Genomic DNA, 46729 nt, shown 5'->3' on the forward strand with positions numbered 1-46729 from the left:
CTTGATTTTCTTTGCTTCCTTTCTTTTATCAAGAAAAGAAAAGGAAGTCAGGGTTTTAGGGATGAAATCCCTTTTGATTGAATATTAAGTTCCAAACCTTGAGTCGCATCAGTTATCAAAATAGCGCACAATGACAGTTTTGTGGACTGTAAATAAGATAGTTTGGTTTTTATTTTCAAGTTGGTACGGTTGAAATTAAAGGTTGTTTATTTAAAAATATCATTAAATAATGCACAAATATTCTTTTCAAATACATCAAAGGCAAAGTTCTGTCGTAGTAATTGATATGCTTCTTTACCAACCTGATGAATTGTATTTTTGTTGTGGATTAATTCAGTTATTTTACCGGTGATGGCTGTTATTTCCCTGTCGATAAGAAAACCAGTTTTGCCATCCTCAATCAGCTCTTTAATGCCGCCAGTATCCGTTGAAAGGACAGGGATGCCCAATGTTACGGCTTCTAATATACTGTTGGAAATGCCTTCGCGTTCAGATAGAAGTACAAATAAATCAGCATCCTTCATTAAGTCAGTAGGCTGCTGAACGAAACCGAGAAAATGAATCACTTGCTCCAGTTTTAGTGCTTTAACTTGCTCTTCAAATGCCTTTTTATTGCGTCCTTCTCCAATGATGCGAACTTCCAATTGTTTTTTTATTGATTCATCGAGTTGAGCTATCGCTTCAATCAACAGACCATAACCCTTTTGTTTGGTGATGCGTCCGCTACTGACTATTATGAATTTTTCATGGTTTTGCCTTACAGGTAATTCACTCTTGGTGTTAAAACCAGGGATACCATTGTAAATAACATGAATGGGATGCTCTTTAAATAGCGGATATTGTTTTAGCTCTTTTTTAAGATAATGAGCATTAACAATCAGGCCGTCATTTAGTGTCTTGTAGTTGAGTTGGTGCCAGAAAGGAATGTTCATTTTACGACTGACGCCCAATCGTATCAGGTGTTTGCACCCGCCTTGTTGAGCGATAATGCCACATAGAAAGTATTCCTTTTTCTTAGTGCTGACAATTAAATCGATTTGATGCTTCTTGATAAACTGTTTGAGCTTCCGAAAAGTGACCAGGTCAAAGTAAGAGCGAAACGGTAAGGTGATAGCTCTATTGTGCCGGCCAAATTTGTTCAGTAAAGCCTCTGATTTACCAATAAAGAAAATTTGATGTTTTTTAGAGAGTGCCTGCATGGCCATGGATGTCCATTTTTCATTACCACCCCAGGCTTTGGCCGAGCATACAAAGAGAATGTTCATTATAGCTGTTTTAAACCGTTAGAACATACTTTTTTATTGGTTGCCAATGCTTCATCGTAAAGTTGCTTGAGCATTTTATAGTTGGTGCGCAAGCCTTCTTCGCCATGATGCAGATGATAGGCAATGGCATAAAACTTCAGGTTGTATGCTTTAATGCCATTGTTAACCAGACGTACAGCAAATTCTTTGTCGTTAGGTCCCTTACTGGTCATGTTTTCGTCATAACCATTCGCTTTGAAGGCATCATCGCGCCAATAGGCCATGTTGCAACCCCGTACCCCTTTTACTGTTTTGTGGTTATATAATAGTTGCTGATGCAAAATGGCGATGGTTTTATTTCGAAAGCTGTTGATACCATCGAATTTTACAGTTTGGCAGAAATGATTCGTCTGCGCTTTGTTAATATTCACCCTTCTGCCAATTACAAATCGATTCTTACGGGCAAAACTTATATGGTCTTTGATGAAATCTTTATCACAAATGATATCACCATCTATTTGGATGATATACGAGAAAGATGTCTTTTTAATGGCCTGATTTCTGATGGTATTAATCCGATAGCCTTTGTCTTCTTGCCAAACGTGTATAAGTGGGCATGGGAAGTTGTTTTGAAACTTTTCAACAATTGCTTTTGTCTCATCACCAGAGCCATCATCGGCCACAATTACTTCATTGGGTAATAACGATTGGCTGGCGATGCTTTGCAAGCATAAACTCAATGCTTCAGGCCAGTTATAAGTGGTTAAAAATAAGCTTACTTGGGGCTTCTTCATGGGTTGAATGTGTTAGTCGATCTTGATGAGTTGACCGCTGCATTTAAGATAGGGCACTTTGATATATTCGTGCTGGATAACAGGATTTCCTTTGTAAAAAGTGTCGCCAGAGGAATAGGTTTTAACAGTTAAATTATCTGATGGATAAACTTTACAGCTTCCAATCGATCTATGCTTTACAATTGTTTTGTCACATACTAAGTCTAATGCATCAATATTCACACTTCCCTCCAAAGTGAAATACGAGCTAATCGTATTTCCCGAAAAGTAAAAGTTGCCAATATTATTATTGCCATAAATGTTAATTGTAAGTTTTTTGCAGTTAATGTCAAGTTCAATTTCTGAAAACTTAGCCCGTCCGTTTATTGTCATTATAAAGTTATCCGTATGGATAGTTTCAGGAGCAATTAATTCGAAAGCCATATTAGCTTTTATTCCTTTTAAATATTTGGCTGAAATGTCTAATTCTATCAGCTTACTTTTCTGGATATAGAACTTTTTACTATGCTTAATGGTTAGCATTTCATTGTCTGTTACCAATTCAAGACCATCCACTAGCCTACAGTTCCCTTTTATAAGTATTTCATCACTTTCATTGTTATGAAGCGCAATGCGTACAGGAGCGTCAATCACAATATTCTGAATGGTTCCGGTAGTTTGAGAGGATTGAATAATCTCACCTTCATCTGTTAAATTATCAATGTATTCACAGGATGTAAGAGCCAGAATCAATACTATAGAAAGCGATATGTATTTGAATAAGGGGTTCATTAAGCTTTGTCTTTTGTTTTATATTTGATGCGATAACCCAATCCAAATTCCAGGAACTCGGAACGGAAGAAACTAGCTTTGACACTAAAATTAGCAATTAAATTTTTAGTCAGATAGTGTCTGATTCCCATTCGCGGATAAATAGGTTGTGGTGGTTTGATATTGGTGTGCAGGTAAGCGCCAATGTTGACAAATAAAGTTGTTTTGCCCAGGAAAACATTATACGAGGTAAAAAGCCCGTTAAACAAATAATGACGGGTTGAGAAATTGACCTCTTCATCAGACTCTTCGTAGGCTTCCCAGCTATAGGGGGCTGTTTCGGAGTAAAATTGGTCGAAACCAACCCCAATGGCACGTTTCTTACTAAGGTGCCATAAATGGCTAATGCTCAAACTGCCATTCCAATACAAGGATTCATTATAAGGCGTACTTTGGCTTCTTCCAACACTTCCAACAATAATGATGTCGCGCTCATTGCTTTTAGGTGCTTCAATTTTTTCGAGAATTGGCGTAGGATTTTCGTTAAAATGATATTTAGCACCTATGCTGGCAGTTAAAGTATTAATGCCATGGTTGGGTTTTCGTGCAGCCCCGTTTGAAAGGTGGGTAAGCGAAAGACTGCTGGCTAACGAAAAGTGCTTGCTTAAGCGATAATCCATTAATAGAGCCAATCCTATATAAGCATTCAGGTGTGAACTAAAAACCGTGTTGTAAGTGTTTGTTTCAATGTCGAAAGGTTTAGTGGCATAGCCAATGCCCATTGACACTTTATTCTGAATGGATAATTTTTTACTTCTATGGATATTGTAGTTGATATAAGGGAAAAGAGCTAACCCGGAACCATAGATGTCCCGATTGCCAAACGTACCATAATAAAAGCCAATGCCAATCTCAGGGTAATTAAAATAACTTTCCCAGCTCTCCTTTGAGAATAGTGAGCGACCATAGCTTATTTCAAAACCACCAGAGAAATCCTCGATAAAATACATCATGTTGGCATGGTGGGGCACCACTAATCCTCCATGAAATCGCGCTGTAAGATACGTGTGCTTTGGGTTTGTTTTGTCCAATTGGGTAGAAACCTGTGCGCAAATTAGACGGGGAGCTAGTAAGGTTAATAGTATGAAAAATAGTAGGTTTCTCAATGATTAATATATTTAAAATTTGTGCTGCGAATATAATAAAAAAGATAGGCTTAGAGTGAGTTGTTGTGTGTTCTGTAACAGAATAATTATTAATAACGACAGATAAAGGGCGCCCATTTAAATGTGTATCTTTGGCAGCGAAAACGAATCTTATATACCCAAACAGAATTGACTTCAAAGATGAAAATAAGAAAGCCCATAACTACATTGTTTATTGGATTACTGTTCTTTTTTAGTGAGCTTCCTGCTCAGGAGAAGACATTTGAATACGATGCTTCCTTACTCCTGATAAGCTCATCAAATGATATTCGCCCCATGTGGTTAGTTTCCAACCAATGGGGAAAGTTTGACCAATTTGGTTCTTCAGAAGGTCTTGTTGAACTGGGAGCGCAATACAGTTTGGTGCAGACTAAAACATTTAATTTGACGGCGGGACTTAGAGGCTTGGTTAATTTTGATTACTCCGAAAGTGCATTGCAGGAAGCTTTTGTAAAAGGAAACTTTTGGTTTGTGGATTTTACGATTGGCAAAGAACAGTTTTCGCCAATAATCATTAACGATGAGTTGAGCTCCGGTATGTTTCTGATGAATTCGAATGCTCGACCGGTACCACGTATTACAGTTGGTATATTTGATTATCTGCCACTTGGTTTTACCAAAAACTGGGTAGAAGTAAAAGGTGGTATGTCTCAAGGATGGTTGAATGATGATCGTATTGAGAAAAGTAATAGTGCCAATGATGTGTTACTGCATGAGAAGTTTGCTTACATGCGATTGGGCAATACAAAAATACAACCTTATGCCGGATTAGTGCACTCGGCTTTATTTGGAGGTACGCGACCCAATGGAACAGAAATTCCCATCGACTTTTGGGCGACTTTTACGGCCAGTGGCTCTGCCACACTTGGAGGTGGAGAAGAAACCAATGCGGCAGGAGCGCATATGGGAATGTGGGACTTCGGATTTACTTGGGAGAATGCCTTTGGTAATCTACAGTTCTATTGGCAAAAGCCTTTTGCAGATGGATCTGGTCTAAAAATATACAATGGGGATAATAAAGATTACATACTTGGTGTTTTAGCTCATCCCAAAGGATTAAACTGGTTAACGGGTTTGTCGGTCGAAGTATTTAAAACTGATTATCAATCAGGTTATGGTATTCCGGATCCACTTTATCCGGTCGATTACAATGGGCACAGTGCAGGTTCAATCATTTGGATGAGGGATATAGAAGATGATTTTGATGGGTTTATGCATGCGCTTTTCCCGGATACAGAAGGAACAACTGGCTGGACGGAAGAAGGAGTGATGCGCGAATTGGAGATCCGATTGAATGAAGGCCATCAATATGGCGGGCGTGATGATTATATGAATAATGGCTCGTATTACAATGGATGGGTTTATAACGGAATGAACATGGGAACAGCCCTTTATCATACGGCTGAAAAGGTTAGGAAATATGCTAATTCATGGGAAGAATATGGTCAGGTAAATTTCTATAACAACCGGGTGAATGGTTTTCATATTGGTGCCGAAGGGGTTATTCTTCCCCAACTGAGGTATCGTGTTAAATCGACTTATGCCATTAATAAAGGAACCTATGGTGAAGCATTCAGAGGTCGTTCTAGCTGGACGCGTACTGAAGAGTATTTTTTCACAGAGAGTAAAAAGCAGTTGTATTCCATGCTTGAATTGAGTTGGGATACGCCGTGGTTAGATGGTCTCCAATTGAGCGCTAAACTCGCCATTGATTCGGGGCAGCTTTACGATTCAACGGGAGGACAGTTAAGTGTGATTTACGCACCATCGATAAAGAAATAAGGGTAGGAATCATTTTTGTTGAGCTATTTGCTTATTTTTGTTGGTTGAATTAAGAGTAGATATCATGTATGAGGGATAAGATTCTTTGGGATTATCCTGTGTAGTACTTAAAATATAAAATAAACATACACACTGAATGCTAAAAGAAAAAGAAAGAGTTGTTTATAATTTTTTGGCAGTTTTTGATGCTTTAATTGCCTGGATAGCTTTAGATATTGCTTTCTATATATACTTCGGACAATACACATTCTTAAGCAATAAGGATTCAATCATTTTGCATCTTGTTGTACTTGGATTGTGGTTTTTTCTCTCTAAGGCTTTCAGAGCGAATGAAATATATCGTTCTCGCCCCTATTCAATTTTGCTATTCAATGTGATTGGTGCCACACTTATGGGGGTGGGTGTATTAGCTTTGGCTGTGTTTACTTTTAATCTTCATTATATTGGTATAACGCCTTTAATGTATTTTGGGGGAGTATGTGCATTTATGCTATTTAGTCTAAAAGTCATTTTTTTTACTTACATAAAAAGTGCTCGTCGCAGGGGCTATAATTCGCGAAACATTCTGATTGTTGGAGATGTGTCAGCTGTGACCTTTATTAATCAGGTGCTTAAGTATAAAGAATGGGGTTATCGTATAATCGGTGTTGTAGGAGATGAGGAATTGAAGGAACGAATGGGTGATGTGGTAACCATACTGCCTGAGGATACCGATGTAGGTAAAATTATAGAGAATAAGACCATTGATGAGGTCATCTATTGTCAGGAAAAGGCGCGAATGGAAGATATAATGACTTTATTAACCTCTTGTAATGAACTCGGGGTTGTTTTTCGTATGTCGTCACCATTCTTTAATATGCTGACGAATAAAACACATTTGCACTATTTTGATACAACACCTGTACTAACAATATCAAATACACCAATGGATTATTTGATGTTGAAAGTCAAAAGTGTAATAGATTTTCTGGTTTCATTCACTGCTATTACTATTTTTTCACCTGTTTTTATTGGCATTGCCATTGCGATCAAAATGACATCTAAAGGTCCCATCTTTTTCAAACAAAAGCGTGTTGGTATGCGCGGAAGAAAATTCTGGGTGTATAAATTCAGAACGATGGTGACCAATGCTGAGGAATTGAAGGCTGCTTTAATGGAGCAAAATGAAATGGATGGGCCGGCCTTTAAAATGGCGAGGGATCCAAGAATTACCGGCATAGGTAACTTCTTAAGAAAAACCAGCTTAGATGAATTGCCACAGTTTTTCAATGTGCTTCTGGGTGATATGTCAATAGTAGGACCTCGTCCTCCAGTGCCTGCAGAGGTTAGAGAATATGAACGCTGGCAATTACGTCGCTTGTCTATGAAGCCTGGGATTACCTGTATCTGGCAAATTTCACCAAATCGCAATGATGTGTCCTTCGAAGATTGGATGCGCATGGACTTGGAATACATTGACAATTGGTCATTGCGTTTGGATTTTGTACTTATCCTAAAGACCATACGCACCATGTTTAGGGCTGATGGAAAATAAATATGACGCTATGTATAGATATTTTAGTATTGTTATAGTATTAGTTGCCCTATTAAGTTGCTCTACTCGTCCTAGGGTGCCCAGAGGCATTGCCGGGGAAGAAAAAATGGCGGAGGTGTTAGCGGATATCTATCAGGTAGAAAGTGTGTTGGGGCAAACGCGTTTATCCTATAACTCGAGTAAGGAAGATAAAGTATCCGGATATTACAAATATGTGCTGGATGAGCATGAAATGACAAAAGCGGAGTTTGATACAGCCATGTCATGGTATTCGGCCAATCCGACTGTGCTTTCCGATGTATACGAGGAGGTGATAGAGATTTTGAGTCGTCGGGATGCCGAGTTAAAAAATAAAGTCAACAAAGAAAAAGATGAGCGTAAAACGTTAGCTAAGTTGCCGGGTAAAACTGAACTGTGGAAGGACTCAACCTCCTTTGAGTTGCCTTTCGATCCCAAAGATTCGCTTGACAATAGAATTCCATTTAATGTTGAAGTTGATTCTTTAAGCAATGGTATTCTTCGATTATATGCCGCCTATCAGTTTACGGAAGGTGGTTTTTTAGATAGTGCGCAAATGAAGATGATTGCCTGCTATGCTGATAGTACAATTGATACGGTTTACTATCAGATTCATAAGTCATTTAATAAAGTAAATGGTAATATTTCTCACAGAGTGGTTAAGAGTAAAGAGTTAATCAACGTGAGTGGATTCTTATTTGACCATGGTACGACTACTCAATCAAAAGTAAGTATTGATGGTGTGAAGATGACTTTTATCCCTACTGTGGGTGCTGAAGAAATAGAATTGCATTAATGCGAAAAATAAGTGCTCATTACTATCTGAAACCTGATGGAACACTGGGGAAACGGCCAATAATCGAATTGGATGAAGTTGGCACTATTATTCATATTCGTGAATTGGGTGATGCGTTTAAAGAAGAGCCGGGACTGGAATATTTTCCTGGAATTTTGATACCTGGCTTTGTGGCTTCAATTGAAAAATATGATTTGCAAGTGAAGACTCAGGCAAAAGTAAATGGGGTTCTTCGCATAAAAGAAGGTGAGGCAGTGCTTGACAAATGGAAGTATCGTTCTGCATGGGAGACAATTCAGGAAGATTTAAAGGCAGGTGAGAACAAGGTTTTATTGACCTGTATAATGAAGTATACCTTTGAAGCAGCGAAAATACTTAAAGAAAGCAAGTGGGGCGTTTTGGAAGAAGGAGCCAATCCTGGAATATTGATACTTCAGAATATTGATTTAAGAACCTTGTCATTGACAGATAAAGCCACTTTCAAAATAATTGAGAGATGATGAATGAATTGACTGCTTTAGCCATAGAGGCGGCTTTACAGGCTGGTAAAGAAATAATGGCCGTTTTCAATTTCGATGACTTTGGTGTACGCCTAAAAAGTGATGATTCGCCATTAACCGAGGCAGACCTGAAGAGTCATCAGATTATTGCATCGTTTTTAAAATCAACCGACATACCGGTTCTAAGTGAAGAAGGTGAGGAGCTGTCTTATGAGGAACGAAAGAATTGGTCAAAGCTATGGATTGTTGATCCATTGGATGGGACCAAAGAGTTTGTAAAGCGCAGCGGTGAATTTACCGTTAATATTGCTTTGGTTGAACACCAGAAACCGGTAATGGGCGTTGTTTTTGCACCCTATTTAGGTTGCTTATACTGGGGCGATGAAAATGGGGCTTTCAAAGCTAACTTAAAACCTGACTGGATAGAGTTGTCATCATCCTTAATTGACAGTTTAGAGGTGCAGAAGCTCCCTGTGAAAAGTCCTGAGGTGATGACGGCGGTGGCCAGTGTGAGTCATTTCTCAAAAGAAACAGAAGCTTATATAAATGCTTTAAAAGAAAAAGAGGGAGATGTCAAACTGGTGTCGCGTGGCAGTTCATTAAAGATGTGTCTGGTGGCAGAAGGTTCAGCACATATTTATCCGCGATTAGGGCCGACCATGGAATGGGATACGGCGGCTGGTCAGGCTGTGATTGAAGCAGCTGGAGGGCAATTAAACGATTGGAAGACGAAGGAGCCAATGTTATACAATAGAGAAGATTTGTTGAATGGCTGGTTTCTCGCAACAGGAAGAGCTTTAAATATTGAAGACTACTGGTTGGTATAAATATAAGCTTAGTTTTGTTTGACATCTTTTTAATTGAAGCAATTCTTCGTTAAAGAATTTTAAATTGCAATTCAAATACTGATTTTTATCACAATACCACTTATAATTTTTTATCTTTGCGGTTCATTGTTGAATTATAAAAATCACTACACAAATGGCTGCAATTGACAGTTTTAATTTCGCAGGAAAAAAGGCGATTATCCGAGTGGATTTTAACGTGCCTTTGAATGATAAATTCGAGATTACAGACGATACGCGTATTCGTGCTGCTGTACCTACAATCAAAAAGGTATTGGCCGATGGCGGAGCTGTAATTTTAATGTCTCACTTAGGTCGTCCAAAAGGCGAGGCTAAGCCCGAGTTCTCATTAAAGCACATCGTAGCTCACCTTTCTGCTACTTTAGGTGTTGATGTAAAATTTGCACCAGATTGTATTGGTGATGAGGTGAAGGCAATGGCTGCTGACCTTAAAGGTGGTGAAGTATTGTTGTTAGAAAATCTACGTTTCCACAATGAGGAAACAAAAGGTGACGAGGGATTTGCTAAGCAGTTGGCTGAATTAGCTGACGTTTATGTAAACGACGCTTTTGGTACAGCTCACCGTGCGCACGCTTCAACTACTATCATCGCTCAGTTCATGGACGAGAAGATGGCTGGTTACTTATTAGATAAAGAAATTAAGTTCTTAGGTGATACAGTTGAAAATGCTGAGAAGCCATTTGTTGCTATCGTAGGTGGTGCTAAGGTTTCTGGTAAATTAGAAGTGTTGAAATCGCTAATTACTAAGGTTGATACTATCTTGATTGGTGGTGGTATGGCTTATACTTTCTTGAAAGCTCAGGGTCACAATGTTGGTAATTCATTGGTTGAAGAAGACTTGGTTGAAACAGCCAAACAGATTTTAATCGATGCTGATAAAAACGGCGTTAACTTCATGTTGCCGGTTGATAACCTGGCGGCTGATAAATTTGCTGACGATGCAGACATCATGGAAGTAGGTTGTGATATTCCTGAAGGTCGCATGGCATTAGACGTTGGTCCTAAAACTACAGCTGCTTACGCTGCCGAGATTGCAGGTGCAAAAACAGTTGTTTGGAACGGTCCTATGGGATGTTTCGAAATGCCTAACTTCTCAAAGGGTACGTTTGGTGTTTGTCAGGCAGTAGCTGATTCTTCAGCGGTTTCTATTATTGGTGGTGGCGACTCTGTTGCTGCTGTTAATAAGAGTGGATTAGCTGACAAAATGAGCCACATCTCTACCGGTGGTGGTGCTTCTTTAGAGTTCTTAGAAGGAAAAGAACTTCCTGGAGTAAAAGCAATTCGCGGATAATTATCTGAAAATATGATATAAACAAAGCCTGTTGACGCAAGTTGACAGGCTTTGTTGTATGTAAGGTTCTACATCGAAAATCATAAATCATCCATCATAAATCAAACATCTTCTCCTATCTTTGCCAAAAAATAAATCAATGACATTACTTTATAACATCGGCATTGCTACTTATTCTTTAGCGATAAAAGCGGTTTCTCCTTTTAATAAAAAGGCTAAACTTTTGAATGTCGGGCGAAAGGAAACGGCTCAGCGATTAAAAGAATTACAGCTTGATGATAAAGTGGTTTGGATTCATGCGGCCAGTTTGGGAGAGTTTGAGCAAGGACGACCCATTATAGAAAAAATAAAAGAGCAGCATCCCGCATATAAAATAGTGTTGACTTTCTTTTCGCCCTCGGGCTATGAAGTGCGCAAGAATTTTGACTTGGCAGACCATGTGATGTACCTGCCAGCTGACACAAAACGAAATGCAAGGCAATTTCTAGATGCAATTAATCCCCAAAAGGTCTTCTTTATCAAGTATGAGTTTTGGTATCATTTCTTAAGGGAGCTGTCGAAGCGAAGCATACCGGTTTTTGGCGTGTCGATGATTTTCAGAAAAGAACAGACCTTCTTTAAGCCTTATGGTGCTTGGTTTAGAAAGATGTTATCTGCCTTTGATAAATTCTATGTACAGGATGAAGTATCAGGTGATTTACTGAAAGGAATAGGTTTCTCCAATTATTCAGTAGCAGGTGATACACGTTTTGATCGGGTTCGGGATATTGCACTGGAGTCAAAGGATTTTGATGTGGTTGAACGGTTTGTCGGTGATTTGAAGCAGGTAATTGTCGCAGGCAGTAGCTGGGCGCCTGATGAAGATATTCTGATTGACTATATTCAAAATGTGAATAAAGAGGTGAAGTTGATTATTGCGCCGCATGAAATTCATGATGAGCACATTCAACAAATCGAATCGAAGTTAAAAGTGTCTTATTTCAAATATACAGAGGCTGAAATTGCTCCATCTGATGCACGTGTTTTAATCATCAATACGATTGGTATGCTGTCTGCTATTTATAAGTATGGGCAAGTAGCTTATGTTGGCGGTGGTTTTGGTGTTGGTATCCACAATACTTTGGAAGCGGCTACTTATTCGATGCCGGTGTTTTTTGGGCCTAACTATAAAAAGTTTAAAGAAGCACGGGATTTAATCGAAGCAGGAGGCGGTTTCTCAATTAAAAGTAAAGAAGCGTTCATTAAACAAGTAGAAAGCTTTTGGAATGATGCTTCACTGTTGGATGCTTCATCAAAGAGCGCAGGTGAATATGTGAATCGGATGTGTGGGGCAACTGACCAAATTATGAATGAAGTTTTTGTTTAAGAGCTAACAGGCATACATGCAGAAAGTAAGCCGGCATATTTTCTAATGCCGGCTTTTTTATTTTTATCTTTTTGAAAAGCTGTTGATAAGATTCCATTTTTTGGATAAAACATTCAATTTCCAGAGATGTATTTCGGTATTGCATTATGCTTTAAACCGAAAATTGCAGCAATTACAAGGCTTTTAAAATTTCCAATAGTAAAATGATTTTTTTAATTTTTTGTTAGTAAAAAAACGTTTTGGATAACTTTAGTGGTATTTGCAAAATGCTAAAAAGAAGATAGTCAGAGATAAAGCCAAAAGTTTTGGACAACTTTTGGCTTTTGTTGATAACTAATGTTTGCGCAAAAGAAGCAGCGTTGCTAACTTTGAAAAACTGAAATGAGAGAATAAAAAATTACTAAATACCATTTTATCAACGTCTTAAATTTTTGTGAGCAAATGGCAGTTAAAGAAATCGACCTAAAAACTAAAAATGTGAGTAAAACGTATACCTATGATGAAGCTTTTGAAGCATCGCTTGAATATTTTCAGGGGGATGAGTTAGCCGCGCGCGTGTGGGTTAATAAATATGCTTTAAAAGATTCGGATGGTAATATCTATGAGTCTAACCCGGATGAAATGCACTGGCGTTTAGCTCGAGAAATCGCTCGTATTGAAGAGAAGTACCCAAACCCGATGACCGTTACCAAGTTGTATGATTTAATGAAAAATTTCAGGTATATCGTACCTCAGGGGGGACCAATGTCGGGAATTGGTAATAATAATCAAATCGCCTCTTTATCCAACTGTTTTGTAATTGGTGATGATGGACCATCAGACTCATATGGAGGTATTATGAAAGTTGACCAAGAGCAGGTGCAATTAATGAAGCGAAGAGGTGGAGTAGGTCACGATTTGTCGCATATTCGTCCTAAAGGTTCACCGGTTAAAAACTCGGCCCTGACATCAACAGGTATTGTTCCGTTTATGGAGCGTTTCAGTAACTCAACACGCGAAGTGGCGCAAGATGGTCGTCGTGGAGCTTTGATGTTAAGTGTATCAATCAAACACCCGGATTCAGAATCGTTCATCGATGCCAAAATGGAGCAAGGTAAAGTAACTGGTGCCAATGTATCGGTTAAGATTGACGACGAATTTATGCAGGCCGTGGTTGATGGTGAAAAATACACGCAGAGCTATCCGGTAGGTGCTAAAAAACCGACCTATACCAATGATATTGATGCAAGTGCACTTTGGTCGAAGATTGTTCACAATGCATGGAAATCGGCCGAGCCGGGTATCTTATTCTGGGATACGATTATTAAAGAGTCAGTGCCGGATTGTTATGCAGATTTAGGTTATCGCACCGTATCGACTAACCCATGTGGTGAGATTCCATTGTGTCCTTACGATAGCTGTCGATTGATTGCCTTGAACTTATATTCATATGTAGAAAACCCATTTACTGAGAAGGCGAAATTTAACTTTGATTTATTCCGTGAGCATGTTGGTTATGCACAGCGCATCATGGATGATATTATCGACCTTGAATTAGAGAAGATTGATGGTATTTTAAATAAGATTAAATCAGATCCTGAGAGTGCAACCGTTAAACGTGTAGAGCGTGAGTTATGGGAGAATATCCGCAAGAAGGCTGACGAAGGACGTCGTACAGGTGTTGGTATCACAGCTGAAGGTGATATGTTAGCTGCCTTGAATTTGCAATATGGTTCTGATGTGGCGGTTGAATTTTCCATTGAAGTGCATAAAAACTTAGCTCTAGCTGCTTATGGTTCGTCCGTTGAGTTGGCGAAAGACCGTGGTGCTTTCCCAATTTATGATGCTGCAAAGGAAGTGAGTAACCCATTCGTTAACCGTTTATTTGATGCTGATCCTCAATTGAAGGAGAAGATGACGAAACATGGTCGTCGTAATATTGCTGCATTAACCATTGCACCAACAGGAACAACCAGTCTGATGACGCAAACGACCTCAGGTATTGAGCCCGTTTTCTTACCAGTTTACAAGCGTCGTCGTAAGGTAAATCCTAATGATCCGGAAACGCGCGTTGACTTTGTGGATGAAGTTGGTGATAGCTGGGAAGAGTACACGGTATTCCACCACAAGTTTGTGACCTGGATGGAAGCCAATGGGTACGAGACAGCTAAAAACTATTCGCAGGAAGAATTGGATGAGTTGGTTGCTAAGTCGCCATATTATGGTGCTACATCAAACGATGTGGACTGGGTGAACAAAGTGCGCATGCAAGGTGGTGTTCAGAAATGGGTGGATCACTCCATTAGTGTGACCATTAATTTGCCAAACGATGTGAGTGAAGAGTTGGTAGGTCAACTATATGTTGAAGCCTGGAAGAGTGGATGTAAAGGAGTAACTGTTTATCGTGATGGTAGTCGTGCCGGAGTGTTGGTAGCCAACGATAAAAAAGACGAAGTAAAAGTATCTGGATTTCCTAAAAAACGTCCTGCTGAACTGGATGCTGATGTGGTGCGTTTTCAGAATAATAAAGAAAAGTGGATTGCCTTTGTTGGTTTGATTGATGGTAAACCTTACGAGATCTTTACCGGATTATCAGATGATGAGGATGGTATCTTGTTACCGAAATCTGTTCAGAGTGGTAAGATTATCAAAAGTCGTGATGAGGATGGTGTGTCGCGTTACGATTTTCAATTCACCAACAAGCGAGGCTATAAAACAACTATTGAAGGTCTTTCGCACAAGTTTGATAAAGAATTCTGGAACTATGCCAAGTTAATTTCTGGCGTACTGCGTCTTCAGATGCCAATCGAAGGTATTATTGATTTGGTGGCTGGGCTTCAGTTAGATAGTGAGTCGATAAACACCTGGAAGAATGGTGTGGAACGTGCCTTGAAAAAGTATGTGCCGGATGGTACAAAGGCTAAAAAGGGAAATTGCGAAAACTGTGGTTCTGACGAATTGATTTACCAGGAAGGTTGCTTGATTTGTAAGAGCTGTGGTTCATCAAAATGTGGTTAATATCTGCCCTATATTGTAACCGAAAAAGGAAAGAGGCGTTCGTTGAGCGTCTCTTTTTTTGTCTTCAAAGTTCGTTCATTGAGCGGAGCCGGGATGTTGTTCCCCCATCGCCTGCGGCACTTTCCCCAAGGGAAGATTGAGTTGTATAGTGTTTATGCCTTTAACTTTTCCGTCCCCTCAACGTCACACACGGAATAATCATCTCTTCCAGCGAAATACCTCCATGTTGGAAAGTGTCGCGGTAATAGCTGACGTAATGGTTGTAGTTATTGGGGTAGGCGAAAAAATCGTTGTTGCAGGCAAAAATATATGCCGTCGATACATTGTAGCGAGGTAAAGAAGCCTGACCTGGTTTAAGCACTTCATACACCTCCTTTGATTTATACGACAGGTTTTTGCCTTGTTTGTAGCGCAGGTTGGTATTGACATTGCGATCGCCAATAACCTTCACCGGGTTTTGCACGCGTGTGGTGCCGTGATCAGTTGTCAACACAACTTTTACGTTTTCTTCTTTCAATCGACGTAATAATTCTTTCAATGAAGAATGCTCAAACCACGATTGTGTTAAGGAGCGATAGGCGGCTTCGTCGCGTGCCAGTTCTTTAATCATCTTCATCTCGGTACGAGCATGCGACAGCATGTCTACAAAGTTGAAGACGATAGCATTTAAATCGTTATTGAGTAGCGTGTGAAGCTCATCTAGCAAGCTTTTACCGGCATCGCTATCCGAAATTTTACGATAAGCATAACTGTGCTTCAGGCGGAAACGTTCAAGCAGAGTGCTTAAAAGTTCGCCTTCGTATTTGTTCTTGCCTTCTTCGCTGTCATCATCCACCCAATATTGAGGAAACATCTCCTTGATTTGAGACGGCATCAGTCCTGAGAAAATCGCGTTTCGTGCATATTGTGTGGCTGTTGGCAGGATGCTGTAATAAGGACTGTCGTCTTCCACCAGGTATTCGGATGCAATGGCTTTCTTTAGTACTTCCCACTGGTCATAACGAAAATTGTCGATAACGATAAAAAAGACCTTTTCTCCCTGCTTTAAAAGCGGCAATACTTTTTCTTTCACCAGGTTGTTCGACATCAGGGGCGCTTCTTCCTGATTGTTCAGCCAGCTCAGGTAATTCTTCTTAACGAATTTGGTAAAGGTCTGCGTGGCTTCATTTTTTTGCATGCTCAGCACTTCATCCATGGCGCCATCACCTTGTTCCAGTTCTAGTTCCCAATAAATCAGTTTTTTGTAAACTTCAATCCAATCCTCGTGCGAGAATGAGTCGTTGATTTTTAAGGCGATTTGTCCAAATTGCGATTGATAGCCCGATGTGGTTGTTTTGGTTACTAAATCTTTTTTATCCAGATGTTTTTTAATGGATAATAATATCTGTCGTGGATTCACCGGCTTAATCAGGTAATCGGCAATCTGGTTGCCAATGGCCTGATCCATGATGTCTTCTTCTTCGCTTTTGGTAATCATGATAACTGGCACCTCTGAGCGCAATTCTTTTAGCTGCGAGAGGGTCTCCAGTCCGGTTATGCCCGGCATGTTTTCATCGAGGAATATCAGGTCGTAAAAGGTTGTTTTAACCAGTTCGAGTGCGTCGTAGCCATTGGTGGCTGTTTCTACCTCATAACCTTTTTCTTTCAGGAAAAGAATGTGAGCTTTCAGGTGTTCTATTTCATCGTCTACCCACAATATTTTAATTCCACTTTCACTCATAAGCTGTCTTCTTTTTTTTATGGCGGTATTGCTCATCAAAAACTACACCATACTAACAAAGCTACTAATAATTCGCTTTGAAGAAAGTATCATAAGCTTCAATGTCAACTGTTTCGTTCAGCTTTTTCAGGTTACTTTCGGAGATGGCCCAGATGTAATGCTCTTTACGAACGATGTCACGCGTTAGATAAGGATATTTCTCCATGCTCTTGATGTAAGCTTTGGCTTCATCGGCATTGGCAAAGCCATCAATCTGAACCATGCGATGTGTTGCACCCAGGTCGATCAACTGCACTTTTTTGTCAGTTCCGAAGTTGTTTCTCGTATGGGACGCAAAACTTTTTTGCAGTTTGTTATAATCAATCCGTGTTTTCTTTACGATGACTAAAACGCTGTGTTTTTCATCTGTCGTTTGTGCATAAATGGATGGTGTCTCAGGTTCTGCAGATACTGCTTCAGCTGCCTCTTCTGATTGTGTAGTGACAGGCGTTTCAGTTGTTACTTCCTTAGCTGGAGGAACAACTGCTGCGATTTCCTTTTCAACCTTATCGTTACTTTGTTTTTCAGCGGTCGTTTGTGATGTTGTATTTTCTTGTACCGATTTTTCTTCTGTTTGACTTTCAGCTGTCGGAATAGCTTCAGTAACTTCTTTGTCGGCAGGCGTGTCTTCCGGTTTTAATGTTTTAATATCTGCAGGCGCTTCCTCCTTAGCTTCTTCTTTGAGCATCACCTTTTCCAATTCCGTCTTATCGGCATGTTGCAGGTAGTATTTCTCAAAGAATTCAATATAGTCTTTTACTAATCCGGATAAATAAAACTTGCTGGTATTACTTGCTGACAGGCAGACAATGTTGTCGGTGATGCGTTCGAACCCAAAGAAGTGAGGATTCTCTCGTAAGCCGTAGAAGTAATCCATAACTTCAACACGGTTGGTAAAGCCTGAAACTGTTAGGGCAAGTGAGCCATCCAACAGGCGTTTTTCCTGAATTTCGAAATCGTGTAACAGGTAGCGAGAGAAGTTGTAATCGGCCACATTATATATGGCTCTGTTTATGTTCTCTTTGTCGATGCCCATTACAATAAGCTCGTATGGTTCGGCTTCAACATACACAAAGCCGGCATTTTGCTCCGGGGTGTCAATGCCATCTGCAGTCTGTTGCTGGCTTTGACCGGCAATGCTTGGAGTTGCGGCAAATAAAGTGCCCTGAACAGGCGCTTTCCCTTCGCTCAGGTGCTTGAGCAGTGCTTCGGCTAACTGAGCTTCTTCACTTTCTTTATCATTTTTGACAATGGTGTTCAAATCAGATTTAAATGTTTCAGTATCACCTTTTTTACCGTACGATAAAGCTCGTAATAAATAATATTTATTGGTGAGCTTGCTGTCCTCACTGGATTCTATAATGGCTATGTTACTGTTGGCAATCACCTCGTCGAATCGGCCAAACAGGAAGGCTTCATAGGTAGCTTCGTAGGCCTTCGACTCTTGTGCTTTTTTGTCCTGAATCTTTTGGATGAAGTCCGGGTCATTTAAATAGGCCACAAAACGATGATTAGGAAACTCTTGTTCGATGCGGTTTTTGGTGGCCAGCATGCCGGCATTGTCGCCATTTAATCGATAGGCATTGTAGAGTGCAATTAAGGCTTCATCGCGCGATTCAGCTTGAGGATAACGGCTTAGTAAATCTTCAAGTGCTTCAATGGATTTTGGATAGTTTTCCAGGCGATCCATAAATACCAGGCCTTGCTCTAGTAGCGCTTCTTCAATCTTTTCATCCGATGCCTTGCGTTGTTGTTCGGTCAAAGGAATATCGGCCAAAAGTTGCTCACGGGTTGGTACATTCACGTTTGCAGGAACTGTTGCATTTTGTTCTTGCTCGTTTTGTGCACCTTCTATTGATTCTGAGCCCTGTTCGGCAAATGGGTCGTCAGGTAGAGCAAATGGATCATCCGGCTCTTCTTGTTCGTCAGCTACTTTGCTTTTATCTTTTCTTCGCCAGTTATCTTCCAGTTTACGTTTACCCCAGCGTTTCTCAAACTCCATTTTACCCATTCCCATGGAGTTCTGGTTGTAAAAATACCATTTTCCACTTTGTCCAAAGGTGTTGTTAGAACCTGCATTTTGGTAGAAGAAGGCATCGCTCATGCTTTCTTCTTTCTGTAATTTTTCCAGTCGTTTTTGTTCTGCTTCTTTTTCGGCAATAATATCATCCAGATAGGCATACAGCACTGGTTCGCTCATATCTGCCAGTCGCTGAAGACTATCTTCGCGCTGAACAGTTAGTAAGTGATCGACCAAACCGCTTAAGCCATAATGACGCTCTTTAAGCTCGTCAATGTTTTCATAATCCTCATCGATGGAAACAAGAGCACTGTCATAATAAAAATAGGCGTTGGCATAATCCATGCGCGAATAGTAAATCTCGCCGGATTCGCGATACGATAAACCTTTCTGATTTTCGTTATTAATGCTGGCACTAACCGATTTTTTGAAGTTGCGTAAAGCTTCCTGCTCATCATTTTCCTGCAAGGCTACTTTACCAAAAGCGTAATAGATACGGTCGAGGTAATCTTTGTTCTTTTTATCTTTACGTAGTTTGTGTAGCTGCTTTTTTACTTCTTCGATATCGGCATTGGCATATACGATGGATGCCTGGTTTACTTTGGCATTAAAAGTCATCTCGTAATCAGTGCTTGCTTTGGCGACGAATGCAAAGGATTCAGCTGCTTGCTGTCGTTGGTTATCAAGTAAGTAAAGCTGACCAAGAATGTAGGAATAACGAAGTCGTTGGTGCTTGTTCTTTTCGTCGGTTAATGCATTTTTAAGATAAGGAATGGCATCAATGTATTTTTCCTGAACCATTAGCAAATTGGCATAGGTGGCCATGTAGTCGGAATAAAACTCTGCAGGCGCATTGCCACCCAAGTCATAGCTTTCCAGTGCAGCCATAGCGCCAATGTAATCGCCTTTATCGGTATAAGCGCGTGCCTGCCATATGAGTGCTTCATACATCGATTCGGAATTGGGGAAGTCGCGAACGACTTGTTGAAGCGTGCGTAGCGCTAATGATTGCTCGTGCTTGTATACCTGTGCCTTGCCAATTAATACGTAGGCATCATCTACCCAGACATTAAATTCTTTTTTGCTATAAAACTCAGCGGCATACGCATTGTTTTTTGAGCGCTTTTTAGGTTTTGCTGTAATGGAATGTTTCTTTATCAGCTTTTGGCCTTTTTCAATGGCGCGATCCATATCGCCTCCTGCAATGCTGGCCGCATCAGGATCGGATGCTTCAAAGACCGGTAAAATATTGGAGTAATCGTTTTGATAGCCTTCAATGATAGCTTTTTCCCCATTGTTAAAGGCTTCCCTGCCGTTGAAGTAAACATTGTAGTAGGCAGTCAGGTTATGGTAGTTGCGGCTTAACCAGGTGTTGCGTTTAGTGCTGCAGCCCCATAGCGCCACCAGGATAAGTATAATGCTAATCTTTTTAAGAATCATGAATTCTTCTCGACTTTAGGTATTTAAGATAAAAGACTTGAAACGTTACTTGCTTAAAGTCTTTATTTTCAAAAATAATAGCTTTTATTTAAGTATAAACGTTTTAAACTATTAAACTCGTATTTGACAAAAATATTTCATTAATCGTCAAAAATAGCCTTATAGAGCGAAAACAATTTTTAAATTTACAGAATGTGAAGCCCAGATGCACTTGTTTGGGAGATGAAGAACCGGATTGGCTATGAGAATTAACATTATTGAGGACGACAGGGTTTTTAACAAATTAATTGAGCATACCTTAAAGCTCAACCCTGATTATGAGGTGACCACTTATTTTAATGGTAAGGACTTTATCAAGAACCTGGGAGACAACCCGGATGTGGTGACGCTAGACCTTGGCTTGCCTGATTATACAGGAAATGAGATTCTCAAGAAAATAAAGAAGTTTAATCCGGAAATTGATGTGATTGTTATTTCTGGCCAGGATGATATCTCCACAGCTGTTCAGCTGTTGAAAGAAGGTGCTTATGATTACATCACAAAAGATGAAAACATTAAAGACCGCCTACTTCATGCCATCAACAATATTAAAACGCAAAAGTCTTTAAAAAATGAAATAACCCAATTAAAGACCGTTATTGGGAATAAATACGATTATAAAAATGCCATTATTGGCGACAGCCCAGCCATTAAAGCGGTGTATGCGCTGATTGATAAAGCGGTGAATGTGCCTAATATCAACGTGTCGGTTTATGGAGAAACAGGAACTGGTAAGGAATTAATAGCCAAAACAATCCACTATAATTCGCCGCGAAAAGATAAACCTTTTATTGCGGTGAATATGGGAGCTATTCCGCGCGAGCTGATTGAAAGCGAACTGTTTGGTCATGAAAAGGGGGCTTTTACAGGAGCCATTAATACAAAAAAAGGAAAGTTTGAAGAGGCCGATGGCGGAACGGTCTTCCTGGATGAGATTGGTGAGATGGATTTTAATCTGCAGGTGAAACTTCTCAGGGTATTGCAAGAGCGCGAGATTACACGAGTAGGGGGCAATGCGGTGATCAAGATCAATACCCGAATAATAACAGCTACTAATAAAGATTTGGCAGAAGAATCACGCAAAGGTAATTTCCGTGAGGATTTGTATTACCGTTTGCTGGGACTACCAATTCATCTGCCCGCATTGAAAGACCGTAATAAAGATGTGTTGTTATTGAGTAACTTCTTCCTTAAAACCTTCTGCAAAGAAAACGGCCTTAAGAAAATTGAACTGACCCCGCGTGCCAAAAAGAAACTACTGGGATATAACTTTCCGGGTAATGTACGTGAGTTAAAAGCGGTGGTCGAACTCGGTGCGGTGCTTACTAATAGCAATGTGATTGATGAGGAACATGTGGTGTATAGCTCCACCCAGGGCGAAATGGAAATGTTTGGCCGCGAAATGACATTAAAAGAATACACCGAATCCATCATTCGTCATTTTCTGAAGAAATATAATAACAATGTATTGAAGGTGGCAGCCAAACTGGATATTGGTAAGTCAACGATTTATAATTTATTGAAACGGGATAAAGAAGCGGAGTTGAATTAAAAATAATTTCTGCTGATTATCACTGATGAAATAGTTTATTCTTCTGCGTTTATCTGCGTCATCTGTGGGAACAAAAGAACCTAGCTATGAAAAAGTACATCCGAAATTACATTTTATTTGTAGCCACTATTGTATGGGCATTATCCATTGTGTTATATGCTATCTTGTTTAACTGGTTCGAAAAAGGTATAAATAACACTTTAGTGCAACTAGTTTGGCCAACGCTTACTATTGCTGTTGTTAGCTTAGTTCAGTGGTTGGTGTCCAAACCCATTGCTGAATATATGGATAGTCCCAATATGGAAGTTCCCGACTTCTCGGTGGTTAAGCATCATAAATTGCAACATAAAAAGGGCTTAAGTCTTGAAGGGTTGGCCAAGAGTTTACCTAAGCGCTTTGTTATATCGCACATTGATACAGAAAGTAATAAAATAAAGCTCTACGATAAAAATCTATGGCAGTGGGGTATTGGTTATATCATCGAAATGAGGCCGGAAGAAACTGTTATTTTCAGTTTCCCGTTTAGTAGTCACTCTATTGGAGCTGAGGGTGTACGTGAAAAAAGCGTTGCTCAATTGACAGCTTGCCTTTCATAGTAGGACAGATTATCTTGTAAGCTGAACTATTTGTTTCGGGTTATAAACCAATCATCCTTACATTATGAAAAAGCTCCAATTATTCGTATGCCTATTTTGTTTCACGAATTTTTTATCGGCCCAGATAAAGCAAAGTATCGAGGATAAAATTAAAACTTATCCGAATTCCTACGAGCATTACGAACCGTTGGCTGAGCAGATAAAAGCAGATTTCAAAACGGACGAAGACCGGGCTGCCGCCATCTTCACCTGGATAGCTTTAAATATTGAGTACGATGTAGAGTCGTATTATTCTAAACATCCTAAGAGTATTTCTTATTCCTATCGTTCAGAAGAAGAGCGTCGTCAAATTGAACGACGCATTCACGAGATGTTGGCCGAAACTACTATCCAGGAAGGAAGGGCCGTTTGTCAGGGCTATTCGGAGTTGTTTCGCGTTTTGTGTCTGGAATGTGGTATCGAGAGTGAGGTTATTTCTGGTCACTCTAAAACTATGCCTCAGGAGATTGGTCGCAAGCTTGCTTTTTCAGATCATGCCTGGAATGTCGTTAAACTCAATGACCAATGGTATCTTTTGGATGCTACCTGGGCGGCAGGTAGTGTGAATCATCGCTTTGGTGAGTTCGTGCCTAAGTTTAATCCCGTCTATTATAAAACCAATCCCGATTTATTTTTTTTAAATCATTACCCTGACGATACGCAATGGTTACTGACCAGGTATCGCGAGAGCCAGTTTGTAAATGCGCCTTTGGTGCATGCAGCATACCTCAGCAAAAAAATAGAGATAAAATCGCCCCGTAGAGGTGTGATAACCAAAGCAAGAGGTGGTGTAATAAATGTGGAAATTGTTACCGATGAGGAGCTGAATTCCTTTAGTTATAAATTCAATGATCAACGGTTTATAGAGGAGGTGAATGGCGTTCGTGTAGGCGATAAATGGGTGCTAACTATTCCGGTGGGCAATCGCAAAAGTGGTTACCTGGATATTGTTGCTGACTTTGAAACTTTGGTGACGTATAAGTTGCAGTTGAGATAAGGAATAGCTTTTTGTTTTTATAACTGCAGGTCTGCTAGAAGGATTAACAAGTTTGTTTTTCGACTTACATGTCTGCAGGAATGAAAAAATAATTCGTTTTTCAACTTTCAGGTTGGCGAGGACGATTAATAAATTATTTTGACGACTTTACCGACTGCCTGTTCGAAAATAGATTTGTTTTCGAACCTGATCGCTGAGAAAGTTCAAAAACAAATTTGTTAGGGAACTTGGATGATACGCAGGATGGAAAACAAAAAAGTAATGGTTTGAGTTACGTTTTTGTAATTATTGCAATTGGGATTCAATAATGTGTTTTAATCCTCTGGCTCCATTAGGATGTAGATTACCATTAATACGCCAAAAAGAGCCATCACTTGTATTTATTTCTAATACATTTTTAATGTATTTCTCAGATGCATGCCAACCTCTTTCATTTGAAGTTTGATTTGATATAGTTCTAATGGATTGTATGTCGGTAAACTTGATAGTTTTTTTAAAACTTAGGAGAGGTATTAAAGACCTCTGTTCGGTAATTACAGAATCTTGAGATATACTTATTTCTTCTATTTGATTAATTATAATAAAGAAAAGCCAAATGGTTATAAATAAAAGATTATAGGTTGTAGTTACATCAAAAAATATTGAAAAGGTATAATACAAAATTATCGATGTGATCGAAACTCCAATTATTCTACTAATCCAATGTTTAGGTTTTGAAAAATATATTCATTCATGGATATCAAAGGTAGTTGAAAAAAATGTTATGGAACTTGAACGGCGTTCAAATAAGAAAACAAAAAAGTTAAGCATTACGGATGTCATCTATATAGGCAATAAATAAATTATAGATGACATCTATATCTTCGGTCTCCTATCTTCTGCCTCAATAACAAATTGTCCTAAATCATCACATTTCCCAACCCTGTATCCCTCATCCTTTTAATAAGTTTTACTAATTTCGTATTTTGAAAGAAAAATCCTAAAGGTGGAGTTGATTCTGCGTCCCGATAGCTATCGGGATTGCGTCATCTGAGGGAAGTAAAAATGAATAGAAGAGAATTGTGCGCAAGTCGCATTAAGTCAATAAAATATCATGGAATACAATTTTAAAGAGTTAGAACAAAAGTGGCAAAAGCACTGGAGCGATAGCAAGGTTTACAAAGTGGAGGTGGACAACTCTCGTCCAAAATACTATGTGTTAGATATGTTCCCTTATCCATCGGGAGCGGGATTGCACGTAGGTCATCCACTCGGTTACATCGCTTCTGATATTTATAGCCGCTATAAGCGTTTAAACGGTTTCAATGTGTTGCACCCAATGGGCTACGATGCCTACGGACTACCTGCTGAACAATATGCGATTCAAACAGGTCAGCACCCGGCTATTACCACAGAAAATAACCTGAACCGTTACCGCGAGCAACTCGATAAAATTGGTTTCTGTTACGATTGGGATCGTGAGGTGAAGACCTGTGACCCCAACTATTACCATTGGACACAGTGGGCCTTTATTCAGATGTTTAATCACTACTACTGCAACCAGGCTAAGCAGGCTCGTCCAATCGCAGAACTGGAGCAGGTGTTTGCAACAACCGGGACTGAAGGTTTAGACATCGCTTGCAGCGAAGAGTTAAACTTCACGGCTGATGAGTGGAAAGCCAAGAGTGAGAAAGAGCAACAGACTATTTTATTAAACTATCGTTTGGCTTATTTGGCTGATACCATGGTGAACTGGTGTCCGGCTTTAGGAACTGTTTTGGCCAACGATGAGGTGAAGGAAGGTTTGTCGGTGCGTGGTGGTCATCCGGTAGAGCAAAAAGTAATGCGTCAGTGGTCGTTGCGAGTATCTGCTTATGCTGATCGCTTATTAACCGGACTGGATAATGTGGACTGGAGCGATTCGTTAAAAGAAATACAACGTAACTGGATTGGTCGTTCGGAAGGTGCTGAGATGACCTTCAAAGCCAAAGATTCAGACGTAGAGATGGAAATCTTTACCACGCGTGCGGATACTGTGTATGGCGTAACGTTTATGGTGTTGGCACCTGAAAGTGAGTTGGTTGATCAATTAACTACGCTAGAACAACGAGCTGCTGTTGATGTTTATATTGCCGAAACAAAAAAACGTACCGAGCGTGAGCGTATGGCTGAGGTGAAAAAAGTAACTGGGGTATTCTCTGGTGCCTATGCTATCAACCCATTAACCAACGAGGAGATTCCGGTGTGGATTAGCGACTATGTATTGGCAGGCTACGGAACAGGAGCCATTATGGCAGTGCCGGCGCACGATTCGCGCGACTTTGCTTTTGCCAAACATTTTAATTTACCAATCCGCCAGGTGGTGATTCCTGTTGGATCTGAAGAAACGGACCCGGCAACATGGGAAGATTCAATTGACTCGAAAGAAGGAACGATGGTTAACTCGGGCATCATCGATGGACTGGATGTGAAAGAGGCCATTGCCAAAACCAAAGAATATATTGCCGAAAAAGGCATCGGTAAAGTGAAAGTGAACTACCGTTTGCGCGATGCTATTTTTAGTCGCCAACGTTATTGGGGCGAGCCATTTCCGGTCTATTATAAGGATAATATGCCTTATATGTTGGATGAATCAAAGTTGCCTTTGGAGTTACCTGAGATTGATAAATATTTGCCAACAGAACAGGGTGAACCGCCATTGGGTCGTGCCAAAGGTTGGGAAACAGAAGAAGGTTATCCTTTGGAATTAAATACCATGCCTGGTTTTGCCGGTTCATCGGCGTATTATTTACGTTACATGGATCCTAAAAACGACAAGGCCTTGGTTGGTAAAGAAGCCAACGAGTACTGGCAAGATGTTGATTTATACATTGGTGGTACCGAGCATGCCACTGGTCACTTGATTTACTCACGTTTCTGGAACAAATTCTTGTTCGATATTGGTGAAGTCATTAAAGACGAGCCATACAAGAAGTTGATTAACCAGGGAATGATTCAGGGACGTTCAAACTTTGTGTATCGTAAAAAAGGAACCAATACTTTTGTTTCTTATAACTTGCGTAAAGAACATGATGTGCAGCCAATTCATGTGGATGTGAACATTGTTCGCAACGATGAGTTGGATATGGAAGCTTTTAAAAAGTGGAGTCCTGATTATGCCAATGCCGAATTCATCCTTGAAGATAGTAAATATATCTGTGGCTGGGCGGTTGAAAAAATGTCCAAGTCGATGTATAACGTGGTGAACCCGGATACCATCATCGCGGATTATGGAGCAGATACATTGCGTTTATACGAGATGTTCTTAGGTCCATTGGAGCAGTCAAAACCGTGGGACACCAACGGTATTGATGGCGTTCATAAGTTCTTGCGCAAAACATGGCGTTTATTCTATAAGGATGATGCTTTTGTAGTTAGCGATGAGAAAGCCACACCGGATGAATTGAAAGTGTTGCACCGCACCATTAAGAAGATTACCGAAGATGTAGAGCGCTTCTCGTTCAATACTTGCGTGAGTGCCTTTATGATTTGTGTCAACGAGTTGAACGATTTAAAATGTAACAAGCGCGAAATATTAGAACCACTATTGGCCTTGTTAGCACCCTTTGCACCTCATATGTGTGAGGAGTTATGGCATAACTTAGGTAATACTACAACCGTTTGTGATGCGAAGTGGCCGGAGTTGAATGAAAGCTTCTTAGTGGAGTCATCGGTAACTTACCCGGTGTCGTTCAATGGTAAGATGCGTTTTAAAATTGATTTGCCTGCTGATATGAATAATGCAGATATTGAAAAATCGGTGATGGAACATGATTCTGCCGCCAAATGGTTAGAAGGTAAAACGGTTCGTAAAGTCATTATCGTTCCTAAGAAGATTATCAATATTGTTGTAGGTTAACAGTAATAATAGAATAGTATACGAAAGCCTGCAAGTTTTTTTCTTGCGGGCTTTTTTTAAGCTTTTAACAACAACTCATCGGATGAACATAAATGACTTGTCATATTCATCGGATGAGTAAATAAGAAGATCATGCAAAAGAAAACAGCCATTTTAAAGGAGTTGCGGAGTTATTTTATGCTCACACTTGGGTTAGTGATCGGAACCCTGGGGTGGACGGCCTTTCTAATTCCTGCTAAAATTGTGGGTGGAGGCTTAACCGGTATCGCCACTATTATGTATTTAACCATGGGCTTTGATATCGGATTAACTTCATTGGTGATCAATGCTTTTCTGATTCTTTTGGCCATGCGTGTGTTAGGTGCCTCATTTGGTATTAAAACAATCTATTGTGTATTGGTTATGTCCGGTTTGTTAACACTGTTTCGTCCCCTCTTTGAACAGCCAGTGGTTTCTGAACTAATGATGAATGCCATCATTGGAGGAATGCTGGCAGGATTAGGTGCCGGAATTGTTTTTGTCAATGGTGGCAGCACCGGAGGTGTTGATATCATCGCCATGATTATTAATAAGTACAAAAATATCAGCTTGGGACGTCTTCTGTTGGGGATGGATGTGTTGATTATTACATCTTCTTTCTTCCTGGTTCAAACGTCGTCTATCGAAACAGTAGTATACGGTTTTATGACCATGGCTATTCTGGCTTACACTGTTGATTTGGTGATATCGGGTAATAAACAAACTGTTCAGTTCTTTATTATTTCTAAGAAACCGGAAGAATTGCGCAAGTCGGTTATTTTTGAAGCTGAGAGAGGGTTAACCATTTTGCATGGCAAAGGTGGTTACTCTGGTGAAGACCGCCAGGTGCTGATGGTGATTGCCCGTAAAAGTGAAACGCAGGAGATATTCAAGGTGGTCAAGCAAATTGACCCTGATGCGTTTATAACTGTAGGTACTGTGATGGGAGTTTATGGACAAGGGTTTGATAAGATTAAAATTTAGTATTGTATATGTTTAATATTTATGAAGTGCGCTTGAATAAACTTCTGTCTACTGGCTAAAAAACTAATCAACTATTATTAACTTGCATGCACTTCAAATAAAATTCCAATGACCAAAAAGAAATTAATTACGATAGCTGTGGTAGCAATTCTTGTTATTTCGGCAGTTTATTTTACTTTTCATCGATACAATCACCCACGTTCAGTTGTAACCGAAGAAACCTTGGATTCGATTGCGGTGATTGAAATACCGGAGCCAGAGTTGCTTTATGGTTTGCCGGTTGATTCATTTCAGATTGAAGAAAACAAAGTCAAGCGCAATCAGTTTTTGGCCGATGTATTCCTGAAAGCAGGTGTTGATTATCCAACCATTAATACCATTGTTGAAAAGACCAAGCCGGTTTTTGATGTGCGAAAAATTAAAGTGGGCAATCGATATACTTTGTTTTATAGTAATGATTCACTAAAGCAACTGAATCATTTTGTTTATGCTATTGACAATACGGATTATGTGGTGGTGTCACTGGCCGATTCTATCCATGTCTATCGCGATGTGAAAGAAACGCGCAATGTTCCAAAGACGGCAACTGGTGTTATAAACTCATCGTTGTGGGTGACGATGACCGAGCATGATATCAATCCGCTATTGGCGATTGAATTATCAGAGATTTTTGCTTGGACAGTTGATTTCTTTGGTATTGAGAAAGGGGATAATTTCAAGGTGTATTACGACGAGCAGTATGTCGACAGTGTAAGTATTGGCATTGGAAAAATTCATTCGGCTGTATTTCATCATCGAGGCAGGGACTATTATGCTTTTAGTTATGCCGAAGATAGTGTTGAGCATTTTTTCGATGAACAAGGACAGAGTTTACGTAAGGCATTCTTAAAAGCGCCGTTGAAGTTCTCGCGCATTAGCAGCCGCTTTTCGAACAGTCGATTGCATCCGGTATTGAAGATTCGTCGTCCGCATCATGGTATTGATTATGCAGCTCCAACCGGAACGCCTGTTTATGCCTTGGGAGATGGGCGTGTTATTGCCAGAGCGTATCAAAAGCGAGGCGGAGGTAATTATTTAAAGATAAAGCACAATAGTGTATATACAACCGTTTATATGCACTTGCATGGATTTGCAAAAGGTATTACAAAAGGTACGTATGTAAAACAAGGGCAGCTAATAGGGTATGTGGGTTCTACAGGCTTGTCAACAGGGCCACACCTCGATTTTCGGGTATTTAAGAATGGAAAACCTGTCGATCCATTGAAAATTGACGCACCGCCTGTTAATCCGGTAAAAGAAGAGAACATGCCGGCTTTCACCATGTTTATAGAACCACTGAAGCATCAGTTGGATTCGTTGCAATTGCCGATAATTACTGAATAGTCAAATATGAAGAGATAAAATAAAGAAGGAGCCTTTCGAGCTCCTTTTTTTATGCCTTTAAAATTTCTTCTATTGCAATAGGAAAGTATTTATATTCGAGGGCATGTACTTTTGAGGCCACATCATCTGCCGTGTCGTTGGCTTCTAAATTGCATTTCTCTTGTCGTATAATATTTCCATCATCATACTTTTCGTTGACATAGTGTATAGTAATGCCTGATTCTTGCTCGTTATTGGCAACCACAGCTTCGTGCACATGTTGTCCAAACATACCCTTGCCACCATATTTTGGTAATAAGGCCGGATGTATATTAATAATCTTATCAGGAAATGCATCTACATAAGCAGATGGAACAAGCCATAAAAATCCGGCCAACACGATTAAATCGGGTTGAATAGCCTGAATATCGGTTAAAACTGACAGGTCTTCGCGAAACTCTTTTCGACCGAATATTTGACAAGGAAGGTCGAGGTTTTTGCAACGCTCAATAACATAGGCGTTTGGGTTATTGGTGTAAACCTTGCTTATTTCGACCTTTGTATTTTCTTTAAAATATTTAACAATGTTTTCTACATTTGATCCAGAACCGGATGCAAACAGAACTATCTTTTTCATTTTCTTGTAATTGCAGACTTTTAAAAAAGTAAAAAACTATGACAAAAATAGGTAAAAATGACCATGAAATGTCATTTTCTTTACACGAAGTTTGAATTATTATCCACAAATGTATTTCTTTGCAAAGTTGTTTAAGAACATTTTTTAGTATTAATTTAAAAATCTTAGAGCTATGTCAGACGTTGCATCAAGAGTAAAAGCAATTATCGTAGACAAATTAGGAGTTGACGAGACTGAAGTTACTCCAGAAGCAAGCTTCACTAATGACTTAGGAGCTGACTCACTTGACACTGTTGAGTTAATCATGGAATTCGAAAAAGAATTCAATATCGCTATTCCAGACGATCAGGCTGAGAATATCGGTACTGTAGGTGACGCTGTTGCTTACATCGAAGAAAACGCAAAGTAAGAAACTGTAGGATACTTTAAAAGTAGTTATGGAGTTAAAAAGAGTAGTTGTTACGGGGCTTGGTGCCATCACTCCGCTAGGTAATACCGCTAAGGAAACCTGGACCAATATGGTAAATGGAGTAAGTGGGGCTGCACCTATTACTCATTTTGATGCCGCTAAGTTTAAAACACAGTTTGCTTGTGAAGTAAAGGGCTTTGATCCAAAAGACCATTTCGATCGTAGAGAAATGCGTACTTTGGATTTATTTGCCCAGTATGCTATTGTTGCTGCCAATGAAGCTATTGCTGATGCAAAGCTTGACTCAGAAGACATCGATAACAATATGGTTGGTGTTATCTGGGGGGCAGGAATCGGTGGTATAAACACTTTCCAGGCTGAAGTTGAAGGTTATGCAAAAGGGGATGGAACACCACGTTTCAATCCTTTTTTCATTCCGAAAATGATTGCTGATATTGCGCCAGGACATATTTCGATGAAATATGGTTTCCGTGGGCCTAACTTCGGTACGATTTCGGCATGTGCATCATCAACTAATGCCATTGCCGATGCGTATAATTTAATTCGTTTAGGTAAAGCAAATGCGTTTGTAACAGGTGGTTCAGAAGCTGCTATTAACGAAGCCGGTTTAGGTGGGTTTAGTAGCATGAAGGCGATTTCTACCCGTAATGACGATCCGAAAACAGCCTCTCGTCCATTCGATAAAGGACGTGACGGTTTTGTGATGGGAGAAGGTGGTGCTTCTATTATTCTTGAAGAATATGAGCACGCCAAAGCACGTGGTGCTAGAATCTACTGCGAGTTAGTAGGTGCTGGTATGACGGCTGATGCTCATCACTTAACCGCACCACATCCTGAAGGACTAGGAGCTAAGAGAGTAATGCAAGGTGCTTTGTCAGATAATGGTATTGACCCTACCGAAGTTGACTACATTAATGTGCACGGTACTGCTACACCACTTGGTGATGTTGCAGAAACGAAAGCCATTAAAGAAGTTTTCGGTGAGCATGCCTACAAGTTGAACATCAGTTCAACAAAATCAATGACAGGACACTTACTTGGTGCGGCCGGAGCTGTTGAAGCAATGGCATGTATCATGGCAATTAATGATGGGGTTGTACCTCCAACAATTAACCACTTTGAAGACGATCCAGAACTTGACAATGCGCTTAATTTAACTTTTAATAAAGCGCAGAAGAGAGACGTTAAAGTGGCATTATCCAATACATTTGGATTTGGTGGTCACAATGCATCTGTTGTATTTAAAGCATTGTAGAAAAGCTGTGATTAAACCGCTTTTGCACATTATAAAACTTTTCTCTCTACGGAGGGGAAAGTTTTATAGTTTTATAAAAAAGGTAACCGGAATAATTCCGGGTGATATTTCTATTTATAAACAGGCCTTTATCCACAAATCAGCTATGATTAAAGGAAAGGATAGAAGGTTTGTTAATAATGAACGTTTAGAGTACCTGGGAGATGCTATGTTAGGCGCTATAGTGGCTAATGTGCTTTATAATCGTTTCCCTAATAAGAACGAAGGCTTCTTAACCAAGACCCGTTCGAGAATTGTTAACCGCTCCCTGCTTAACGATATTGCCCTAAAGATGGGGCTGGGTGATTGGGTGAACGCGCAATCAAAAATTGACATTTCACAAACCAGTATTCTTGGTGATGCTTTGGAGGCATTAATTGGAGCTGTGTATGTAGATAAGGGTTATGAGGTTTGTGAGAAATTTGTACTAAATCAGATTGTCCTTGAATATGTGGATTTGAAGCAAGTTGCTAAAAAAGACAGTAACTACAAATCGCTCCTTATCGAATGGGGACAAAAGCACAAGCAAAGTGTGCATTTTATTACCGAAGAGAAACATATTTCAGAAGGGGCAGCACCTACCTTTATTGCCAGAGCTGCTGTGGAAGGAGAGGTGATTGGACAAGGCGAAGGTTTTTCGAAAAAGGAAGCCCAACAAAATGCCGCCAGAAATACACTTAAAGAACTGCGATTACGCGAAGCGAAATAGGTGATTAACATGTCTTTACAAAAAAGTGCTGTTAATTAATGTTAATATGCGCGGATAATCATTTCAGCCTGCTATTTTTGTTTTCATGAGTAAAAAATTCATTCTTGGACTAACCATCATAATGGCCATCGCATTGGTTGGTATTACTTACATTCAAGCCATGTGGATTTTAAATGCTTCTACGATTGAAGAAGAGCAGTTTGACCAGGCTGTTCGTTCAGCCTTAGACAACGTTATTGTGCGCCTTGAGAAAGATGAAGATATTCGTCTGGCTCGGGTATCGCAATTTACTAACCCCAATAGTAAGGTGCCTGCTAGTTTACGTAATGAGAATAAATATTTCAAAGGAAAAGAGAGGCAAGCAGGTGAAGATGCACAGGATTATCGATTTGAGCTGAATCTAAATGCAACCGGCGTATATAGTTTCTCACAATATAAAAAAGATTCTTTAGTTACAACCTTTCAGGGACGTACACAATTTAGTAGTGTTGAGCGTATTGATCCTTTTAGTGGCGCCATGACAGCCATACAAAATGATATGCGTCGCAGAACTGAAAAGCAACGCGAAGCCCAGGTGAAGTCATTAATTCAGGATGAGCCCATTGAAAATCGCATTGACATCATACGATTAGAGGCCTATATTTTTGAAATGCTTGAAGCCAAAGGGATTGTATCGCCGTTTGAGTTTGCAGTAATCAATTCCAAAAAACAGTTAGTTCATCAAACAAAGAATTATACCGATAGTGAACCTGATGAACTGTATACTCAACTATTATTCCCCAATGATTATCACCAGCAGGCCAATTACTTAAAGGTAATGTTTACCGAGAAGCCCAATCCAATATTGGAATCGATGGGTTTGGTTGTACCTTCAGCTGCATTTACCCTCATTGTCATCCTTCTCTCTATTGTAACGATTATTATTATCGTACGTCAAAAGCGCCTGGATCAGATAAAGAACGACTTTATCAACAATATGACGCATGAGTTTAAAACACCAATCTCAACTATATCATTGGCGTCGCAAATGCTGAAAGATGGTTCGGTGGCTAAAACACCAAAGACCTTGCAGCATATTTCAGGTGTTATTCAGGATGAAAGCAAACGTCTGAGTTTCCAGGTTGAGAAGGTCTTGCAAATGGCTATTTTCGAGAAAGGCAAGTCAGGTCTCAAGATGAAAAGGCTCGATGTAAATGACCTGATTCATCATGTGACGAATAACTTTCGAATAAAGGTTGAGAACCAGCAAGGCAAGATAATTGAGCGTCTGGAAGCAAAAAATAGCATTATTACGGTAGATGAAGTGCATTTTACAAATGTTATTTATAACTTGCTTGACAATGCCGTTAAATACAGGAAGGGGGCTCCTGTTCTTTACGTCAAAACATGGAATAAGAACAATGGAATAGTCATTTCTGTTAAAGATAATGGCATGGGGATATCAAAGGATAACCTCAAACGTATTTTTGAAAAGTTTTATCGCGTACCAACAGGAAATGTTCATAACGTAAAAGGTTTTGGTTTAGGCTTAGCATACGTTAAAAAGATAATCGATGACCATGGTGGACAAATTTCTGTTGAAAGCGAAATTGAAGTTGGTACAAAATTTGACATTTTCCTACCTCTAAAAAACACAAAAGAATGGAAAAAGAGTATAAAATCCTCCTAACCGAAGATGATGAAAATCTAGGTATGTTGCTTCGTGAATATCTAGAAGCAAAAGGTCTTAAAACTGATTTAATGCCTGATGGCGAAGAAGGTTATAAAGCTTTCATGGCCAATAAATATGACATTTGCATCCTGGATGTGATGATGCCTAAAAAAGATGGATTTTCATTGGCTAAAGATATTCGAATGGTGAATACCGAAGTGCCTATCATCTTTTTAACAGCCAAATCGCTTAAAGAAGATATCTTCCAGGGATTTAAAATTGGTGCCGACGATTACCTGACAAAGCCCTTCAGCATGGAAGAGTTATTGTTCCGTATTGAAGCTATTTTACGTCGTACCAAAGGAGGTAATGCTGCTCAGGAGTTTTATCAGCTTGGAAAATACAAGTTTGATACGCAGAAGCAACAATTAATAGAAGGTGATAACACCATTAAGTTAACCACCAAAGAATCGGAGCTGTTAAAGTTGCTTTGTACCAACGCCAACAAAGTACTGGAGCGTAATTTTGCATTAAAAACCATCTGGGTAGACGATAATTATTTCAATGCAAGAAGCATGGATGTATATATCACTAAACTACGCAAGCACTTGAAAGATGAACCAAGTGTTGAAATTATCAACGTACACGGTAAAGGATATAAGCTAGTCATGTAATTAGCTGAAGATATTTATCAAGCCGTTTAACCTAGTGTTAAACGGCTTTTTTTGTTTCTCTTCTTTTCTTATTTTCGATAAATATTAGATTTAATATGGATAGTTTCAGAACGGAAGTAAAAGTACCCATCAGTGACAAGCTGATTAAATACGATGATAAGCTGCTGTTTATCGGTAGCTGTTTTGCGACCAATATTGGCGACTATTTTAAAGCGAATTGCCTTAATGCAATGGTGAACCCCTTTGGGGTTTTATATAATCCATTTTCAATTGCCAATTCGTTAGAACGCCTATTGGGTGGGCAGTCTTTTACAAGCGTAGATGTATTAGAAAAAGACAAGGTTTTTCATTCATTTTATCACCATAGCCAATTCAATGCAAATGATGAGCAAGCCTTTCTTAATTCGGTCAATTCTTCGTTTACAAAGAGTGCAGCCTTCCTAAACACTGTTGATACCTTTATAATCACCTTTGGAACAGCATGGGTGTATGAGCACAATGAATCTGGAATGATCGTATCCAACTGTCATAAATATCCGGCAGCTGATTTTAGGCGCTTTCGACTATCGGTTGATGATATTGTGCATCGCTACCAGAAGCTAATAAAGCAGATTAAGGCGCTTAATCCCAAAGTGCGTTTTCAATTAACGGTTAGTCCGGTGCGCCATTGGAAGGACGGAGCGCATGGCAATCAGTTAAGCAAGTCTACGTTGTTATTGGCAATAGACAAGTTGGTTGAGGAGTTTGATTGTGTTGATTACTTCCCTGCTTATGAGCTTCTGCTGGATGAGCTGCGCGATTATCGCTTCTTTGCAGATGATATGTTACATCCTTCGAAAAAAGCAGTGGAGTTTATCAGGGCCAAATTTATTACTTCGCAGTTCGATGAAATGGGGAAGAAGGTACTTCAAAAGTTAGAGAAGTTAAATCAGGCAGCAAAGCATCGTCCGTTTAACCTGGAGTCGGATGCTCATCAGGCTTTTGTGAAAAATAACCTGGCTAAACTTGTACAAATGCAGCAACAATATCCAACGCTTGATTTATCAGTCATCCGTTTGATGTTTGAAAAGCAATTGATATAAAAAAAGCGACCGTTAAGGTCGCTTTCATATACTTTGTGGTTATGTCAATTAACCGATAACCTCTTTGTATTGCTCAGCTGTTAATAAGCTATCTAACTCAGCTGTATCAGCAATCTGAACTTTAATCATCCACCCACCTTCAAATGGTTCCTTGTTTACCAAGTCAGGCTGATCTTCTAATTCAGGGTTAACTTCAATTACTTTACCAGAAATAGGCATGTACAAATCAGACACCGTTTTAACGGCTTCAATAGTTCCGAAAACTTCTTCTTTGTCCAACTCTTCGTCTTCTGTTTCAATTTCAACAAAAACGATATCGCCCAACTCTCCTTGAGCAAATTCTGTAATACCAATGGTTGCTACATCACCATCAATTAGAACCCATTCGTGGTCCTTTGTATACTTTAGATTTTCAGGTACATTCATGATTGAACGATTTATTTTAATTACGATGACTCAAATGTAAAGAATTTATTAAAATAATTCTATGTCATATGTATTAACTTATTGTTTTTAAGAAAGTAGTGTACTAATTAAAGTGCAGTCAATCAGTCGATAGAGTTTTTTGTTCAAAGGAAAACCCTAATAAAAATCATAAATAAAAGTTCGAACATGTCGTTTGTTAAAGTGTTGTATACTCTATCTCAATTAACGAAGTCAACAAAATCACCAAGCAGAATTAATCTATTGAGCTAATGAGAAACGGAAACTCACCCCAAAATTGGAGTTAGTGATAGGGTACGATAGCGAAACGTAAGGGGTATTAATGTTTGTATCGTAAAACAACTGCATATTAAAACGATCGCTTAATGCATAATCAGCCGTAAACTTCACCTTCGTAATTTTCTGACCTGATGTCAACTGGTTGTACTCTTCCTGAATTTTCCGGATAAAACTAATGTTATCCACAATGGAGAAATCGGCACGCAGGTTTAAATCGTTACTTACCGACTTCTGTTTGCTACCTTTGCCAAATATAAGGTTCATTTTATCGAAACGATAACCCAAACCAATCACAATCTCATCGTTGTAGTTCTCAATAACCTGATTGTTACCCATACTCAGGCTAAGTGTTCTCGATTTCTTAATTTCAGCACGTGTGGTAATAGCATTGGTCCAGGTAATATTAACCCCAATTAATGGGTTAAACTGCTCTGAAACGGTAATGGCATTAATATCATATTCTAATATCGGCCCATCCGCAAATTCTGGTGTTTGTGATATATACGCTCCCATATTATAAGTAGAACGATATGCGTGCGTGAGATCAAACGATTTAATAAGCTTTTTAAAAGCCTTAATCCTGGAAAAGCCATCGTAGGTTAGTCGCCAATTCGGTTGCATCTTTGATAAGCCTGGGAATTGTTCTGTAAAAATAGAATTAGCGCTCTTACCTGAATACGCCGCTAAAAAGGCCGGAATCAGCACATCCTGATCGTTAAGGTCAGTTGCCCCGATACGACTAGCGATTATCTGGCGATTGTTTTTAAATTCTTCAAACACATCGTAGTTTAAAGCTCCTGTTCTTGACGGTTTATCAAAGGCTGTGCGGAAGGCATTAAAGCTCATCGAGAAGCGCCCATTGGCTGTTCGTCCTGTGGCAGTTGAGCTTCCTCCAATATAATATTCATTAATGTTACGTTCATAGCTCCTATCGGCATTTAAGTCGATGCGAAGCCCACGGATAGGTTCTAGTGTCACTTTTAAAGAGAGGTCTTCACCGTGGGTCATTACATATGGGTTTACCATGGATTCATCATCCGTTAGCCAACCATTATTTGCTGCATCCTCTGCAAAGTTACGATCCTGCCAACCAAGAATAAACGGTAGACCTGGAGCTGTAAAACCTGCTGAAGAGCCCATGAAACTGGCTGTTGGCTCATACCCGGGCAAGATGGTTCCGTTTTGTTCTGAATACGATGCGCTAACATTTTTAGTTGACGTCAGTAAAAGGGCTGAATAATCAATGACCTTTTGGAATGGAGAATTATTCTCAGTCACTGTTCCGGTTACCATTATACGGGCATTATCCACCGATTTCTCAGGCGTGAACTCAACCTTGTTTTTGCCAAGTGGAGTGACTTCACCACGAACAGGCTTGCCAGTTGCGTCAAAGATACGCACTGATGTTTCTGTGGTTTTGAGTTTATGGTTGATGACCAGTGTTTCCCCTTTTTCCAGTTTGACATTGGCTTTATTGAAGCGAACCGTTCGTTTACCATCCTTGTTATTGTTTGTCCTTCTTCTGCGCGATGAGCGGTATTTTTTATCCAGCTCGTTCAGGTAATCAAACTTTTTATAGAAAGTCGTCATGTTCAACTGGCCATTACCCTGAATAACATTAGAGTTGCGAATGGTGTTTCCCCAATCCGGAGTTGTTTCACCTTCAACCTCCTGAAGTTGAGCTTGTGCCTGCCACTGATACATACCTCGATATTGTATATTGGCAGAGGTAAAGTCGAGTAATGGTAGTTTATTAATTGGGATGGTATAACTAACATCAAAATTATGCTGATAGGTTGTTGTACGTCCCATGCTTTGAATATTGCGCCAGACTTCATCGCGCCATTCATAATATGCATCGCGGTCACGGCCTTTGTCAACGGCACCTTCTGGTTCGTCGATACGTGCGTTGGTAACTGCTTTAAAGTTAAGTTTCAATGATTTTGTCAGATTGTATCGCATATCAAAATAACGGTTCCAGTCAAAATCTTTGGATACTGTCAGTTCTGGACTGATAGGCGAACCTGTATTATTTCTTAGCTGTATCTCCCTGTATTGACGGTCAAACTCCCAGCGATAGGAAATCTGATTCGGCAGATAGTAAAAGTTGAAATCGCGAATTAATGCCAGGCTTTTGCTATTAACAGCCTTTTTAAATGGCTCAACAGCTTTTGGGCGAGCATTGTAATTATAGGCCAGAATACCACGATAATTCTTGTCTGTTGAATGGTCCGTATCTACGTCGTGTTTGGTTGTTTCGTTGTATGAGTAAGTAGCCGATATATTAGAAGGGCTATAGAAATGAACTTTGTCTTTTTTAGGTATTAGCTTTACATTGGTGAAGTTAACGCTCTTGCGCTTAATCACATTTTGCGACATGGCTTTAATTGAATCGCGAGCAGCTTCACTTTCTGCATTATCAAGAGCCACCTCCAGGGGAATATCTGGATCGAGCGGATAATATTTAGGACTGGCCACCGATTTTGAGTAGCCAAAATAGAATGGCATGCTCAAGGCCGATTCAGGTCCTAATAATTTTCCTAGTTCAAGGTTGGTGGCAATGTCGTATTGATAAAAATCTTCCTGACTGCGTTCCTGTACGTTTTGGTCGATGCTACCCCAACCAACGGTACTTTTCTTACCGGCGACCGAGAGGTTACCCAAATCGGCCAGTTTAACCGACATGCGTGCGTTGGCTGCCCAACCTCCTTCTTCGTTAAAATCTGTCAGGCGAAGCTCGTTCATCCATACTTCAACCGACCTGCTTTGAGAACCTCGTGTACGCACACCCATCGTGATGGTGCGAATGTTACTTAGGTTGGGATTACCCTTAACAGATGCAAAGTTTGTTGGATTATCCGGATCTGGTATTGTGTAGGCTTTGGTAAATGATACATCTGAACCTTCTACGCGTTTTTCATCGTTGCGCCGCAGCTTAACTGTTTGGAATAAGTCCAGCGGAATGTTCATCTCATTTTCTTCCGGCCACACTATGTAGCGGTCTTCTGTCAAATTGTTGTTATAAGAACCTTTCGGTGTTAGCTTCAACGGAATTTCATATTCGTAATAGTTATCGTTGTAGTCACTACCAATTCGAATGAAGGCCATCATTTCGTTGTTGAGCAAACCCTGGTCATCCACATCTTCGGCGTGGATAAACATTTTCATGCGTTGATACTGGCGAATGTCAATGCTCACATTCTTATATACTGCCCGGGCATCGCCACCACCAAGGTCTTGTACTTTTAATAATAACGATTGCTCATTTAACTCTCTTAACTGTGGGTTGGCCGGGTCAATTACACGATCAATTCCAGGAGGCAAAACATAGTTAACGGGTGTTTTTTCAGAGTTTTCTTCAATATTTACAACGGATACTTCAAATTCTGTACTGGCACTACTAGTGCTGTTTTCGTATAAGGACTCGTCAAACTTACGCCAGTCGCCTTTAATCAGATCAAGGGTTGCCATACGAAGGATGGTAGTATCTTTAAATCCTCTCATAAACATACGCATAAAGCGAATGCTTCGTAAATCTTTAATGGAACCAATGGTTTGATCGGGGTTTTGAATAGGAATACGGAATAAATACCAATTTGCCACTTTTCCATCATTATCTTCTACATCACCCACGCGGCTATCAACAATGTATTTGTTCGCTTCCACACTCATGGTGTTTTTCGAAATGGGCACTTCATACTGAAAATAACTTTCGTACTCACTTAAAGTGTTGTCATTGTTAATGTCTTCCATGTCAGGCAATGCCTTGGAAGCTCGTTTAGTGCCGTCACCTTCATATTCCGAAGGTAGTGAGTTGCCTTCAGGGCTGTTGAAGTTTTTATAGCGATCCAGAATGCTCGTTTTATTCTCATCGTGCGCTCCACCAAGGTAGTACAGGAAGTCATCGGATGCCGGGTCTTCCATTAGCTTGGCCCTGGCTGCTTCTGATAGATCAGCACCCATACTCTCTATTATATCCAGGAAAGGATAAGGATTTTTGCGATAGAAGTAGCGTTCCGCATCCGAGTTCATACCATTTAATCCAACATCTTGAGCCAGACGTGTAGCCGGATCGTTACTAAAGCCATTCACCAGGTTTTGCTTGCGCGATACATATCCCCATTGAGTTGAATCCACATCAAATGGTTCGCCTGGCCCAGGTAGGCCATTCTCAAATGATTTACGGGCATCGCGTAAGATATCCTCAGAGATATTACCAAGGTTAAAGTAGATGGTACCATCGTTTTGATCAATGTTGTCGTCGTACACATAGGGATCCATCATCCAGAACTCAATGTACTCAATGTTGGCTGCTTCAAAGTCATTTACATCAATCTGACGCATCATACCACCCCAACGCTCTTCAGGATTTTTAAGGGTACCATCGTAATTAATACCATGTCCAAAACCATCAGCAGTAGGCCCTGTGCCGGCATCAAAGTTATATGGCCCACGTTCCTTAGGGTAGTAGGCAATGTTTAGCACTGACAGGTTGGTTGGCTGCCCATAGGCTGCTTCACGATTTGGGAAAATTTCCTGTTCAAACACCTGACGGACGAAGTGGTTCTTTTGTTGGTCTTCATCACCTTTAATATGACTTGGTGTTTGTGTGCTGGTGCGTAAAAACAACGGGTCAATGGTGTACCAGGCAAAGCGTGCCCGATTAATACCATACTTAAGGTCATCAATCAAACTGGCTTCAGGGAACAAATCGGTTTGGTCCTGTGGTGTACTGGCTAATTGCCACGCCAGCCAGTTGCGCATATCGTAGGGCACCCGGGTCCCTTCAAAGTCATCAATGTATGAAGTACCTGATTCGTCAATTACATTAGGGTGACCCGGAATTAACTGGGCAAACTCGCCTTCAAATGTTACGCTCGACATTTCTTTGGTTTCCACCAACGGAAGTTTGTCAATTAATTCGGTAATACCCATCGATTCGGTATAGAACGAGGTGTTTAAGCCCCAGATAGTGTTGGCAATCGGTTCGTCACCAATGTTTACCTTTTGCGTAAGAGGGCGTTCGCGAAGGTGCATTAATGTACCACCAATATTGAAGTTTTCATTAAACTGGTAGTTCATATGCGTTCCCATCAGTGTTTTGGTTTGCAAGGCAAACAAGGACTGATTTTCGAGCGATACCTGAATTGGTGTGCCTGAAGAAAGAATACCCTGGTTGATGATGCGTACACGTCCAAGGGTATAATCAACAGTATAATCGGTGTTTTCAACCAACTTAATACCTCCGGCAGTTACAATAACCGATCCTTGCGGAATGTTCATTGCATTTAACGATATTTCGGAACCAGAGCTTGATTTAAATCGGCCTTTTAGTTTGTATTTATTGACGGAGGCATCTTGTTCAGCAATTATTTGTGTTTCATCATATAATGACTGAAAGACGTATTTTTTATAAAGAGGATCATTTTCGTTACCAACAACATTAAGAACTTTCTGCATGTTACTACCAAAAGGTTCCAGGACAGGGAAGATAATACGGCCGTTATCCGGCTTGATTGTTAGGCTTTCAACGTAGTCAAAAATACCATCTGGCTGATAATCGTTGTTGGTGTTCAGGTTGTCCAGATTCATCAAACGGATAAATTGCTGACCTAATACATCATTTGGCCCTTCAGGCATGTAGTTGATATCACCACCTGTACTGTCGTTGGTATAGGTTACATTTAAAATGAAATCTTCGCGATTAACCTGATAGGCATTAATGGAGTAGATGTTTTTCATCATTAAGTCCCAGGTCGGACTAGGCTTAGTTACGCCATTAACAGAATGGTCACCCGGAGACAGGTTTGTGGGTTTAATTAACTTAAGGAATAGCGCATTTTCTGCTTCATTCTGAGTGTTGGTAAATTCACCCACCATATAGCTTTGTCCATTGTAGGTGTATTCGTATGCCACGCAGAGTACCTCGTCAGCGTTCAGAGATGTGTTAAGCGAAATGTATCCCAGTTTCGATTGAACCGAATATTCAGTGTCAGATAGTTTACGAGCATTTTCAAGTTTCTCGTATTCTACCACATTTTCAATTACACCATTTAAGGTGGCGGTTACCTGGTTGATGTCGCGAATAGCCGAATAAGTGGTGTTCATTTCATCAAACAGGTTGTTGGCATCGTTGCGTGGTGATACATTAGGTGTGCCGCTCCAACTACTATTAAATGTATTAAGCTGGTTTTCACCTAAGTCAACAAAACCAACAACGTTTCTGGATTCATCAACATCGCTTCGGTTGTTCGTTACCCATACTTCAATACGCGTAATGTTAATAGCACTGTTGATTAGTGGTAGTCTTTTTAAAGCATCGTTATATTTGTCTCTAAAAAACTTACTCAGGAAGAAGTGACGGTTACGATCGTACTGGTCGGCATGAATTTCAAATTCCTGTGTTTCAGCACCGCCTTCAATGCTCATGACCGATGTTTCACCTTTCTGCTGCGAGAAAATGCTGGTGACCGTTAATTTTCCAAACTGCATCTCAGTTTTAACACCAAACAGACTTTGACTACCCGTAATTAATGTCCCTGGTAAGGGTAAAGTGACATTACCAGCTTCCACCTTTTTAAGGATGTCGTCTTCGCCACCTTCATACTCCAAATTGATTTGGTTTTCGAAATCGAAGGTAGCCTCCGTGTTATAGTTTACACCCAACTTCAGTTTTTCACCAATGGTACCAGTCAGGTTCATCTGAATTTTTTCCTGAAAGTCAAACGTAGTTGTTTTTCTTAAGCGCTCCTGAAGAGTAGGGTTATCGATTTTCGTGTGCTGAATGCCAACGCGCAATTCGGCCATTCCTTGCAGGCGCACGTTTATTGCATTACTTCCGAATATACCTTCGAACGCTTCACCACCCACATTTTTCCACATTTGATTGAATGCTGAGTGCTCACTGTATTGTTCCGATTCTTCCTGCTGTTTTTGGCGCCAATAGGAAAGGACTGATTTGCGGGTGTCGTAATCGAGGTAATCCTCCAATGGCATGGAGTAGGGCAGGCGTACATCCATGTTTCCCATCTTACGATAAATGGTTACATTACCTGATTTATAGTCGTATTCAGCCTTGTAATCCAGGTTAGAAGGATCATTTAAATCAATACCGCCTTGTTCTTCTTGTTCAAGAAGAGGATTTCCACTCTGGTCGTTAATCTTGTATTTTAAGTTAACGCGCTCGGTTGTGCGTGTGGTATCTGGTTGTTGATAAGCTATGTTACTATAGTTGCTAACGTTTCCATGCGACGATGAGGTTCCACCAATTACGAGGGTAATGGTTAAAACGAGGAAGGCAATCGTATATTGTAGTCTTTTTTTCAAAGATGAAATGTAATATATTGAATTACATAATTTTTAGCGCTTGCTTAATTAGCTCCTCCACTTTCATAGTTGGTGTTTGAGCTAATAATTTGTCAACAGCCTTTTGGGCACTTGACTTCGCAAATCCTAACATTACTAATGCAGATAACGCTTCATCGCGGATAGTATTGTCTTGATTAGCGAATAATTTTTGATCAACAGGTTCTTTACCTAATTTATCTTTCAGATCGACAATTACGCGTTGCGCTGTTTTAGCTCCAATGCCTTTTACTCCTTTAATAACATTAACATTGTCAGTCAGGATGGCCCCCCGCAATTCTTCGGGTGTTAAAGAAGACAGCATCATACGTGCCGTATTGGCTCCAATGCCCGAGACTGAAATCAGGTGGCGAAATAAATCACGCTCCGATGGTTCGGCAAAGCCAAAAAGAGAGAAAGCGTCTTCGCGAATGTTTTCATGTATAAAAAGCTGGGCTTCACTTTTCCCTTCGAGGCGAGAGAATGTATTTAATGAAATCTGCAGAAGGTAGCCAATGCCATTAACATCAATAACAACATGAGCCGGGCTTGATTCGGCAATTTTGCCGCTAATATATTCGTACATTTGAATTAGGTTATGCGATAAAGATAGAAATAATTGAATAATGAATAATGATTAGTGATTAATGCTCGTGTTTTTAATCACTAATCATTCACAATTAATCATTTTTCTTAATTGGGTTCCATCCCTGTGCTTGCAATTCTACTTCCTGATCGGCATTTGTCACCAGGTAATGGCCTTTGCTTTCTTCCGTTATATGACCAATGATATAAATATTAACATCACCGGCATCTTTAAATTTTTCATAGTCATCCTGGCTGATGGTAAACAATAATTCATAGTCTTCGCCACCATTTAGAGCTGTAACAGTTGGATTAATGCCCATTTCGTCGGCCAGCATCGATGTGGTTGGGTCAATTGGAATTTTATTCTCATATACACGACAGCCCGTTTTAGATTGTGTGCAGATGTGCAACAATTCGCTCGATAGACCATCTGATATATCAATCATCGATGTCGGAACTACATTTAGCTTGTCCAATAATTCAGTTACTTCTTTGCGGGCTTCAGGTTTTAACTGGCGGCCTAATATATAATCGTATCCGCTTAAATCAGGTTGTGCCTGTGGGTTATCGGCATAAACTCTTTTTTCACGCTCTAGTAATTGTAAACCCATATAGGCACCGCCTAAGTCGCCGGAGACACAAATTAAATCATTAGGTTGAGAACCATTGCGATAAGCCATTTTGCCTTCCTCACCTTCGCCTAATGCTGTTACGCTAATGGTTAAACCTGTTAGTGATGATGTGGTATCTCCACCAACCAGATCTACATTATAATAGTCGCAGGCTGCATAAATACCTTCGTATAATTCGTCAATTGCTTCAACCGACATTTTAGAGCTGAGCCCAAGTGAAACTGTAATTTGCTTTGGTGTAGCATTCATGGCGTAAACGTCACTGACATTAACTACTACAGCTTTGTAACCCAAGTGTTTTAGGGGTGTATAAGTCAGGTCGAAGTGAATGCCTTCAAGCAGCAGGTCGGTGGTTACCACTGTTTTCTTTTGTTGAAAGTCCAATACTGCTGCATCATCGCCTACTCCTTTTAATGTTGATGCATGTTTAAGTTTTATATTGTCGGTTAGGTGATGGATTAAGCCAAATTCACCTAATTGTCCTAATTCTGTTTTTTTGCCCTCGCTCATGTTCGATTTTTTGAATAACATGCAAAAGTAATCATTGAAAAAACGTGGCGCAACCGTAATAAAATATATTTAAAACACCTTTTAAAATCTTTTTACTCTTTTTGTCAAATGATGAAGAATTTTGGTACACCTATTGCAATTAGTAGGGCAGATTTTTTTCATAGATTTGGGTTTAGGTTATTGAAAAAGCCGGTTTTACAAACGTGTAGAGCCGGCTTTTTAACATTGTAGTGTGTGATTATTTCAACTATTTTAACAATTTATTTAAAATACCTTAAAGTTGAAAAAAATAGAATTTGTGGCATAGCACTTGCTTTAATCCTGACAGTAGATTTTTTTCATAGATTTGGGTTTAGGTTATTGAAAAAACGGTTTTGCCAACGGGTAGAGTCGTTTTTTTTATTGCTGTATTTGTCCTTGCAAATCTGTGGATTAACCAAAGAGATGCTAAGATGCAATTCTCAAATGCGAAAAATATATTTGCACATTAATTTAAAAGGTTCTATATTTGCATCCGCATTTGAGACAGATAACAAGCGTGTTATTAAGATATATTGCGGGGTGGAGCAGTTGGTAGCTCGTTGGGCTCATAACCCAAAGGTCGTCCGTTCGAGTCGGGCCCCCGCTAC

31 protein-coding genes and 1 tRNA gene are annotated in these 46729 nt (G+C 39.9%); 21 read left to right on the top strand and 11 right to left on the bottom strand.

Translation table 11 applies throughout. The features are described 5' to 3' along the window. Positions 1 to 206: 206 nt before the first annotated feature. The 4 genes from J1N10_RS18050 to J1N10_RS18065 are packed head-to-tail and all read right to left on the bottom strand — an operon-like array spanning position 207 to position 3801. Positions 207 to 1265 (bottom strand): glycosyltransferase, encoded by a 1059-nt coding sequence (locus J1N10_RS18050; protein ID WP_262328135.1) that lies wholly within the window; start codon positions 1263 to 1265, stop codon positions 207 to 209. Continuing rightward, positions 1265 to 2038 carry a glycosyltransferase family 2 protein gene (locus J1N10_RS18055; RefSeq protein WP_262328136.1) on the bottom strand — a complete coding sequence of 258 codons (774 nt, stop codon included), beginning with the start codon at positions 2036 to 2038 and terminating at the stop codon, positions 1265 to 1267. The genes J1N10_RS18050 and J1N10_RS18055 overlap by 1 nt, the downstream gene beginning before the upstream one ends. A gap of 12 nt (positions 2039 to 2050) precedes the next feature. Beyond that, positions 2051 to 2809 (bottom strand): DUF2807 domain-containing protein, encoded by a 759-nt coding sequence (locus J1N10_RS18060; RefSeq protein WP_262328137.1) that lies wholly within the window; start codon positions 2807 to 2809, stop codon positions 2051 to 2053. Next, a complete protein-coding gene (locus J1N10_RS18065) occupies positions 2809 to 3801 on the bottom strand; it encodes an acyloxyacyl hydrolase (RefSeq protein ID WP_262328138.1) in 993 nt (330 codons plus the stop codon). The genes J1N10_RS18060 and J1N10_RS18065 overlap by 1 nt, the downstream gene beginning before the upstream one ends. Before the next feature lie 333 nt (positions 3802 to 4134). Between J1N10_RS18065 and J1N10_RS18070 the strand changes: the two genes are divergently transcribed. From J1N10_RS18070 to J1N10_RS18105, 8 genes are all read left to right on the top strand, one after another. Next, the gene (locus J1N10_RS18070; protein ID WP_262328139.1) at positions 4135 to 5775 is read left to right on the top strand and encodes a capsule assembly Wzi family protein; all 1641 of its coding nucleotides are present in this window, start codon (positions 4135 to 4137) and stop codon (positions 5773 to 5775) included. 136 nt (positions 5776 to 5911) lie between these two features. After that, a complete protein-coding gene (locus J1N10_RS18075) occupies positions 5912 to 7309 on the top strand; it encodes a sugar transferase (protein ID WP_262328140.1) in 1398 nt (465 codons plus the stop codon). A 10-nt stretch (positions 7310 to 7319) separates the two neighbouring features. After that, positions 7320 to 8123 carry a DUF4296 domain-containing protein gene (locus tag J1N10_RS18080; RefSeq protein WP_262328141.1) on the top strand — a complete coding sequence of 268 codons (804 nt, stop codon included), beginning with the start codon at positions 7320 to 7322 and terminating at the stop codon, positions 8121 to 8123. Beyond that, positions 8123 to 8623 (top strand): hypothetical protein, encoded by a 501-nt coding sequence (locus J1N10_RS18085; protein WP_262328142.1) that lies wholly within the window; start codon positions 8123 to 8125, stop codon positions 8621 to 8623. Before J1N10_RS18080 ends, J1N10_RS18085 begins: the two co-directional genes overlap by 1 nt. Then, the gene (gene cysQ / locus J1N10_RS18090; protein ID WP_262328143.1) at positions 8620 to 9450 is read left to right on the top strand and encodes a 3'(2'),5'-bisphosphate nucleotidase CysQ; all 831 of its coding nucleotides are present in this window, start codon (positions 8620 to 8622) and stop codon (positions 9448 to 9450) included. Before J1N10_RS18085 ends, cysQ begins: the two co-directional genes overlap by 4 nt. Before the next feature lie 154 nt (positions 9451 to 9604). Beyond that, positions 9605 to 10780, top strand: coding sequence for a phosphoglycerate kinase (locus J1N10_RS18095; RefSeq protein WP_262328144.1), 1176 nt, complete (start codon positions 9605 to 9607; stop codon positions 10778 to 10780). A gap of 139 nt (positions 10781 to 10919) precedes the next feature. Further along, positions 10920 to 12146 carry a 3-deoxy-D-manno-octulosonic acid transferase gene (locus J1N10_RS18100; RefSeq protein ID WP_262328145.1) on the top strand — a complete coding sequence of 409 codons (1227 nt, stop codon included), beginning with the start codon at positions 10920 to 10922 and terminating at the stop codon, positions 12144 to 12146. Positions 12147 to 12587: 441 nt separating this feature from the next. Further along, entirely contained in the window at positions 12588 to 15143 is a 2556-nt protein-coding gene (locus tag J1N10_RS18105) for an adenosylcobalamin-dependent ribonucleoside-diphosphate reductase (RefSeq protein WP_262328146.1), read from the top strand. A gap of 160 nt (positions 15144 to 15303) precedes the next feature. On the opposite strand, the gene porX is transcribed toward J1N10_RS18105, so the two are convergent. After that, on the bottom strand, positions 15304 to 16863 hold the full coding sequence (porX, locus tag J1N10_RS18110; RefSeq protein ID WP_262328147.1) for a T9SS response regulator signal transducer PorX: 1560 nt from the start codon (positions 16861 to 16863) through the stop codon (positions 15304 to 15306). 64 nt (positions 16864 to 16927) lie between these two features. Beyond that, positions 16928 to 20362 (bottom strand): type IX secretion system periplasmic lipoprotein PorW/SprE, encoded by a 3435-nt coding sequence (gene porW / locus J1N10_RS18115; RefSeq protein ID WP_262328148.1) that lies wholly within the window; start codon positions 20360 to 20362, stop codon positions 16928 to 16930. Positions 20363 to 20603: 241 nt separating this feature from the next. On the opposite strand from porW, the gene J1N10_RS18120 reads away from it, so the two are divergent. From J1N10_RS18120 to J1N10_RS18145, 6 genes are all read left to right on the top strand, one after another. Next, positions 20604 to 21953, top strand: coding sequence for a sigma-54-dependent transcriptional regulator (locus J1N10_RS18120; protein WP_262328149.1), 1350 nt, complete (start codon positions 20604 to 20606; stop codon positions 21951 to 21953). A gap of 86 nt (positions 21954 to 22039) precedes the next feature. Next, on the top strand, positions 22040 to 22549 hold the full coding sequence (locus tag J1N10_RS18125; protein ID WP_262328150.1) for a hypothetical protein: 510 nt from the start codon (positions 22040 to 22042) through the stop codon (positions 22547 to 22549). A 64-nt stretch (positions 22550 to 22613) separates the two neighbouring features. Then, positions 22614 to 23585 (top strand): transglutaminase domain-containing protein, encoded by a 972-nt coding sequence (locus J1N10_RS18130; protein WP_262328151.1) that lies wholly within the window; start codon positions 22614 to 22616, stop codon positions 23583 to 23585. A 1093-nt stretch (positions 23586 to 24678) separates the two neighbouring features. Further along, on the top strand, positions 24679 to 27462 hold the full coding sequence (gene leuS, locus J1N10_RS18135) for a leucine--tRNA ligase (RefSeq protein WP_262328152.1): 2784 nt from the start codon (positions 24679 to 24681) through the stop codon (positions 27460 to 27462). Between the two features lie 132 nt (positions 27463 to 27594). Then, a complete protein-coding gene (locus J1N10_RS18140) occupies positions 27595 to 28464 on the top strand; it encodes a YitT family protein (RefSeq protein WP_262328153.1) in 870 nt (289 codons plus the stop codon). Between the two features lie 108 nt (positions 28465 to 28572). After that, positions 28573 to 29847, top strand: a complete 1275-nt coding sequence (locus J1N10_RS18145; RefSeq protein WP_262328154.1) for a peptidoglycan DD-metalloendopeptidase family protein — start codon at positions 28573 to 28575, stop codon at positions 29845 to 29847. Positions 29848 to 29896: 49 nt separating this feature from the next. Here J1N10_RS18145 and purN read toward each other — a convergent pair whose 3' ends face one another. Then, positions 29897 to 30463, bottom strand: a complete 567-nt coding sequence (gene purN / locus J1N10_RS18150; RefSeq protein ID WP_262328155.1) for a phosphoribosylglycinamide formyltransferase — start codon at positions 30461 to 30463, stop codon at positions 29897 to 29899. Positions 30464 to 30635: 172 nt separating this feature from the next. On the opposite strand from purN, the gene J1N10_RS18155 reads away from it, so the two are divergent. The 6 genes from J1N10_RS18155 (at position 30636) to J1N10_RS18180 (ending at position 36303) form a co-directional block, all read left to right on the top strand. Further along, positions 30636 to 30872 (top strand): acyl carrier protein, encoded by a 237-nt coding sequence (locus tag J1N10_RS18155; protein WP_200466673.1) that lies wholly within the window; start codon positions 30636 to 30638, stop codon positions 30870 to 30872. 28 nt (positions 30873 to 30900) lie between these two features. Then, on the top strand, positions 30901 to 32148 hold the full coding sequence (gene fabF, locus J1N10_RS18160; protein ID WP_262328156.1) for a beta-ketoacyl-ACP synthase II: 1248 nt from the start codon (positions 30901 to 30903) through the stop codon (positions 32146 to 32148). Further along, positions 32120 to 32896, top strand: coding sequence for a ribonuclease III (rnc, locus tag J1N10_RS18165; protein WP_262328157.1), 777 nt, complete (start codon positions 32120 to 32122; stop codon positions 32894 to 32896). Before fabF ends, rnc begins: the two co-directional genes overlap by 29 nt. Positions 32897 to 32981: 85 nt before the next feature. Further along, on the top strand, positions 32982 to 34565 hold the full coding sequence (locus J1N10_RS18170) for a sensor histidine kinase (protein WP_262328158.1): 1584 nt from the start codon (positions 32982 to 32984) through the stop codon (positions 34563 to 34565). Next, positions 34538 to 35221, top strand: a complete 684-nt coding sequence (gene rprY / locus J1N10_RS18175) for a response regulator transcription factor RprY (RefSeq protein ID WP_200466669.1) — start codon at positions 34538 to 34540, stop codon at positions 35219 to 35221. The genes J1N10_RS18170 and rprY overlap by 28 nt, the downstream gene beginning before the upstream one ends. A 95-nt stretch (positions 35222 to 35316) precedes the next feature. Beyond that, positions 35317 to 36303 (top strand): GSCFA domain-containing protein, encoded by a 987-nt coding sequence (locus tag J1N10_RS18180; RefSeq protein ID WP_262328159.1) that lies wholly within the window; start codon positions 35317 to 35319, stop codon positions 36301 to 36303. 48 nt (positions 36304 to 36351) lie between these two features. On the opposite strand, the gene gcvH is transcribed toward J1N10_RS18180, so the two are convergent. The 4 genes from gcvH to thiL all read right to left on the bottom strand — a co-directional run bounded on the left by gcvH (position 36352) and on the right by thiL (position 46100). Beyond that, positions 36352 to 36729, bottom strand: coding sequence for a glycine cleavage system protein GcvH (gene gcvH / locus J1N10_RS18185; RefSeq protein WP_262328160.1), 378 nt, complete (start codon positions 36727 to 36729; stop codon positions 36352 to 36354). Positions 36730 to 36987: 258 nt separating this feature from the next. After that, on the bottom strand, positions 36988 to 44352 hold the full coding sequence (gene sov, locus J1N10_RS18190) for a T9SS outer membrane translocon Sov/SprA (protein WP_262328161.1): 7365 nt from the start codon (positions 44350 to 44352) through the stop codon (positions 36988 to 36990). Between the two features lie 22 nt (positions 44353 to 44374). Beyond that, positions 44375 to 44956: a Holliday junction branch migration protein RuvA gene (gene ruvA / locus J1N10_RS18195; RefSeq protein ID WP_262328162.1), complete on the bottom strand. Its 582-nt coding sequence runs from the start codon at positions 44954 to 44956 to the stop codon at positions 44375 to 44377. Positions 44957 to 45050: 94 nt separating this feature from the next. Further along, complete coding sequence (gene thiL, locus J1N10_RS18200) at positions 45051 to 46100, bottom strand: thiamine-phosphate kinase (RefSeq protein ID WP_262328163.1); 1050 nt, start codon at positions 46098 to 46100, stop codon at positions 45051 to 45053. 555 nt (positions 46101 to 46655) lie between these two features. Here thiL and J1N10_RS18205 point away from each other — a divergent pair. Then, positions 46656 to 46728, top strand: a tRNA-Met gene (locus J1N10_RS18205). Position 46729: the final 1 nt, after the last annotated feature.

Source organism: Carboxylicivirga litoralis, from assembly GCF_025499605.1.
Taxonomy (GTDB): Bacteria; Bacteroidota; Bacteroidia; order Bacteroidales; family Marinilabiliaceae; genus Carboxylicivirga; species Carboxylicivirga litoralis.

Bases quoted from the DNA above. Each gene is read 5' to 3' on its own strand.
- J1N10_RS18050 (WP_262328135.1), bottom strand. From the start codon at position 1,265: ATGAACATTCTCTTTGTATGCTCGGCCAAAGCCTGGGGTGGTAATGAA.
- J1N10_RS18055 (WP_262328136.1), bottom strand. From the start codon at position 2,038: ATGAAGAAGCCCCAAGTAAGCTTATTTTTAACCACTTATAACTGGCCT.
- J1N10_RS18060 (WP_262328137.1), bottom strand. From the start codon at position 2,809: ATGAACCCCTTATTCAAATACATATCGCTTTCTATAGTATTGATTCTG.
- J1N10_RS18065 (WP_262328138.1), bottom strand. From the start codon at position 3,801: ATGATGTATTTTATCGAGGATTTCTCTGGTGGTTTTGAAATAAGCTAT.
- J1N10_RS18070 (WP_262328139.1), top strand. From the start codon at position 4,135: ATGAAAATAAGAAAGCCCATAACTACATTGTTTATTGGATTACTGTTC.
- J1N10_RS18075 (WP_262328140.1), top strand. From the start codon at position 5,912: ATGCTAAAAGAAAAAGAAAGAGTTGTTTATAATTTTTTGGCAGTTTTT.
- J1N10_RS18080 (WP_262328141.1), top strand. From the start codon at position 7,320: ATGTATAGATATTTTAGTATTGTTATAGTATTAGTTGCCCTATTAAGT.
- J1N10_RS18085 (WP_262328142.1), top strand. From the start codon at position 8,123: ATGCGAAAAATAAGTGCTCATTACTATCTGAAACCTGATGGAACACTG.
- cysQ (WP_262328143.1), top strand. From the start codon at position 8,620: ATGATGAATGAATTGACTGCTTTAGCCATAGAGGCGGCTTTACAGGCT.
- J1N10_RS18095 (WP_262328144.1), top strand. From the start codon at position 9,605: ATGGCTGCAATTGACAGTTTTAATTTCGCAGGAAAAAAGGCGATTATC.
- J1N10_RS18100 (WP_262328145.1), top strand. From the start codon at position 10,920: ATGACATTACTTTATAACATCGGCATTGCTACTTATTCTTTAGCGATA.
- J1N10_RS18105 (WP_262328146.1), top strand. From the start codon at position 12,588: ATGGCAGTTAAAGAAATCGACCTAAAAACTAAAAATGTGAGTAAAACG.
- porX (WP_262328147.1), bottom strand. From the start codon at position 16,863: ATGAGTGAAAGTGGAATTAAAATATTGTGGGTAGACGATGAAATAGAA.
- porW (WP_262328148.1), bottom strand. From the start codon at position 20,362: ATGATTCTTAAAAAGATTAGCATTATACTTATCCTGGTGGCGCTATGG.
- J1N10_RS18120 (WP_262328149.1), top strand. From the start codon at position 20,604: ATGAGAATTAACATTATTGAGGACGACAGGGTTTTTAACAAATTAATT.
- J1N10_RS18125 (WP_262328150.1), top strand. From the start codon at position 22,040: ATGAAAAAGTACATCCGAAATTACATTTTATTTGTAGCCACTATTGTA.
- J1N10_RS18130 (WP_262328151.1), top strand. From the start codon at position 22,614: ATGAAAAAGCTCCAATTATTCGTATGCCTATTTTGTTTCACGAATTTT.
- leuS (WP_262328152.1), top strand. From the start codon at position 24,679: ATGGAATACAATTTTAAAGAGTTAGAACAAAAGTGGCAAAAGCACTGG.
- J1N10_RS18140 (WP_262328153.1), top strand. From the start codon at position 27,595: ATGCAAAAGAAAACAGCCATTTTAAAGGAGTTGCGGAGTTATTTTATG.
- J1N10_RS18145 (WP_262328154.1), top strand. From the start codon at position 28,573: ATGACCAAAAAGAAATTAATTACGATAGCTGTGGTAGCAATTCTTGTT.
- purN (WP_262328155.1), bottom strand. From the start codon at position 30,463: ATGAAAAAGATAGTTCTGTTTGCATCCGGTTCTGGATCAAATGTAGAA.
- J1N10_RS18155 (WP_200466673.1), top strand. From the start codon at position 30,636: ATGTCAGACGTTGCATCAAGAGTAAAAGCAATTATCGTAGACAAATTA.
- fabF (WP_262328156.1), top strand. From the start codon at position 30,901: ATGGAGTTAAAAAGAGTAGTTGTTACGGGGCTTGGTGCCATCACTCCG.
- rnc (WP_262328157.1), top strand. From the start codon at position 32,120: ATGCATCTGTTGTATTTAAAGCATTGTAGAAAAGCTGTGATTAAACCG.
- J1N10_RS18170 (WP_262328158.1), top strand. From the start codon at position 32,982: ATGAGTAAAAAATTCATTCTTGGACTAACCATCATAATGGCCATCGCA.
- rprY (WP_200466669.1), top strand. From the start codon at position 34,538: ATGGAAAAAGAGTATAAAATCCTCCTAACCGAAGATGATGAAAATCTA.
- J1N10_RS18180 (WP_262328159.1), top strand. From the start codon at position 35,317: ATGGATAGTTTCAGAACGGAAGTAAAAGTACCCATCAGTGACAAGCTG.
- gcvH (WP_262328160.1), bottom strand. From the start codon at position 36,729: ATGAATGTACCTGAAAATCTAAAGTATACAAAGGACCACGAATGGGTT.
- ruvA (WP_262328162.1), bottom strand. From the start codon at position 44,956: ATGTACGAATATATTAGCGGCAAAATTGCCGAATCAAGCCCGGCTCAT.
- thiL (WP_262328163.1), bottom strand. From the start codon at position 46,100: ATGAGCGAGGGCAAAAAAACAGAATTAGGACAATTAGGTGAATTTGGC.